Source organism: Erysipelatoclostridium sp. MSK.23.31 (assembly GCF_019125875.1).
GTDB classification, from domain to species: domain Bacteria; phylum Bacillota_I; class Bacilli_A; order Erysipelotrichales; family Coprobacillaceae; genus Thomasclavelia; species Thomasclavelia ramosa.
Genome location: NZ_JAHOCB010000020.1, coordinates 1 through 57,671, shown reverse-complemented (window position 1 = coordinate 57,671; position 57,671 = coordinate 1). Strand labels below are relative to the sequence as shown.

43 protein-coding genes and 1 pseudogene (1 of these 44 running past the window's edge) are annotated in these 57,671 nt (G+C 29.6%); 14 read left to right on the top strand and 30 right to left on the bottom strand.

What is annotated here, in order from left to right; genetic code table 11:
* Positions 1 to 1,421 carry the 5' portion of a heavy metal translocating P-type ATPase gene (locus tag KSU54_RS10215; protein WP_117792442.1) on the bottom strand. The gene continues 1,051 nt to the left of window position 1, outside the view, so only the first 1,421 of its 2,472 coding nucleotides appear in the window; its start codon is at positions 1,419 to 1,421; the stop codon falls past the left edge of the window.
* Positions 1,422 to 1,434: 13 nt separating this feature from the next.
* Positions 1,435 to 1,767 (bottom strand): ArsR/SmtB family transcription factor, encoded by a 333-nt coding sequence (locus KSU54_RS10210; RefSeq protein ID WP_003537719.1) that lies wholly within the window; start codon positions 1,765 to 1,767, stop codon positions 1,435 to 1,437.
* A gap of 114 nt (positions 1,768 to 1,881) precedes the next feature.
* On the opposite strand from KSU54_RS10210, the gene KSU54_RS10205 reads away from it, so the two are divergent.
* Positions 1,882 to 2,412 carry a cysteine hydrolase family protein gene (locus KSU54_RS10205; RefSeq protein WP_003537718.1) on the top strand — a complete coding sequence of 177 codons (531 nt, stop codon included), beginning with the start codon at positions 1,882 to 1,884 and terminating at the stop codon, positions 2,410 to 2,412.
* A 22-nt stretch (positions 2,413 to 2,434) separates the two neighbouring features.
* Here KSU54_RS10205 and KSU54_RS10200 read toward each other — a convergent pair whose 3' ends face one another.
* The gene (locus KSU54_RS10200) at positions 2,435 to 2,845 is read right to left on the bottom strand and encodes a PTS sugar transporter subunit IIB (protein WP_008791711.1); all 411 of its coding nucleotides are present in this window, start codon (positions 2,843 to 2,845) and stop codon (positions 2,435 to 2,437) included.
* Between the two features lie 242 nt (positions 2,846 to 3,087).
* Between KSU54_RS10200 and KSU54_RS10195 the strand changes: the two genes are divergently transcribed.
* Complete coding sequence (locus KSU54_RS10195) at positions 3,088 to 4,152, top strand: branched-chain amino acid aminotransferase (RefSeq protein ID WP_003537716.1); 1,065 nt, start codon at positions 3,088 to 3,090, stop codon at positions 4,150 to 4,152.
* Positions 4,153 to 4,210: 58 nt separating this feature from the next.
* Here the strand turns inward: KSU54_RS10195 and KSU54_RS10190 are convergent, their stop codons facing one another.
* A complete protein-coding gene (locus KSU54_RS10190; RefSeq protein ID WP_117561753.1) occupies positions 4,211 to 5,551 on the bottom strand; it encodes a citrate synthase in 1,341 nt (446 codons plus the stop codon).
* A gap of 212 nt (positions 5,552 to 5,763) precedes the next feature.
* Between KSU54_RS10190 and KSU54_RS10185 the strand changes: the two genes are divergently transcribed.
* Both KSU54_RS10185 and KSU54_RS10180 read left to right on the top strand, forming a co-directional pair.
* A complete protein-coding gene (locus tag KSU54_RS10185) occupies positions 5,764 to 8,127 on the top strand; it encodes a cation-translocating P-type ATPase (protein ID WP_117792441.1) in 2,364 nt (787 codons plus the stop codon).
* 75 nt (positions 8,128 to 8,202) lie between these two features.
* Positions 8,203 to 9,516, top strand: coding sequence for an amidohydrolase (locus tag KSU54_RS10180; protein WP_003537713.1), 1,314 nt, complete (start codon positions 8,203 to 8,205; stop codon positions 9,514 to 9,516).
* A 62-nt stretch (positions 9,517 to 9,578) separates the two neighbouring features.
* Here the strand turns inward: KSU54_RS10180 and KSU54_RS10175 are convergent, their stop codons facing one another.
* Entirely contained in the window at positions 9,579 to 10,097 is a 519-nt protein-coding gene (locus tag KSU54_RS10175) for a hypothetical protein (RefSeq protein ID WP_008791709.1), read from the bottom strand.
* A gap of 81 nt (positions 10,098 to 10,178) precedes the next feature.
* On the opposite strand from KSU54_RS10175, the gene KSU54_RS10170 reads away from it, so the two are divergent.
* Positions 10,179 to 10,652, top strand: coding sequence for a GAF domain-containing protein (locus KSU54_RS10170; protein WP_003537711.1), 474 nt, complete (start codon positions 10,179 to 10,181; stop codon positions 10,650 to 10,652).
* 10 nt (positions 10,653 to 10,662) lie between these two features.
* On the opposite strand, the gene KSU54_RS10165 is transcribed toward KSU54_RS10170, so the two are convergent.
* Positions 10,663 to 11,067 (bottom strand): hypothetical protein, encoded by a 405-nt coding sequence (locus KSU54_RS10165; protein ID WP_008791707.1) that lies wholly within the window; start codon positions 11,065 to 11,067, stop codon positions 10,663 to 10,665.
* Positions 11,068 to 11,120: 53 nt separating this feature from the next.
* Positions 11,121 to 12,344, bottom strand: coding sequence for an Mbeg1-like protein (locus KSU54_RS10160; protein ID WP_117792439.1), 1,224 nt, complete (start codon positions 12,342 to 12,344; stop codon positions 11,121 to 11,123).
* Between the two features lie 230 nt (positions 12,345 to 12,574).
* Between KSU54_RS10160 and KSU54_RS10155 the strand changes: the two genes are divergently transcribed.
* Positions 12,575 to 13,753 carry a polysaccharide deacetylase family protein gene (locus KSU54_RS10155; protein ID WP_226814540.1) on the top strand — a complete coding sequence of 393 codons (1,179 nt, stop codon included), beginning with the start codon at positions 12,575 to 12,577 and terminating at the stop codon, positions 13,751 to 13,753.
* 381 nt (positions 13,754 to 14,134) lie between these two features.
* Positions 14,135 to 16,465 (top strand): HAD-IC family P-type ATPase, encoded by a 2,331-nt coding sequence (locus tag KSU54_RS10150; protein ID WP_009301061.1) that lies wholly within the window; start codon positions 14,135 to 14,137, stop codon positions 16,463 to 16,465.
* 106 nt (positions 16,466 to 16,571) lie between these two features.
* Here KSU54_RS10150 and KSU54_RS10145 read toward each other — a convergent pair whose 3' ends face one another.
* The 13 genes and pseudogenes from KSU54_RS10145 to KSU54_RS10090 all read right to left on the bottom strand — a co-directional run bounded on the left by KSU54_RS10145 (position 16,572) and on the right by KSU54_RS10090 (position 33,790).
* Positions 16,572 to 19,544, bottom strand: a complete 2,973-nt coding sequence (locus KSU54_RS10145; RefSeq protein ID WP_008791704.1) for an EAL domain-containing protein — start codon at positions 19,542 to 19,544, stop codon at positions 16,572 to 16,574.
* A gap of 21 nt (positions 19,545 to 19,565) precedes the next feature.
* Positions 19,566 to 20,996: an extracellular solute-binding protein gene (locus KSU54_RS10140; RefSeq protein ID WP_008791703.1), complete on the bottom strand. Its 1,431-nt coding sequence runs from the start codon at positions 20,994 to 20,996 to the stop codon at positions 19,566 to 19,568.
* Positions 20,997 to 21,099: 103 nt separating this feature from the next.
* Complete coding sequence (locus tag KSU54_RS10135) at positions 21,100 to 22,956, bottom strand: ABC transporter ATP-binding protein (protein WP_008791702.1); 1,857 nt, start codon at positions 22,954 to 22,956, stop codon at positions 21,100 to 21,102.
* A gap of 1 nt (position 22,957) precedes the next feature.
* Positions 22,958 to 23,791, bottom strand: coding sequence for an ABC transporter ATP-binding protein (locus KSU54_RS19450; RefSeq protein WP_226814542.1), 834 nt, complete (start codon positions 23,789 to 23,791; stop codon positions 22,958 to 22,960).
* Positions 23,792 to 23,875: 84 nt separating this feature from the next.
* Positions 23,876 to 24,567, bottom strand: a pseudogene (locus tag KSU54_RS19445) (ABC transporter permease); the annotation flags it as partial.
* 109 nt (positions 24,568 to 24,676) lie between these two features.
* On the bottom strand, positions 24,677 to 25,102 hold the full coding sequence (locus KSU54_RS10125; RefSeq protein WP_008791701.1) for a MarR family winged helix-turn-helix transcriptional regulator: 426 nt from the start codon (positions 25,100 to 25,102) through the stop codon (positions 24,677 to 24,679).
* Between the two features lie 91 nt (positions 25,103 to 25,193).
* Positions 25,194 to 25,577 carry a hypothetical protein gene (locus tag KSU54_RS10120; protein WP_003537699.1) on the bottom strand — a complete coding sequence of 128 codons (384 nt, stop codon included), beginning with the start codon at positions 25,575 to 25,577 and terminating at the stop codon, positions 25,194 to 25,196.
* A 10-nt stretch (positions 25,578 to 25,587) separates the two neighbouring features.
* Positions 25,588 to 28,149: a translation factor GTPase family protein gene (locus KSU54_RS10115; RefSeq protein ID WP_117792437.1), complete on the bottom strand. Its 2,562-nt coding sequence runs from the start codon at positions 28,147 to 28,149 to the stop codon at positions 25,588 to 25,590.
* Between the two features lie 143 nt (positions 28,150 to 28,292).
* Positions 28,293 to 29,156 carry a damage-control phosphatase ARMT1 family protein gene (locus KSU54_RS10110; protein WP_003537694.1) on the bottom strand — a complete coding sequence of 288 codons (864 nt, stop codon included), beginning with the start codon at positions 29,154 to 29,156 and terminating at the stop codon, positions 28,293 to 28,295.
* A 68-nt stretch (positions 29,157 to 29,224) separates the two neighbouring features.
* Entirely contained in the window at positions 29,225 to 29,998 is a 774-nt protein-coding gene (locus KSU54_RS10105; protein ID WP_009301055.1) for a MurR/RpiR family transcriptional regulator, read from the bottom strand.
* Positions 29,999 to 30,689: 691 nt separating this feature from the next.
* On the bottom strand, positions 30,690 to 31,097 hold the full coding sequence (locus tag KSU54_RS10100; RefSeq protein WP_008791697.1) for an SseB family protein: 408 nt from the start codon (positions 31,095 to 31,097) through the stop codon (positions 30,690 to 30,692).
* 204 nt (positions 31,098 to 31,301) lie between these two features.
* Positions 31,302 to 32,336, bottom strand: a complete 1,035-nt coding sequence (locus KSU54_RS10095; RefSeq protein ID WP_009010106.1) for a helix-turn-helix domain-containing protein — start codon at positions 32,334 to 32,336, stop codon at positions 31,302 to 31,304.
* A 98-nt stretch (positions 32,337 to 32,434) separates the two neighbouring features.
* Positions 32,435 to 33,790: an MATE family efflux transporter gene (locus tag KSU54_RS10090; protein ID WP_117792435.1), complete on the bottom strand. Its 1,356-nt coding sequence runs from the start codon at positions 33,788 to 33,790 to the stop codon at positions 32,435 to 32,437.
* Between the two features lie 299 nt (positions 33,791 to 34,089).
* Here KSU54_RS10090 and KSU54_RS19440 point away from each other — a divergent pair, with 299 nt between their 5' ends.
* The 3 genes from KSU54_RS19440 to KSU54_RS10075 all read left to right on the top strand — a co-directional run bounded on the left by KSU54_RS19440 (position 34,090) and on the right by KSU54_RS10075 (position 35,528).
* Positions 34,090 to 34,239 (top strand): ATP-binding cassette domain-containing protein, encoded by a 150-nt coding sequence (locus KSU54_RS19440; protein ID WP_081446373.1) that lies wholly within the window; start codon positions 34,090 to 34,092, stop codon positions 34,237 to 34,239.
* 106 nt (positions 34,240 to 34,345) lie between these two features.
* Positions 34,346 to 34,588, top strand: a complete 243-nt coding sequence (locus KSU54_RS10080; RefSeq protein WP_003537689.1) for an ATP-binding cassette domain-containing protein — start codon at positions 34,346 to 34,348, stop codon at positions 34,586 to 34,588.
* Positions 34,589 to 35,333: 745 nt separating this feature from the next.
* Complete coding sequence (locus tag KSU54_RS10075) at positions 35,334 to 35,528, top strand: hypothetical protein (RefSeq protein WP_003537685.1); 195 nt, start codon at positions 35,334 to 35,336, stop codon at positions 35,526 to 35,528.
* A gap of 137 nt (positions 35,529 to 35,665) precedes the next feature.
* Here KSU54_RS10075 and KSU54_RS10070 read toward each other — a convergent pair whose 3' ends face one another.
* Positions 35,666 to 36,646 (bottom strand): diaminopimelate dehydrogenase, encoded by a 981-nt coding sequence (locus KSU54_RS10070; RefSeq protein ID WP_003537683.1) that lies wholly within the window; start codon positions 36,644 to 36,646, stop codon positions 35,666 to 35,668.
* 163 nt (positions 36,647 to 36,809) lie between these two features.
* Between KSU54_RS10070 and KSU54_RS18860 the strand changes: the two genes are divergently transcribed.
* Positions 36,810 to 36,968 (top strand): TetR/AcrR family transcriptional regulator, encoded by a 159-nt coding sequence (locus KSU54_RS18860; RefSeq protein ID WP_193600569.1) that lies wholly within the window; start codon positions 36,810 to 36,812, stop codon positions 36,966 to 36,968.
* A gap of 1,219 nt (positions 36,969 to 38,187) precedes the next feature.
* Here the strand turns inward: KSU54_RS18860 and KSU54_RS10060 are convergent.
* From KSU54_RS10060 to KSU54_RS10040, 5 genes are all read right to left on the bottom strand, one after another.
* On the bottom strand, positions 38,188 to 38,409 hold the full coding sequence (locus KSU54_RS10060) for a hypothetical protein (protein WP_003537680.1): 222 nt from the start codon (positions 38,407 to 38,409) through the stop codon (positions 38,188 to 38,190).
* Between the two features lie 45 nt (positions 38,410 to 38,454).
* Positions 38,455 to 39,495, bottom strand: coding sequence for a 16S rRNA (cytosine(1402)-N(4))-methyltransferase RsmH (rsmH, locus tag KSU54_RS10055; RefSeq protein ID WP_040434308.1), 1,041 nt, complete (start codon positions 39,493 to 39,495; stop codon positions 38,455 to 38,457).
* A 395-nt stretch (positions 39,496 to 39,890) separates the two neighbouring features.
* The gene (locus tag KSU54_RS10050) at positions 39,891 to 40,208 is read right to left on the bottom strand and encodes a nucleotide pyrophosphohydrolase (RefSeq protein ID WP_009010081.1); all 318 of its coding nucleotides are present in this window, start codon (positions 40,206 to 40,208) and stop codon (positions 39,891 to 39,893) included.
* Positions 40,192 to 42,075 (bottom strand): DUF2075 domain-containing protein, encoded by a 1,884-nt coding sequence (locus KSU54_RS10045; RefSeq protein ID WP_029480090.1) that lies wholly within the window; start codon positions 42,073 to 42,075, stop codon positions 40,192 to 40,194. Before KSU54_RS10045 ends, KSU54_RS10050 begins: the two co-directional genes overlap by 17 nt.
* 288 nt (positions 42,076 to 42,363) lie before the next feature.
* Entirely contained in the window at positions 42,364 to 43,959 is a 1,596-nt protein-coding gene (locus KSU54_RS10040; RefSeq protein ID WP_158561784.1) for a restriction endonuclease, read from the bottom strand.
* 1,485 nt (positions 43,960 to 45,444) lie between these two features.
* Between KSU54_RS10040 and KSU54_RS10035 the strand changes: the two genes are divergently transcribed.
* Positions 45,445 to 46,704, top strand: a complete 1,260-nt coding sequence (locus KSU54_RS10035) for a methionine gamma-lyase family protein (protein WP_009010078.1) — start codon at positions 45,445 to 45,447, stop codon at positions 46,702 to 46,704.
* On the opposite strand, the gene KSU54_RS10030 is transcribed toward KSU54_RS10035, so the two are convergent.
* From KSU54_RS10030 to pnuC, 3 genes are all read right to left on the bottom strand, one after another.
* Positions 46,701 to 47,447 carry an SDR family NAD(P)-dependent oxidoreductase gene (locus KSU54_RS10030; protein WP_117561757.1) on the bottom strand — a complete coding sequence of 249 codons (747 nt, stop codon included), beginning with the start codon at positions 47,445 to 47,447 and terminating at the stop codon, positions 46,701 to 46,703. The two genes, KSU54_RS10035 and KSU54_RS10030, sit on opposite strands and share 4 nt — an antisense overlap.
* A gap of 19 nt (positions 47,448 to 47,466) precedes the next feature.
* Positions 47,467 to 48,024, bottom strand: coding sequence for an elongation factor P (gene efp / locus KSU54_RS10025; protein WP_008791678.1), 558 nt, complete (start codon positions 48,022 to 48,024; stop codon positions 47,467 to 47,469).
* Between the two features lie 74 nt (positions 48,025 to 48,098).
* Entirely contained in the window at positions 48,099 to 49,325 is a 1,227-nt protein-coding gene (gene pnuC, locus KSU54_RS10020; RefSeq protein WP_117792431.1) for a nicotinamide riboside transporter PnuC, read from the bottom strand.
* Between the two features lie 1,554 nt (positions 49,326 to 50,879).
* Here pnuC and KSU54_RS10015 point away from each other — a divergent pair.
* A complete protein-coding gene (locus KSU54_RS10015) occupies positions 50,880 to 52,124 on the top strand; it encodes an ATP-binding protein (RefSeq protein ID WP_117792429.1) in 1,245 nt (414 codons plus the stop codon).
* Between the two features lie 77 nt (positions 52,125 to 52,201).
* Positions 52,202 to 53,293, top strand: a complete 1,092-nt coding sequence (locus KSU54_RS10010) for a hypothetical protein (RefSeq protein WP_029480103.1) — start codon at positions 52,202 to 52,204, stop codon at positions 53,291 to 53,293.
* 614 nt (positions 53,294 to 53,907) lie between these two features.
* Here the strand turns inward: KSU54_RS10010 and KSU54_RS10005 are convergent.
* Complete coding sequence (locus KSU54_RS10005; RefSeq protein WP_020994264.1) at positions 53,908 to 57,036, bottom strand: AAA domain-containing protein; 3,129 nt, start codon at positions 57,034 to 57,036, stop codon at positions 53,908 to 53,910.
* Between the last annotated feature and the right edge of the window lie 635 nt (positions 57,037 to 57,671).

Below are 57,671 nucleotides of genomic sequence, written 5' to 3'. Positions count from 1 at the left end.
ACTGCATCTTTAAAAATCAGCATTGGAACAATTGCAAGTGCAACAGCCAAAAATACAACAGTTGGCGTATAGATTCTTGCAAAGCGTGTAATAAATTGTTCAATTGGAGCTTTTTTACTAGCTGCATTTTCAACTAAATCTAAAATTCTTGAAACAGTTGAATCTTCATAAACCTGAGATACTTTAAGATTAATAATTCCTGTTAAATTAACTACGCCTGCTAATACTTCGTCACCTTTGTTAACATTACGCGGCAGTGTTTCACCAGTTAAACTAGATGTATCTAGAGTACTAGCACCTTCAAGTACAACTCCATCAAGAGGTACCTTTTCACCAACTTTAACAATAATCTCGTCACCAATCTTAATTTCTTCTGGAGCAACTTTTTTTATTTCCTCACCCACTAATAAATTAGCATAATCACTTTTTAAATCCATTAATGAACTAATTGAAGTTCTTGTTTTATTAACTGCATATGCTTGAAAAATTTCTCCAACAGAATAGAATAACATAACTGCAATAGCTTCTTTATAGTCACTGATACAAAATGCTCCAATCGTTGCAATACACATTAAGAAATTTTCATCAAAAACCTCACCACGCCTGATATTCTTTAATGCTTTTAATATAACTTTATACCCTACTAATAAATATGCAATTCCATAAACAATTGCTGCATAATCAAACTCGCCCGCTATAATACCAGCAATATAAACTAAGGTTCCACCAATTAACCCAAGATGTTCCTTAGGAACAAATAATTTTGGTTTTTCAACTACTTTAATTTCATCTTTTAATGTCAAAGTCACATCGTCTTCAACTTGATCAACTACTTTTTGTAGTTTTTTCAATAATTCATTTTGAGCAATCGATGTCTTAGGTTTTACTTTCAGTGTTTCAGTAGAAAAAATAATCATTGCTTCATCGATTTCATTCATTTTATTAATTGCTTGTTCAACTTTCATAGCGCAATTTGCACAATCCAATCCACTGATTTTAATATTAATCGCACCTTTTAAATCACCATGTTGAACTGATTCAATATTATGCTCATGGTCATGTCCACAGCTGCATTCCTTGTGATCATGGTGATGTTCATGCTCGTGTCCGCAGCCACATTTCTCGTGATCATGATGATGTTTGTGATCATGTTCACCGTTACATTCTTCGTGATTATTAGAAACATTATAATCTTGACCATTTTTTGATAAATTGATTACTTCTACATCCGGTTCAACGCTTTTAACAGCTTCGACAATTTTTGATTCATCAAACAAATCAGTATCTGTTTCAACAAACATTTTTGTCGTTGCGAACACAACACTGCACTCTCTAACATTTTCAAGTTTACTAACTCGCTCTTGAACCTTTTGAGCACAATTAGCACAATCTAAACCTTTCAAACTATACTTAAGTTTCATAAATACCCTCTCCTTACTCAATTACATGTTTATACCCAGCGTCAAATATCTGCTTAACGTGTTCATCATCAAGTGAATAATACATCAATTTCCCATCTCTCCTAAATTTAACTAGGTTTGCTTGCTTTAAAATTCTTAATTGGTGTGAAATAGCAGACTGTGTCATATCTAAACACGCCGCTAAATCATATACACACATTTCTGATTCAAACAAAGCACAAATAATTCTGATTCTAGTTGAATCACCAAAAACTTTAAACAACTCAGCAACATCATAAAGAATTTCCTCTTCCGGCAATGCTGCAGCAACTTTATTAACAATAGCTTCGTTTACTACTTTATCCATTTCTTATCTCCTTTCGTATGAATATTTATTCATATGACAATATGATTATATATCCATATATTTACATTGTCAATCAATAATGATAAAATATTTTAAAAAGTATGGAGGATTCACATGAAAAAATTACTAGTAGTGATTGATTATCAAAATGATTTTGTAAATGGTAGTTTAGGATTCCAGGAAGCAGTGGCCTTGGAAGACTATCTTGCAGATCTTATCAAGGAATACCATAATAACAACGATGATGTTATTTTTACTTATGACACTCATCAAAAAAATTATTTAACTACCCAAGAAGGAAAAAATCTTCCTGTTGCGCATTGTCTTGAAAACACTGAAGGATGGCAATTATATGGAAAAATCCATGATTTAGCAAAAAATGATAAAAAAATAATAAAAGAAACTTTTGGCTCATTAGCATTAGGTAATTATTTAAAAAATAAACAATACAATGAAATTACTTTAGTCGGTGTCGTTTCAAATATCTGTGTAATATCTAATGCAATAATTATTAAAGCAGCCTTACCCGAAGCATCTATCATTATTGATTGTTTAGGAATTGCAAGCAACGACCCCCTTCTTGAACAGAAATCAATTGATATTATGGAAAATTTACATATGAAAATTATTAATAAAAAAAGATAGCTGTATTGAAGATTTAAAACAGCTATCTTTTTTTATTAACATTTCGATATGCAACACCACGAGTAATCCGTAATAATTTCTCTTCACCAGGAAAATGAACTGGATTATTAGGGAACGTCCGATAAATTTCAATTATATCTTTTGCATCTGCAACTATTTCTTCTAATTGCATAAAACCGTACATTTTAGGCGGTAACAGATAAATTGGAACTGATATGGTCGTCTCCTGTAAAAGACGTTCAACATAAATTTTTAAGTGAGGGCAGCACATAATTATGTCAAAATCAGCTTCTTTTTCTTTAACAAGAGAAAACGGATAAAATTCAAGATAAACCTCTTCTTGTAATCCTTTCTCAACTACTTCTTTTTTCATTCTCTCAGTTACATAACTAGAAGAGAATCCTCCGCCACAACATATTAATATTTTCAACATAACTATTCCTTCCTTTATAATTTACTATTCATAACTATTAATGGCCTTAGAATTTTAACTTCTGCAAATATTTATACTACTATATATCTTATCATATAATCTTCGTTTCCAACAAACTAATTGCTTTTTTTAGGATAAGAACATAATTAGTTACATTATCATAGTTTATTAGATAAATTCTATCTTGTATCACTAGCTAAATGAGAGTATACTTATAAATAAATTAAGGGGGTTGTTTAATAATGGAAATCAAAATTGAAAGAGCGAAAACTCTAAAAGAAAAACCAAATCAAGATAATTTAGGTTTTGGAAATTATTTTACTGATCATATGTTTATGATGGACTATACAGAAGGAACAGGATGGCATGATGCACGCATCGTTCCATACGCACCAATTCCAATGGATCCTGCTACAATGGTACTTCACTATGCCCAAGAGACTTTCGAAGGTTTAAAAGCATATCGTGATCCTAACGGTAACATAACTTTATTCAGACCAGAAATGAATGCTCGAAGAATGATTAATTCAAATAGACGTATTTGCATGGCTGAATTACCTGAAGAAATGTTTGTAGAAGCGGTTGAAGCAATTGTTAAATATGAACAGGATTGGATTCCAACTGCAAAAGATACTTCTTTATATATTCGTCCATTCATGTTTGCAAGTGAAGCTGGTGTTGGGGTACATCCTGCTAAAACTTATACTTTTATTATCATTTTATCACCAGTTGGTAATTACTATCCTGAAGGTGTAAATCCTGTAAAAATTTGGGTTGAAGATGAATATGTAAGAGCCGTTAAAGGTGGCACTGGATTCACTAAATGTGGTGGTAATTACGCTGCCAGTATTGCAGCTCAAGTAAAAGCAGAATCTCATGGTTATACTCAAGTTCTTTGGCTTGATGGTGTACATCGCAAATATGTCGAAGAAGTAGGAACAATGAATGTAATGTTTGTAATTGATGGTAAAGTTGTTACAGCACCTTTAGAAGGTTCAGTATTACCAGGAGTTACTCGTGATTCTATCATCCATATTCTTAAAGATTGGGGATATGAAGTCGAAGAACGTGAATTAAGTATCGATGAATTAATGGCAGCTGGTCGCAATGGTAAATTGACAGAGGCATTTGGAACTGGAACAGCAGCTGTAATTTCCCCTGTCGGTCAACTTTATTATAAAGGTGAAGAAGTTATTATCAATGATTTTAAAACTGGTGACTTGACACAAAAATTATATGATACTTTAACCGGGATCCAGTGGGGTCGTTTAGAAGATAAATATGGTTGGGTTCGTCACATCAAATAAAACTGGAGACACTCCAGTTTTTTCTTATAAATATAAAAATAAGAACATCGATATGTTCTTATTTTCGTTTATTCATAGGTATATATTCATATGTTTCTCCAACATATTTAGCAGCGGGACGAATAATCCGTCCTGAATATAATTTATTTTCAATATTATGAGCTAACCATCCAACTGCTCGACCAACTACGAACATCAATGTATATAGTTCTGTTGGAATACACAACATATCATATATTAGTCCGCTATAAAAGTCGACATTCGCACAAACAGTAATTCCTTTACGATTTTTTATTGCCTGAATAGCAGCCTGTTCAAAACGATAATAGAAATCAAATTCTGCTTCTCGCCCCTTTTCAAGAGCTAGTTCGCTACATTGTTGTCTTAAAATAACACAACGCGGATCACTAACCGTGTATACAGCATGACCAATCCCATAAATCAATCCACTATTATCATTGTATTGTTTATCTAAAATTCTTTCGACGATCTCATTAATTTGTTTATCACTTGCATCTAGACCAATTTCATTAATTATCAGTTTCATTTGATTCATTACAGCAAGATTTGCCCCACCATGCTTAGGACCTTTTAAAGAACCAATTGCCCCAGCAAAACTCGAATAAATATCTGTTCCGGTCGAACTTATTACAACATTAGTAAACGTTGAATTATTACCACCACCATGATCAGCATGCAGAACTAAGCACATATCGAGTACTTCAGCTTCTTTAGGTGTGAAGTGTTTATGGTCACGCAATAAATATAAGATATTCTCTGCAATTGATAGATCTGGCCTAATTTGGTGAATATATAAACTTTCTTTGTCAAAATAATGCACTTTACTACGATATGCATAACAAACAATTGAAGGAATTTTAGCAATTAGATTCAATCCTTTGTACATTGTTGATGAAGGACTAATATTATCTGGATCCTCATCATACGAATATAACATCAAAACTTCCTGTTGTAATTTATTCATTAAATTTTTAGATGGAAACCCAAGAATTTTAGATTCCAAATAATGCGGTGGTAATTCATAACGCTCAGATAGCTCCTTTTTAAAATTTTCTAATTCCTCTTTGTTTGGCAAATAGCCAAACAAGATCAGAAAACAAGTCTCTTCAAATAAAAAGCGTTGATGCGGTTCGCGTTTATTGATAATGTCTGATACTGCGATTCCACGATAATAAAGCTCCCCATCACAGTCAACTTTCTTACCATCAATTTTTTTATACCCTACAACATCAGCAATCTTGGTTAAGCCTACTAATACCCCAGTACCATCCTCGTTCCGTAATCCTTTTTTTACATCAAATTTTGAATATAATTCATTATCTATCTTGTTATTACTTTCTTTTGCTTTTTCAATAAAACCATCAATAAATTGACTCATATAAGCACCCCCATAAATTTAAGTAGTTTTATTATAACACTTCTTCTTTTGATTGTATACAATCTTTGTGACAAATTGTATACAATAACAAGTTGTCCAATTAACTTTAGAATCATTTAATATATTCTTAAGTAAAATTAATGAGATGATTAATTTTAACTTATTGTTTAATCATTATAATTAAGTTAAAATATTCTAAAGAGGAGAATTATATGAAAATAAATAATCAAGATTATCATGGTTTATCAACCGCTGAAGTTAATCAGCGTATAAGTAATGGTAAAATCAACACGGTCGATAATAAAATCACTAAATCTTATAAACAGATTTTTTTAAATAATACAATTACTTTTTTTAATATTTTAAATGCTGCTTTACTCGGCTTAGTACTTTTTGTTGGTTCATATAAAAATACACTATTTATTTTAGTAATTATTATTAATACGATCGCTGGAATATATCAAGAGATTAAAGCGAAAAGAACGTTAGATCGCCTATCTATTCTTACTACCTCACACGTTGAAGTTATTCGTGATGATGAATTAAAAGAAATTGATATTGATCAGATCGTTCTGGATGATTATATTGTCTTAACTACAGGAGCCCAGATTCCAACTGATAGTATTTTAATTGATGGGCATATGGAGACTAATGAATCACTGCTCACTGGTGAATCAGATCCTGTTTTAAAACAAAATGGCGATACTTTGTATTCCGGTAGCTTTATTACCTCTGGTAAAGGAATTTGTAAAGTTATTCACGTTGGGGATGATAACTATATGAATCAGATTACACAGGAAGCAAAACGTTTAAAGAAACATAATTCTGAATTAAATCGTTGTTTAAATAAAATTTTAAAATATGTAAGCATCGTTATTTTACCGATTGGCGGTCTATTATTTTTAAAGCAATTTTTTTATGGAAATCAAACATTTAACAACTCAATCGTTAGTACCGTTGCTGCTATACTAGGAATGATTCCAGAAGGTTTAGTGCTGCTTACAAGTGTTGCTTTGACCTTAAGTGTTTTACGATTAGCAAAACAGAATACTTTAGTTCAGGAATTATTTTGCATTGAAACTTTGGCACGTGTTGATGTCTTATGCTTAGATAAAACCGGGACTATTACTGAAGGAACAATGAAAGTTGAATTTGATGTTAAAATGAGCAATGTTGATATTAGTGAAATCGTTGGAAACTTAATGCATTCTCTAACAGATGTTAATGTCACTGCTCAAGCATTAAAAGAGCATTATCAAACAAAAACTAATTTTAATCCATATTTTGTTATCCCTTTTAGTTCTGATCGAAAATATAGTGGTACCTCCTATTTTAATCGTGGTACATATTATATTGGAGCTTATCAGTTTTTATTTCCAAAGGGAAATGAAGAATTGGAAGAAAAATGTGTTGACTATGCTAGTGAAGGCTATCGTATTTTAGTTTTGGCACATACTGATGAAGTAATGAGTAATGAAGCTTTGCCTGTCGATTTAGAGCCTTTAGGTATTATTGTGTTAAGTGATGTAATTAGGAAAGACGCTAAAGAAACATTAGCTTATTTTAACGAGCAAGGTGTTGATTTAAAGGTTATTTCTGGTGATGATCCGATTACAGTTTCATCTATCGCGAAACGAGCTGGATTGAATAATGCCCACCATTATGTTGATGCAACTACCCTTTCAACTTCTGAAGAAATAGCAGAAGCTTTAAATAAATATTCGGTCTTTGGGAGAGTCACTCCGCAACAAAAAAAGGCTATGGTCGTTGCCTTAAAACAACAGGGTCACACTGTTGCAATGACTGGAGATGGAGTCAATGATGTTCTAGCTTTTAAAGAGGCAGATTGCTCTATTGCAATGGCATCAGGAAGTGATGCAGCTAAAAATGCAGCAAATCTAGTTTTGCTTGATAACAATTTTGATGCAATGCCTCATATCGTTGATGAAGGACGGCGTGTTATTAATAATATTACGATGTCAGCATCTATGTTTTTGATTAAAACTATATTTTCTGCTCTCATAGCTATTTCAACTATCTTTTTTGGTCAAGCCTACCCTTTTGAGCCAATACAATTATCACTTATCAGCGCATGTGGTGTAGGAATACCAACTTTCTTCTTGACATATGAAGCTAACTTTGCACGAGTTGAAGGAAATTTTTTAGAAACCGTTTTAGAAAAGTCTTTCCCTTCTGCTTTTACAATTGCCATAGGAGCTACTTTAATTACAAATATTGGTCTTGCTTTGAATTATGATCCTAACATGCTTTCAACTGTCTGTGTTTTATTTACAGGATGGAATTATACAATAGCTCTTTTAAAGATATATAGACCACTAACTAAATATCGCAAGTTTATTATTTATTCAACTCAATTTTGTTACTATATTTCAATGATGATCGGGCAGTCAATTTTAGAATTAACAGGCGTTTCATTTAACTGGCTAATGATACTATTAGGATTAATTGCGTTTTCATCAATTATTGTTGACTTGTCTGCTGAACTATTTAAATATATAAAAATATTTAAAGAATTTCTTGAAAAACGTCGAAAAAAGAGATTGTCAAAAGGTTAAGGATTTTCCTTAGCCTTTATTGTTGCCAAAATAACATAAATATTGATAGAATAGAATAAAGGAAGAAGGTATATTATGTATAATAAAATAAAATTATTGGCACAACAATACCACCAAGAAACAATTCAAACTCGACGTGATTTTCATAAATATGCTGAGCGCGGCTGGTTAGAAATGCGAACTGCTTCACTAGTAGCCCGTAGACTTGATAGTTTAGGGTACCAAGTCTCAGTTGGCAAGGAAGTTATGCGTGAAGAGTTCCGGATGGGATTACCAAGTAAACGCCTATTAACTTTAAATTACAATCGTGCCCTCCTTCAAGGAGCCGACCCCTATTACATAGAAAAAGTAAAGAATGGTTTTACCGGGGTCGTTGGAGTAATGCACAACGGAATTGGACCTGTTGTAGCAATTCGTTTTGATATAGATGCTCTTAGCATTACTGAAGATGATTCAGCAGATCATAATCCTGGTAAAAATGGCTTTATTTCTTGTAATCCTGGTGCTATGCATGCTTGTGGTCATGACGGTCATACTGCCATGGGATTAACTGTGGCCAAAATACTAGCACAAATAAAGGAACAACTACATGGAACAATCAAATTAATTTTTCAGCCTGCTGAAGAAGGTGTACGTGGCGCTAAAAGTATTGCTTTAAGCGGAATTCTTGATGACGTTGATTATATTTTTGCGGGTCATATTTGGCAGCAGGTCGAAGGGGAAGATTATGATATTTATTTGGGAATGAACGAAACATTTGCAACAACAAAACTTGACGTAACCTATCATGGTGTTTCTTCTCATGCTGCAGGAATGCCACAATTCGGCAAAAACGCCTTATTATCTGCTGCTTCATGTATCCTAAATCTTCATTCAATTCCACGTAATAGTGATGGTTGTACCCGTATCAATGTTGGTACAATTAGAGCAGGAACAGGAAGAAATGTAGTCCCAGAAACAGCTAAATTAGAAATCGAAGTACGTGGTGCCACTACAGAATTGAATAATTATATGGAAGTTTATGCTCGGGATGTTATTAGAGGAGCAGCATTAATGCACGATACCATTGTAGAGATAAACGAGATGGGCAAAGCTTATTCGCTTGACTGTGATAAAAAAATGATGGATTTAATTCGCCATATTTGTATCGATCATTTAGGTGATATTAAAGTTGCCAAAGAGGATTTAAGCCCGCTAGACGGTAGTGATGATTTTTCCTATATGATTGCCACTGTCCAAGCACATGGCGGAATAGGCACTTATATGAAATTGACAACTGATCTAGTCGCTTCACCTCATAACTGTACATATGACTTTAATGAAGATGTTTTGTTAACAGGAACAACTGTCTATAGTAGCATTGCCTACTATTTATTAAATCAAGATTAATATTTGTGATAGAATCAAGATTCTATCACTTTTTAAATTAAAAAAGAGCACAATTTGTGCCCTTATTTAAAGAAATCCATAAATTTATCAACTGCAGTATCCACACCACTATCAAGATCGGTTTTAAATTGATCAAATCGAACTTTAGCATCAGCTATAATATCATCAACTTCTCCATCTTTAGCATTATAAACTTTTGCAGCGTATTCTTTTGTGCTGATCCCTAAATCTCTAATTGAATTATCATCGTCAACTTCTCCCTTATCTGCAGCCATTTCTAAATAACTACCATGTTCGTAAAGCTTTTTCGCAACCTCTTTGTCTTTAACATCATCGATATTATCGCGAATATAATTTACTGCTTCATTTACATCATCACGATTAACTTTATAGTCACTACTAAATTTATTTTTAACTCTACTATCAATTCCCTCTAATCCATTATCCTCATCTGATTCATTAGTGGTAGTATTGTTATTACTATCTTTGTTAGTATCATCATTGTTTGAACATCCAACAATCGAAAAACTCATTGCAAATAATAACAATAAACAGCATATTGATTTTAAAATACGTTTCATATCTATTCTCCTTTAACTTATCTATCTATATTTTTCACCAAAATTATTTTTTTAAACAAAATATCATAAAAATCATGTATAATGAATTTGGTGATTTTTATGAAAGAACAACAATTAGATGCATTACTAGAAAATATTAATTATGAAATAAGTTTATTATCCAATGCAAGTGCCTTTATCAAACAAGTCTTTTCTGATATATCTTGGGTTGGTTTTTACCTTTGCCAAGATAATCAGCTGATCTTAGGTCCATTCCAAGGAAAAACAGCTTGTACACTCATCCCCTTTAACAAAGGTGTATGCGGTGCCTGTGCAACAAATCTTAAAACTTACTGTGTTCCTGATGTTCATCAGTTTCCTAGTCATATTGCTTGTGATAGCGCAACAAACAGTGAACTTGTTATCCCGTTGATTATAGATAATAGCTTGTATGGCGTTCTAGATTTAGATTCTCGTTGTTTTGCACGGTTTCAACCTGATGACCAGGAAGAGCTAGAAAAATTAGCACTCATAATTATTAAACATTTAAAACGAATAAAGGAAGAAACAAAATAGTTTCTTCCTTTTAACTTTTTTTATCAAATTTTTGTTTACATTTAGGACAGGTAATTGTAATTTGTCCCCGACCACGTGGCACTCTAACAGTTTGCTTGCAGTTAGGACATAGAAAATATTTATGCATTTTATCGTTTTTATTACTTTTAATAATATTAATTCTTTTTTTGACAGGCTGGATTAAAGATAAAAATTTATCATTTTCAGCTCGCCTTTTATAAATATTACGAGAATAGGTCCTAAAAATATTAATAATTAAAATTATCCAAATAATTGTTGCAAGATATGGATTGCGAATTACAAAAAGATTTAAAATTAATAAAATTAATGCAAATATTAATAAAAAATTGTTTAGTTGATCCGATCCATAACGACCTGACATAAAGCGATACAGCGCATTTTGAAACTTATTCATGTTAACCCTCTTTTCAAATTATACATTAAGTATAATTTGAAATTATTAAATCTTTATGAATTATTTTCATTAGTATCTTTTTTCTTATGTTCTTTACGACTACAATCGTATGTCTCTACAATTAACGTTTTAAAAAATTGAATTAATGCATTTCTTGTATCACTGTTCATATTTTTGATTTCTTTAATAGCCGTAATTAGATGTGATAATGATTTTTCTGAAAAATCATTAATTTTTTCAATTTTAGCTGCTTCTAAAATTGAAAATACTGCAGTAACTGCATCCTTTCGTGTTTTACTGTCGACTTTACTTAGCCATGATTTAAAAGCTGCATCCATAGTTTGGCTGTCCTTACTCATTTCAGTAGCACAAACAAATTGTGTTCCTTCTACTGACCAGCTAAAGCCACTATGTTGCATTAAACCTTTAGCGCTACTTTTAACTACTATTTTTTCTTCAAGATTCTCAAGCATTATCCCGAATACGGAACTTTCTGGAATGAATTTTTTTATCCTAGTAGAAATATTGCGGTAATTATCTGTATTTAGCATTTTTTGATTAAAACCAGGGCCGTCATTATTATAAATCTCAATAATTCGTTTAGATATTTTAGAATTCACACAACTAGATGCATAAACTGCTAAATTTCCTCCTTTTGAATGACCACCAACACGAATTTTAACGCCAGATATCTTTTGGGTGATATATATCCTAAAAATTTGATACCACTTCATTTTATAATCACAATGGCATAAAAGATAAAAAAGTGATTTAGAAAAATCGATTTCAGCAATTTTAGCCAAATACTCAACTGCTCTTTGCTGAGAAGCAACTGGAAATTGATAAGTCATTTGAAAATCCTCACGCCAGCCTAAAATTGTATCATCAGTGCCACGAAAAGCAACATAAATACTACTATCTTCTAATTGAAAAGTAATTGCTGCAAATTGTTTTATACTTTGATAGTCCAGTTCATTAATATAATTAGATAGCAGAATATTTTGATAACGCGGACATTTAGCTAATTCTTGTAATAATGTAATTGATTCCTTAGTGAAAGATATCTCATCTAGTAATTCTCCAATATTATTTACTTGACTAAAATTATTAGCAACATCTTTTAAACAATAACTTTGTTCATTGGGAAATGTGGGAACTATTTTATCAAAATCAACATAAACTAATTCACTTAAAATCAAGCCATCAATATCATTAAATGGATCTATTCTCATTGACAGATCACCTCGCCATTTTAAATAATCATATATATTGGACATTTTTGTTCCCCCTTTCCTTTTTTGGCATTATACCATATTTAAAAAAAATTATACAACTTCATGACATTTATTGACAATAAATTTTTGAAACCTATAATGTTTATGGAAAGGTCGAGAAAAATGAAGTTATTCAATAAATTTTCAAAAAAACAAAAAATTACCTTTATTTCAGTATTATTTCATATATAATTATTAGTACAGTTTATTTAATCTGGCAAAAAAATAACCAATTGTTAACTTTTGTCAAAGACCCAATACTAGAAATCAACCATGAGTTTGATTATCAAAAAATAATTAAAAATATTAAAAATGTCCAAACATCCGATATTAAGGTCGACACATCTAAATTAAAAAATGATAAAATTGGCAGCTATCCTGTTACCTATATTTATCAGGGCAAAAAGTTCACAGTAAATATTAACGTAGTTGATAAAACTAAGCCTAAATTTGAAATTAATAATATTGAAATAGATGCAGGAATGGATGTTGATCCAACAATGTTAGTTGATAACATTGTTGATGAAACAAAAACAACTATTTCTTTTAAAGATGCATATAATTTTTCAAAAAAAGGAAAAGTCAAAGTGACAGTAATTGTTAGCGATGAAAGTAATAATAAATCAACAAAGCACGCTACTGTTACAGTTTTATCTAAAGATACAACAAAACCAACTATTTCTGGTCTTAATGATCTAACTGTCACTTTAAATGGTAAGGTTGATTATTTAGCTGGCGTTAAAGGAAATGATAATCGTGATCCACATCCACAATTGACTATTGATAACAAAAAAGTAAGATTGGATAAATTAGGTGATTATATTGTAACCTATACTTGCAAAGATAGGTCTGGCAATAAAATAGTTGCTAAAAGAAAAGTTTCAGTTGTTGAAAAGAAAGAAATTGGAGTTTATGCTCAAACTGAAGAAAAAGTTATTTATTTGACATTTGATGATGGTCCTTCAAAAAATACCAAACGTATTTTAGATATTCTTGACAAATATCATGCAAAAGCAACTTTCTTTGTGACTGGTACAAACCAAAACTATAATTACTTGATCAAAGAAGCATATCAGCGAGGTCATACAATCGGTTTACATACTTACAGCCATGATTATAAAACCGTTTATACTTCAGTAACCGCATATTTTAATGATTTAGAAAGAGTTGGAAACATGGTTAAAAATGAAATTGGCTTTATTCCAAAGTATATTCGTTTCCCTGGTGGAGCTTCAAATACAATTTCACGTAAATATTGTCCTGGAATAATGAGTATTCTAGCAAACGAAGTAATTGACCGTGGTTATCAATTTTATGATTGGAATTATAGTACAGGTGATGCCGGTGGAAACAATATTCCAGTAATCAAATCATTGCTACTGCTACAGCTGGAAATGCCAATAATCAAGTGATTCTTGCTCATGATACAGATGCCAAAAATACCACGGTAGATGCCCTTCCGGCAATAATCGAGTATTATCAGGCACTAGGTTATTCTTTTAAAAGTATAGATGACAATTCTTATGTTCCTCATCATCATATTAATAATTAAAAGTAGTTTTCGAAATTGGCTCTAGAATTTGATTTTTCAAAAGATGGAACCTATTTCAATAAAACTATTTTTATTTTTAAGATTTATTAAGAGATTCTTAGGATTTATTATGATAGAATTTTTAAAATAGCGTGTTATGATTATAATTGTTATGTATTGGTTAATTCTTGCTAATTCATTGCAAAGCAATTGTAGTTATATTACAATTAGATAAATTTTGTTTTTTATGAGGATGTTATTTATGGGAAAAATTAAAGGTTTAAATAAACAAGAAGTTGCAAAGCGTATTAGTGAAGGGAAAGTGAACCTTTCCCCTAAACCAGTAGTTAAAAGTAATTTTCAAATTATTATGGGGCATGTTTTTAACCTCTTTAATGCCTATAATTTTATTATTGCTGCTGCTCTAATTGCTGTTCAAGCATATTCAAGTTTATTTTTTGTTGTTATTGTCATTTCAAATACTGTTATTAGAGCGCGACAAGAAATAAAATCTAAAAATATGGTTGCTAAATTAAACTTGATCGTTTCGCCAAAAACTAAAGTTATTCGTGAGGGAAAAACGATTTCAATCGATAACGAAGAAATCGTTCTAGATGATGTAGTTTATTTTGAAACCGGTAATCAAATCAGTGCTGATTCAATTATTATTGAAAATAATGTTGAAGTTGATGAATCACTTTTAACTGGTGAAGCTGATCCAATTTCTAAAGGGCCTGGTGACCATTTATTATCTGGTAGTTTTATTTTGAGCGGTGCTTGCTATGGTAAGGTTGAACATGTTGGAAAAGATAACTATGCAAATAAAATTACTGATCAGGCAAGAACTCGTAAGCCTGTTAGCTCTGTCTTATTAAACACTTTTAATAAAGTTACTCGTTATACTAGTTATTTAGTTTTACCATTAAGTATTTTAATGCTCTATCAGGCTTATATCATTCGTGATCAAGGAATTACAAGCACAATCGTCAACACTGCTACAGCTCTGCTAGGGATGCTTCCTAAAGGACTAGTTCTATTAACAAGTGTATCTTTAGCTGCTAGTGTTGTTAAATTAGGGAAAATGAACACTTTAGTTCAAGAAATGTTTAGTATTGAAACCTTATCACGAATTGATGTTCTATGTTTAGATAAAACCGGTACCTTGACTGAAGGAAAAATGGAAATCGAACAAGTCATTAAATTAAAAAATCCATTAAATCTTGATCTGGATGAGATTATGTGTTCCTTTGTTAAAGGATCTCTTGATAATAATATTACTTTTAAAACACTTAGTAACTATTTTACTGGCCCTGCAAAGTATGAAACATTAGACCGTATAGCTTTTTCTTCAGCCCGGAAATGGAGCGCCATTGAACTAGATTCAATAGGAACAATTATTGTTGGAGCACCAGAAATAATTCGTCCTGATTATCAATTATCACCAAGAATTATTGAGATGCAAAAAAGCGGCGCACGTGTTTTATTAATTGGCCATCACCCAACATTAAATATCTTACAGGAAACTTTAGGACAAACAACACCGATTGGGCTAATTGTTATTAAAGATCCTATTCGGAAAGATGCTCATGAAGCCCTTAAATTTTTCAGTGATAATGATGTTGCTGTAAAAGTTATATCTGGTGATAATCCAGCGACAGTTAGTGCAATCGCTAGTCAAGCAGGTGTTGCTAATGCAGAAAAATACATTGATGCTTCAACAATCGTTACTGATCAACAATTAGAAGATGCAATTTTAAACTATAATGTCATTGGTCGTGCTAGTCCTTTTCAAAAGCACCAGATGATCTTATGTTTACAAAAACATAATCAAAAGGTTGCGATGACAGGTGATGGAGTAAATGATGTTTTAGCATTAAAAGATGCTGATGTTTCAATTGCGATGGGTTCTGGTTCCGATATTGCCCGCCAAGTATCGCAATTTATTATTATTGATGGTAAATTACAAACATTAGTAGAAGTTGTTCGAGAAGGTCGCCTAGTTATTAATAATGTTACACGTTCTGCGTCAATGTATTACTTGAAAACAATTTACACGATTTTACTTTCAATATTATCTATTTTAATGAATATACCTTATCCTTTTATTCCTTTCCAAATGACTTTATTGGATATGTTTATTGAAGGTTTCCCTTCATTTATGATTTTATTTGAACGAAATATCGAAAAACCAAAAGAATCAATTGGTCATCATGCTATGCGTTTTTCCTTACCTAACGCATTAGCAATAGTTTTAAGCGTTGCTGGTATAAGATTACTCGCACCAACCTTACAATTGTCGTTAGCAGAAACTTTTTCAGTCCTATATTTTACAACTGCTTTTGTGTCTATTCACATGATTTATCGTATTTATAAACCATTAAACTGGTATCGAGGTGGAGTTTTAATAATTGATATTATTGGCTTTATCCTCTCTACACCGATTTTTTGGCCACTTTTAGAAATGCATGTATTAACACCTAAGTTAATTCAAATTATCCTAATTACGATTGTTATTAGCATTCCTGTTTTAATCATCCTGACAAGGAGTGTTAGTTATTATCTTAAGAACCTAAATAGTAAAAAAGCTTTATAGCATTAATAAGCCTGTTCAAGTTTTTCTTGGACAGGCTCCCATTTAAAACAAATCTATTTATCTAAACAAAAAGATATATTTAGATACATTACTGTACCTTCTATATCTATTTTTCATTTAAAAGTTGAATTAACTTAATCACATCTTCTTGAATCCGAGGTGGTAAATATTGCGGCTTGGCTAATAAAAAACCTTGAAGATAATCAACTTTAAGCTTAATCACCTGCTTTAATTCATCAATCGTTTCAATTCCTTCAGCAATTAATTTCATATCCCGTTCATGAGCATAATTAACAATGTTTTCAACAATTTTACACTTATCAGGATCACTATCAATATTACGAATTATATCCATATCGATTTTAATAAATTTAGGTGAAATCAGCAATAAGATTCGATCACTATTATATCCACTTCCATAATCATCTAATGCTAATTCTGCTTGCCATTTTTTCATTAATTCTGCTTTTTGCTGATGATAATTTTCGTCAATGTACTCAACTTCAGTAACTTCTAAAACAACATTTTTTAAATACTTTGAATACTCCTTTTCTAGCTCATCAATTTTTTTAGTACTTAAAATTTGATTTGAAATAGAATTAATAAATATTTTACAATCTTTATTAATTCGCTCATTTCGTAAATGGTTGGCAAAGGTTTCAAGTGATGAGGACCATGTTAATTCTTCAATTTCTGCTAAACGTCCCTCCTCTTTAGCTATTTTTAAAATATCAAGGGGATTTTTTAATGATGGCATAAATGATCTCATTAATGATTCATATGCATAAATAGTTCCATCTTTGCTACTTATAATTGGTTGAAAATAAAACTGAATTGCTCGATCTTCAATAATAGTGTTTAATTCTTCTTTACTTTCGCTTAAAAAAGAATCCGCAATATAATCATTGAGATTAAACTCTGTTAAATTACCTTTACTTGTACGTTTGATCTTATACATTGCATAATCAGCATAATGTTGGAGTTTTTCAAAAGATTCACTATCCCGTGGATACCAGGCAATACCGCCTGATGCATTGACATGAAAATTACTATTATCAGCCAAAGGAATAAAAGCCTTGCTAATTGCTTCCTTTAATTTATTAATTAACTGCTTAATTACATTTTCATCATCATAACCATAAAAGAAAACAAAAAATTCATCACCAGAAATCCGTGAAATAATAGTATTTTCTGGGGTGCTGTTTACAAATGTTTCAGCAGCTTTAGAAATGTAATTATCACCAATTTCATGCCCATAATTATCATTAATGTACTTCAGATTATCTAAATCTAACATCAATAGTGCTGCTATTTTTATTTTGTTTATTTCATTTTCAAATAAACTATTCATGATCCTAATAAATGCTCTCCGATTCAAAAGTCCAGTTAGAGCATCATGATCACGTTCATATTCAATCACATTCTTTTCAACAATTGTATTAGTTACATTCTCAATTACCCCAGTATATGCATTATCATTTACCAATAGCCGTAGATTCACAAAAACATAATTATCATCATCAGGAATTTTGAAGAGATATTCTTTTTTGCTATAATCATGTGAAACAATATATTGTTTATAGCCTTCAAATGTTTCTTTAAATTTTGTCATTGTTAATTCTGAAGTATTAACATCATATTTTAGTAAAACCTCAAAAAAGTTTTCTGATATAAACAATTCTTCAGTGTTTATATTATATTCGAACCCTGCTAGCTTAATACTTGCCATTTGTAATAAATTAGTGAATTTCAAGGCAGTATCACGAACATTTTGATTTAGTTGTTCCATCATATTTGCAAGATGATCAATTTCAGCAATATTTGTACGTCTGAAAGAAATCTTATTTTTAATATTAGCTTTTACGACTTCATCTGATAATTTTTTTATTGGTTTTGAAATGATATAACTAAAAATGAAACTTCCACCAATTCCAACTGTCAAGGTTAAAAAGATTGCGAACATCAAAATCGAAGTGATTTTATTTGTAAATGCAAATAAATCTGAAGTATCAACTATTCCTACTAAAGCCCAGCGTTGATTACTGTATGGTGTATTAGAATTATAAATATTCAAATATTTTAATGAACTATATAAAGTGTTAGAACCTTGATTGATATAATAATCATTCTCAGATTGCATTAATTCAGTTGTAGGACTTTTCGTCGTATAAATATTTCCATTCGTTAAAATATTACTTAAAATCAATGAATCATCTTGATTGATTGCCAACAAATAGCTTCCATTACCTTCATCAAGTAACTCTGTACTGGGCAATAATTTGTTCAAATAATCTAATGTAATATCAATTCCAACGACACCATAAACAGCTCCTTGATCGTTGATTAGCGGTAATGAGTAGGTGAAAGCCTCATTTTCAGAATCTCTCAGGCGAAAACTCCCACCCCAATAGCCCATATCAGTACTCGAAAATTCTTGTGAATTACTAATTGCCTGCTGGTATGGAGTATAGAAAAAATCATAATATTTTATGTTTGCTTTTTTAAATTCAAAACGTGGCCGCCATGATGAATCAGTAGCAATATTTAAAGATTTAACCACTTCAGTTGGAGCTCGTTCAATTAATAAATCCCCATTTTCTGCTGAAGCTTTTGATAATGGATCAAGATCTCTTAAATATATTCCAGGTTTATCTTCAAGTCCCTTATCCAAGTCATGATTATTAAAAATGATATATGCCCCTGTAACATGCTGAGAGCGCATTGTTGAAATCAATTGATCTACAACTGCCAAAATAAGTGGTGTTGCTGTTTCAGAGCTGTCATCAAGATGCTCATAATCAACCTTTCCTTCACTAACAAGCTGCTTAGCTGTCGTATTTATGTGGTCTGTCAATTGAGATAAATTGGACCAATTGTTTAACATTTCATTTTGAAGATAACTGCTTCGATTAATAACTCGCTGATCAACAATATCTTTAGCGTTCTGGTTTAATTTAGCAAACATTCCACCAGTTGAAAGGCTACCAACAAGGATTGTTGTCTCGATTAACACTAAAATACACATTACTACAAGTAAATATGAAAAAATTGATTTGTTTTTCATGATTTTACGAAACATCACAATCCTCCTTCTATAGAACTATTTAATTAATGATTCTAATTGGCTTTTAGTATTAGTATACCACTGATTAAAATAAGTATCATTATTAAATTGGCTAATTGCTTGTTCTAAATTCATTCCATTTGAAAGATTAGTAATAACTGTTTCACGATCTTGTTTAGCTAAATTACTCATTGTTGTTTCTAAAACATTTCTTGCATCAGTTCCCTTTTCAAAAGGAACTGATGTATACATATTATTATCTGAAATCATTTTAAGACTAGTATTTAACGTTTTCTTTACTGACTCATTGACTTCTACTTCATCAGTAATCTTATCAAGATCATTTGCACTTTTGGTAACTGGCAAATAACCACTAGCATTTGAAAAAGCAATATTTTGTTTATCACTAGTAAACCATTTCAAAAATTCAACAGCTGCCTGTTGTTCTTTTTCTTCACTTTTGAGAACAACCATTCCTGCTCCTTGTTGAACGACATAATCTTTACCATCTTTAAATTTAGGGCAAGCAAATGTCTCCAATTCAATTGAATGGCTTTCTTCGTCATTTAAAATAACTTCTTTAGGAAAATATGTGACACTCGAAGATGAAGAAACACAAGCAAGAATATTTCCGATTTTTATATCATCACTTCTAAATTTACCTGATGAACTAAAATAACCACTTATGTAAGGAACATAATAATTATCCCATAATTTTTTAGCAATATCTGCTTCAAAATTTAATACGATTTTATTATCCTTTTTACTAAAAATATCTGTTGCTAGCTGGCGATAGCCAACGAGCATATAATTTGCAAAAGCATCACGACCAAAAAATGCTTTTCCATCATTTGGAGCAGCTGTCAAACTATCAGTCCAGTTATAATATTGCTCTGCAACCTTAGTAACACCCTCAATTGTATTTAAATCATTTGTTGAAGCACCCGTAGCATTTGCAAACTTCTCCCAATCTGTTTTATTCAACATAAATAACTCTACTGATTTAGCCACTGGAAAAATTTTTAATGTATCTTTACTTGAAAAGTGTCCTTCTTCAAGATAACCATCGACATACTTAGATAGCTCGTCTTTACTAAAATATTTATTTAAATCTACTGCATAACCTAACTTATCCACTTGATAAGCTGTGTCACCATACGCTGCAAAAATATTCGGAATATCTGCAGCCCCAGCTTTTCCATTAATTGAATCTAAGACATTTCTTTCTAAATCAGAAATTGTTCCTTGACCAGAGCCCTCAACAATTATCCCTTTTTCTTTACCGACTGTTTTGTTAAATTCATCGACTAGACGATTAAATTCCTCTTGTTGCGCACCATTATAATAATGCCATACTTGAATCGTCGTTGGATCATCCTTGTCTAATAAGTTTTTATCCTCATTACTACATCCAGTTACAGCAAAAAACATTAATAAAGATATCAAAACTAATCTTACTTTTTTCATATGCTTATCTCCATTCCCTTATCCCCTAAAGGATAACACAAATTGGTCATTTATACAATCTTCACACTTTATCAATACAAAAAAGGATACCTATTGATATCCTCTATGACAACTCCATTTTTCCAGTATACAATTGATAATATCTTCCTTTTTGATTAATTAATTCATCATGATTCCCACGTTCTATGATTTCCCCATGATCGAGTACCATGATTGCTTTTGAATTACGAACTGTAGAAAGACGATGTGCAATTACAAAAACGGTACGATCTTTCATTAAACTATCCATCCCTTTTTCAATCAATTTTTCAGTATGAGTATCAATAGAACTTGTAGCCTCATCCAAAATCAAAACTGGGGGATTAGCAATTGCTGCACGAGCGATAGCTAATAGCTGACGTTGTCCTTGTGATAAGTTAGAACCATCACCGGTTAACATTGTTTGATAGCCTTGCGGAAGTCGCCGAATAAATGAATCTGCATTTGCTAGTTTAGCTGCTGCCACCACTTCTTCATCACTAGCATCTAATTTACCGTAACGTATATTATCTTCAATCGTTCCTGTAAATAAATGAGTGTCTTGCAAAACCATTGATAACGATTGTCGCAATGCTGCTTTTTTTATTAATTTAATATCAATTCCATCGTATGTTATACTGCCAGAATCTAATTCATAAAAACGATTAATCAAATTAGTAATAGTTGTTTTCCCAGCTCCTGTAGAGCCCACAAATGCAATTTTTTGACCTGGTTTTGCATATAAGTTTAAATTTTTTAAAATAGGATGGTTGGGGACATAACTAAAACAAACATCATGGAAGCGAACATCACCTTTTAACAAAACCAGTTCTACATCACCATTAGAACGGGGATGACGCCAAGCCCAAAGTCCAGTATTTTCATGACACTCAACTAGCTTACCATATTCATTGCGAACATTTGTTAAAGTGACACTTCCTTCATCTATTTCAACTTTTTCATCCATAATTTCAAAAATACGTTCTGCACCTGACATTGCTGCCAAAATAAAATTCATTTGTTGGGAAAATTGATTTACTGGCATCGCAGTTTGTCGAACAAAAACCAAATATGATGATAAACTTCCTAAATCCATAATCCCATAAATTGCCATAAACCCGCCTATTACAGCAGATAATGCATAATTCAAATATGAAATACTGACAACTGTTGGTATCATAGTTCCTGAATAAGTAACTGCTTTCGTAGCTGCTTGTCGTAAAGCTTGATTTCTTTTTTCAAACTCGGCAAAGTTCACCTGTTCATGATTGAAAACTTTAACTACTTTACTTCCTTCGACCATTTCTTCAATAAAACCATTTAAACTTCCCATATATTTTTGTTGTTGATTAAAATACTGCTTACTCTTTTTACTACTATAACGAATAAAAATAAACATCATTACCATTGAAGCAATTACAATGATTGATAGATAAGGATTTAAAATAATAATCATCGTAATTGTTCCTACAATCATTATAAAACTTTGAATCAACATTGCAAAACTATTATTTAAAGCTTCTAAAATTGTATCAATATCACTAGTAAATCGACTCATCAACTCACCATGAGTACGCTGATCAAAAAAACTAAGCGGTAAGTTTTGTATCTTATCAAATAAATCTTCACGAATTTCTTTAACGATTTCTTGAGCAGTTTTTACCATTAATTGATTATATAGATGACAAGCCCCGACACCAGTTAAATACATAATTGCCATCGTTATTATTGCTTGTAATAGTCCAGCATTATTACCTGGTAGAATGTAATCGTTAATAACCGGTTTTAATAAATAAGTACCTAAAATATTTGCACCTGCACTAATTAATACTAAAATAGCAATGATTATGAGTGTTCCTATATGTCGAGTTAAATAACTAGCCATTGCTTTTAAAGTTTTCTTTAAATTTTTAGGGCGTGGAGTTCCGTTTATTCTAGCCATATTATTTATCTCCTTCTTGAATTTTACATAAATCTTGATAGATATGATTACGATTTGCTAATTCTTCAGGTGTTCCTATATCATCAATTTTACCATCAGTTAAAATAACAATTTTATCTGCATGGGCAAGTGATGATAATCGCTGTGAAATAATAATTTTAGTTGTCTTAGGCAAATAGTATGCTAATCCATCTGTTAGTTTTCGTTCAGTTGCTGTATCTAATGCACTGGTAGAATCGTCAAGAATTAAAATTTTTGGTTTCTTTAATAATGCACGTGCAATACATAACCTTTGTTTTTGCCCACCAGAAACATTAACTCCACCTTGCCCTAAATCTGTATTGATTCCCTTAGGCAATGCATCGATAAATTCACTGGCACAAGCAATGTCTAAAACTTCATTAAGTTCGTGATCACTAGCATCTGCTTTACCCCATAAAATATTTTCCTTAATCGTTCCAGAAAATAGAGTGTTTTTTTGTAATACCATAGCAATTTCATCTCGAAGATGTTCGATTCCATATGATTTTATATCATGACCATCGATTAATAAATCCCCTGCTGTAATATCATATAATCTAGGAATCAATTGTACTAATGAAGTTTTGGCACTACCTGTTCCCCCGATAATACCAACAGTTTCACCAGGCTCAATTTCCAAATTTATATTATTTAATACATATTCTTTTGCTTTTAAGTCATATTTAAAAGCAACATTTTTAAATATGATTTTTCCCCTCGTAATCTTTATGTCACTTTTTTCATCTTTAATATCTATTTCTTCATCAAAAACTTCTTGAATCCGATATGCCGAAGCTAGAGAACGAGTTAACATCAAGAAAACATTTGAAATCATCATTAAGGAATTTAAGATTTGCATAATATAGCTTAAAAATCCTGTTAATTCACCTACTTGCATATTTCCAACCTGAATCATCCCACCCCCAAACCATAGAATTGCAATAATCGTCGAATACATCACAAATTGAAAACACGGCATATTCATAACTGCATAATGGAATGATTTACGTGAAACTTGTTGATAATTCAAATTAACTTCATTAAATTTAGCTTGTTCGTAATCTTTTCTAACATATGACTTTACAACTCTGATCGCAATTAGATTTTCCTGAACTATCGAATTGACAGAGTCTAAAGCTCTTTGCATTTTCCCATATAAAGGACGAACTTTTGACATAATTATAATTAAGCATGTTGCTAGAACAGGAATAGCTATTAAAAAACAACAGCTAATTTAGCATTAATTAGTATTGCCATAGTTAGTGCAGTTAACATCATAAAAGGTGCTCTAACTAACGGACGAATCCCATTACAAATAGCGTTTTGTAAAATAGTAACATCACTTGTAAGTCGAGTAACTAACGATGAAGTACTAAAATGATCTGTATTTTTAAACGAAAATTCTTGAATCTTTTGATATTGTGCTTTTCGCAATTCATAGCCAAACCCCTGTCCTGCTTTGGCAGCAGTCTTTGCATACAATAAGCCTAAACCAAGCGACAAAAGCGCACATATAATCATTAATCCCCCTTTGATCAGAATATAATTTCTATCTTTATTTGCTACACCGATATCAATAATATCAGCCATTATCAAAGGAATAATCAACTCAAAAAGAGTTTCTAAAATAACAAACACTGCACTTAAATAAAGATATTTTTTATAGTTTTTAAAATAGCCAAAAAATTGTTTGAACATCTTATTCCTCCTTTAACAAGGCGTCATAAAGGCGCTCTAAGTAATTAATAAATTGTTTTCTTTCTTCCTTGCTAAAATCTCTCAAGGTAATATCTTCACGCTCATCTAGATATGCTTGCCATTTAAGAAAAGTGATTTTTCCTAATTCGGTAAGTTGAATATATACATTTCTCTTATTTTCCTCACTATAATTCCGTTTAATAAAACCATTACTTTCTAATTTGTTTAGCATAATTGAAACTGTAGCAGGCTCAATATCACAACCTTTAGTAATATCTTTTTGTAAACATTCTCTTTTCTGTTCATACAAATATCGTAAAACCTTTGGCTGTCCTGGTGCTAAATTCAGTTCTTTTAAAAAAGGAATATTCTTTTTCCTTTGTGTATGCGCTGTTTTAAATAATAAATAATATAATGAATTAGCCATCTTTCCTCCTATTATTAGTATCCTAACTATTAGTATACTAATCTTATTAATAAAGTCTGTCAAGGTATTTACTAAAATTAAAAACCGGCTTCTATTTAGAGCCGGTCATTTTATATATTTTACTTAGTGTATTATATGCTGTTTTAATCGTACCATCGTATTCCTCAGCAAAAACAATAGTCATTTCCTCTTTTAAAATAATAGCTAAACAATATTTTAATTTACGATTCAATCGTCTATCTAATAACGCCATTCGTCCAAATAATAAAACATTTACAGGATCCAGCTGTTTTTTTAATTCCTCGATTTCACCATATTTCACTTCAATAATATCGTTATAAGAAAACTTTCTACTTTTGAAGATACCATCAACTGAAAAGCTATTTTCTTTAAGATTTAAGGTATAAATAGCACGCTTTTGATATTCAGCAATACCACCAATATAATTAAGATTATATTTAAATGTTTTTTTCATTTTCAAACTCCTAATCCTGATTAAAATTCTTAAGTCCTTCTAATAAATAATTATGACTCTTAGGTTGTTTACGTCGGAATTCTTCTAATTTTTCTTGATCAAGTTGTGCTACTTCTAATCGAAGTTCGCGAGAAGATATTCTTTTCCCACCTTGCCCTAATACGATTAATTGTTCTAACGCATCAGATGTGGCCACTGTAATATTGTATTTACTTGCCAACTCATGAGTTGCCCGCTCAATATACATATCAGCTGTTTGTGCTTCTTTAGTATATGCGATATAAATATTATGATATTTAGTAGTTGAACCAATATTATCTTTAACCTTATATGCATCAAATACTAAAATCAAAATACATTTTTTGTAACCTTGATAGTTGCACATAATATCAATTAATCGCATTCTAGCTGCGTCTAAATTATCTTTTGCTAACTCTTTCAATTCTGGCCAGGCATGAATAACATTATAGCCATCAACTAATAAACATTCTGGAATGTATTTATAACTTGACTCATTAAATATTTTTTTAGTTACTTGATGTTCGCCAGATCTTTGTTTAACTGGTCCATAAGTGCGTGTGAAAATATTTTCTAACTCGTCATCAATATTATCAAATTTAGATTTATCCTGAATATTATTAGCGGTCTTCTTTATTTTTTTAAAAACAAATGGTATGTGCATATGTTGGGCAACTTGATCCCACCTTACATTATAACCAGCACCATGACTGCAAAATACTGATCCTGTTGGATTTTCTACATCTGCCTCACTATCATAGTTGAATGATTTAATTACTTCAGCCTGATTTTGACATGGGCGATAATCACTTAACTGACAAATTAGGCGCCCTTTTCCTTTAGTATATCTAACAACTTCACTTTGATAATTTTGCATTTTACTGACTGGTGCACTTCCGGTAATAACAGCAATGTCAGTTTGATTTTCCGGTAATTTAAAGTTCCCTGCCATTGCCTCAATATCATAAATCGCTCGACTCAGATATTCAATCGGTAATTCAAGTGAAAAATCAAAATACGGCTCTAGTAAAACCGATTTTGCTGTTTTCAAGCCTTGACGTATCGCCCGATATGTTGCCTCTCTAAAATCACCGCCTTCAGTATGCTTTAAATGTGCTTTTCCAGCCACTAAAGTTATTTTCATATCTGTGATTGGCGAGCCCGTAAGTACTCCCAAATGCTCTTTTTCTTGTAAATGCGACAAAATTAATCGTTGATAGTTATTCGCTAGAAGATATTCTTGACAATTTGTATCGAATTTTAATCCCGACCCTGGTTTCCCGGGTTCTAAAAGTAAATGTACTTCAGCATAATGACGTAATGGTTCAAAATGTCCTACCCCTTCAACAGCTTCTTCAATCGTCTCTTTATAAATAATTCTTCCATAATCAAAATCAACTTCAACTTTAAACCGCTCTTGGATTATATTTTTAAGCACCTCAATTTGAATTTCACCCATTAATTGAACATGAATTTCTTTGGTTCTAACGTTATAATTGATATGTAGCTGAGGATCTTCTTGTGCTAATAAATTTAACTTTTTTAACACTTGATGTTGATCACAATCAGGAGGCAATTTAATTTGATAATCCATGTATGGTGACAACAATGGCTGAGTCGTATTATCTTCTATACCTAATCCCTGACCAGCAACTATACTTTTAAGCCCTTTAATCGCACAAATATCCCCAGCCATCACTTCATCAGTTAAATGATACTTATTCCCAGAATAAATACGAATTTGATCAACTTTTTCATCATTTAAAAGTTGCGTTTTCACTTTTAAACTACCGCCAGTAATTTTTAAATGTGTCAATTTGTTTCCTTGTTCGTCATGACTTATTTTAAAAACTCGCGCTCCAAAAGATTCAGAATAATCCTTATTCTTTATATAATTAGTAAATTCATTAAAAAAATTATCAATCCGTTCCATTTTTAACGCAGAGCCAAAAAAACACGGAAATAATTGGCATCTAGCAATTTCATTAATTAACATCTCTTTGTTTAAGGTATTATATTCTAGATAATAATTCAATAAATCTTCGCTATTTAAAGCAACACTTTCATAAAATTCATCATTCAAATTACTAAAATCAAAACAATGTTCATCTAGTCGTTCTTTTAAATTCTGCATTAATTCAGATTGCTCATAACGACTAACATCCATTTTATTAATAAAAATAAAGGTTGGTATTTTATAGTATCTCAATAAATTCCAAATAGTTTCACTATGACCTTGGACACCGTCTATCCCACTGATTACCAAAATAGCATAATCGAGCACTTGTAGCGTACGTTCCATTTCTGTCGAAAAATCAATGTGACCTGGCGTATCAATTAAAGTAATTTGGCTATCATGCCAATTTATTATTGCCTGCTTAGAAAAAATTGTAATCCCTCGATTTCTCTCTTGAAAATCATAATCTAAAAAAGTATCCCGATGATCAACTCGACCTAATTTTCGTGTTGTTCCTGTTAAATATAATATACTCTCAGTTAATGTTGTTTTTCCTGCATCAACATGTGCAAGAATTCCTAATACTATCTTTTTCATTTATATCATCCTACTTATTTTCTAATAATATAATTATAAAGAATATTGCTATAATTACAATTGATATTACCAATTTATCTAATTCAGCTTAAAAATATGCTTAATTCAACTCAAATTATTTTGAATTGTTGTAAAAGCATGAATCAATGACTCATGCTTTTATAATAGTTTAAACAAATTAATGATTTTTGTGCGACCCCAATATAATTAGCAATAACTTCACATTTAACCATCAATAAAAAATAAATATTTTTCTCTTGTTCACTCAAACTTTCAAAGTTTGCCTGCCCTTTAGCAATAACTATATCGGCACTTCGGTATATCCTTTTAAATTCATTACTCGTACGTTCTAATACCGTACCCAAAGAATTATCACCATTACTGATAATTGTAGCGTATTCATCCATTCCAACAAAATATGCATCAGCTTCAATTGAATCATTTACTACTGGTTTTCCTCTTACACCAAAATATATATCAATCTCCGGATTGAGTTTTTTAATTCTTCTAATTAATAATTTATCAAGACAAATTTCACCACAATTATCACCTAAATATAAAAGTACCTTTGCACTTTTTATATCAGTTATCATTTCTTCAAGCTGATTAATTGCTAATTTTAATTGATCAATATTTTCAAACCACTTATCAATGTCTTTAATTTGGGTATTATAGATAGGACTAAAATCAATAATATTTCCAATAATTGCATATTTAACAGCCGTTTCAAAAGAGTTGATCTTATTTTCAAATTCAGTACTACGTGATAAGAAAAGTTCGTTATAATATTTCCGAAGTTCAAAATATGGATCCTCATCATTAACTTGCTGCTTGATCATTTCAAATGTAGCACCAATTATCTCTGGATTAGTTTTAGTAAAATTTAGTTTTCCCAAATACTGAAATACTCCTCGATAAAACATATCACGATTTTTTATATTTGTAATATTGGCCACTTTAATAACTTGACTGATCAAGCATGGTAAACAATTTTCATTTATTTTCATTCGACTCACCCTCCTTTAGCATAGCATTCTTATATTTAAATAAATATTATTTCCAAAAAATGGAAATTCTATTTTATCAAATTTTTTTGATATTTCATAAAAATCAAATCAACAAGACATTGCAAAGTATAGTTATATAAATCATGTTTTATTGGAACCAAAATAACTTCATTGACATATTCGAGCTCCTGCACTAAATTATTTTTAGTAATTACGTAAACCTTTGCTTTACTACTTTTTAAATAATCATAAGTATGATAAAAACGTGAATAGCCATTTTTCATGACATAGCTACCAGAAAAGCTAAAAATTACAATTAAAGTATTACTATCTGCACTTTTAATAAAATCTAGTTGGTCTTGAAAGTTAGTGTAAGAAATGCAAATTTTTCCCCAGCCAATTAAATTATACTGTAATTCTTTTGCTCCATTATCACTATTTAAAATTCCAAAAATTGCTATTTTTGGATATTTGTAAAAATCATAGACAAGTTTATCCACTCGACTTTCATCAAAATTCTGATAAAAATATGTAATCTCCTCAGTAACCATTTTCTGATATACTCTATAATCAATTATTTCTCTTTGTAAACCTGTATGTCGCTTTTGCTCCCCGTGATATACCAAGGCTTCTTTAAAATCAGAAAAAGATTCAATCCCTAACGATCGTACAAATCGGCTTACTTGCGATATTGAAACATTTGTATTTTTCGCTAACTCACTAATTGATAGACTATTAATATTTTCGTGATTTGCTATTAAATATTTAGCAATATCACAATCAACTACACTATTGTGAGAATTATTTATTACATTTATTAACATTGTTGTCACCAAATTCATCCAATTTCTCCTATTCATAATTCAATACCAGGCTTTACTATTGTTTTTTATAAAAGTAATTTCATTTTGATAATAATTAATCTCATTATTTTTTGAAAAGCTTTATTTCCAGCCAATACCTCATGATTAGTCAAATTACAAAGTTCTTCGATTCAACATATCCCCCAAATAAAGAGATTATCTGGTATAATCATTCCGTAAGCTTTAAAAAATATTTTTATTCTTTCTTTTCTAAACAAAGTATCATTTGTCTTATAATTTCTTATTGTTCCATCCGAATTAGTCTGATAACTAGCATCATTGTGACAATATAATCTGTCCAAACAATTGCATGACAATTAAAAAAGTTGTCACCAGATACATATTCATGCAAAAAAGATAATATCTCACGATTATTTTCATCATCGCCTAAAAATCTTGGAACTCTATTACACTTTTTAAATTCTAAATATTGTGAAAAATCATGGATATAAGGTTTCCAATAGCTGTTACGATAGATTCTATCCCCTTTCTTTTCAATAGTTTGATTTACGTTTCCATTTAACCTTTCTATTTCTTTATTCCATGTAATATAAATACCTATTTATCATTAAAATTATCTTATCATACAATTTAAAAGGCAACAATTAAATGATCCATATCATTTCTATTTACAAGCTGCGATATGGATCAATAAACATAAATTTAGTTTTTATCCGCCATTTTTTAAATACTTAATTAATATGTTATCAATAACTAATGAATTATCCCTATTAGGATTAATAATTATTGCATTTTTCTCTTTAAATCTTTTCATTAACATAAAACAATCATAAATACTCAAAGTAACAAAATAGCGATATTTTGAATTGAATAAAACAGGACTAGAATATACAGGTAAATAATTTTGAGTAGTTTCTCCAGATAAATTATCTAAAATCATTATTAGATCATCATTGGGGATCTTTAGTAATTTTTGTTTTGAAATCTTAATTGTCGAAGGCATATAAATTGGTTTTGATTTTAAATAATCAAGAATATCTTTTAAACGATTGAGTTCAATATCATGATTGTATGCTTTTATTAGCTGGTTTAAATTATCATTAGTTTCTATAGTCATATACTCACCGACTTTCAAATTGATTTTCAAGGATATTATTGTAACATATCTAAGCTTATAAAGAAACGCGTTATTCACCTTTTCTTATACATTATGTTTAATACTAAATGATACGCGACTACCTTGCAATCACAGAGTAATTCACAAATTGTGAATTACTTGTGCATATTCTTAAATATTATAAAAAATGATGATATTTAACCATCATTTATATTTTTCTAAGATTTTATTCATTTCAAGATCATCGGTAATAAATTTACAATCAGGATCACTTTTAATTGATGTCACAAGCATATTTTTCATTTCTTGAACAAAGGTCTGATCAATTTTTTTTGCTGTAATATGGCGATATAAAGGAGAAGTATTGATATTCCATCCTTTATTAATTGCATTGAACATTTCTTTTAATATTTTTAAACACTCTAACCGTTTTTTACGATTTATACATAATTGAAAATGTGCAGTATAACTAGAATATTTCCATAATCCAAAAACTTCATGCATTTCTTTATATATATCGGCGATTATTTCAGCATCATCATACCGCTCTTGTTTAATTGCAATCTCCATTAAAGTTAAAAGCATAGTTGGAATCTCATTAACTGTCACTAAAAGTTTTTCTTCTTGTAATTTAGCGGCTGCTTCTAATTTTGCTTGAGCTATGTAGAGATTGACTAACTTTTGTTTTTTATCTATTAAATGTTGTTCTGGTAATTCATTAATTAGCTTCTCAGCCTGCTCAAGTTTCCCTTGATTAATATACTTGTTGATCAAAACTGCTTGAGCTTGATTTTTAATCATTGGATTGTCACTAGTTAAACACTGTTCCAATAAACTGTCAATTTTTTGCTGATATTTTATAGCTTCATCCATCTCGTTTAATGAAAGCAATCCTTCTAAAACAACTGCTACATTAACAATTAGATTATCACAAGTTGGATATTCATTTATTTTATCTATTGCAATTCTATATGCCTGCTGAAAATCTTTGATTGCAGCTAAATCGTTTAAAAACAACACAACTTCATAATCTGACAAATCATCTTTAAATGACAATAGAGTATTTAAGTCTGTTTTTAGGATTCTTGCTAGAGCTGGTAAAATAGTAATATCTGGATAACTAATCCCCCGCTCCCATTTATTGACTGCTGGCGTAGTAAGATTTAAAAACTTGGCTAATTGCTCTTGTGTATACCCTAAAGCTAATCGCTTTTCTTTAATTATTTCATTAATTTTCATTAATTTTCACCTCATTATAGTAATATAATAACATATGCATTCTAAGATACAATTGACCGTTAGTTACTATTGCTGGGAAAAAATAAACGAATTGTTAATTAAACTGTTACTTTCTCGCTACTTTGAATTACTTTTAATTCTTTACGTTTATAAATCCATCCACCAATAAAGACAATATTCGCAAAAAGCCACGCTAATGGATTTGCAAAACAAATTGCATTAAAACCAAATGATGAAACAAAAAAGAAAGCAACAATACAGCGAGCTATCATTTCTGCAACACCGCCAAACATTGCTAAAAAACTATAACCTAATCCCTGTAGTAAATTACGCAATATAAATAAAATACATAAGATATAATATCCCATCGAATTAATTAACAAATATTGTTTAATTTCTGCCATAATAACAACTTCTTTAGCATCGATAAATAACAATGATAGATAATCAGAAGTAAAGTAAACAAATATAAATACAATAGCACAATAAGCAGCGCCAATAATACAACTTACTCGTAATCCGGAGAAAATCCGTCCTATTTTATTTGCACCTAAATTCTGACCGCCATACGTTGCCATTGTTAACCCTAAAGTTTCTAATGGCTGAGTCAACATAACAGAAATTTTAATCGCAGCAGTAACTGCAGCTACAACATCTGAACCTAAAGTATTAACAGCAGATTGAATCACAACACTGCCAATTGCAGTAATCGAAAACTGCATTGCCATTGGTAAGCCCATTTGTAATAATCGAATACTGTGTTTTTTACTGAATTTTTTATCATCATGTTCGAAAGTTAAAACGTCGGTTTTCTTTTTCATATAAATATAGCAGGCTGCTCCAGATAGAAATTGGGCAATTACTGTTGCATAGGCAGCTCCTACTGCTCCCATATCAAATTGAGTAATAAAAATCAAATCTAGAACAATATTAATTATTGATGATAAAATCAAAAAATATAACGGTGTCCTTGAATCTCCGATTGCTCTTAAAATACTTGATAAAATATTATATAGCATTGTGGCAAATAATCCAATAAAGATAACCACGATATAATCATATGCCTGCTGATAAATATCACTTGGTGTTTGCATCAACTCTAAAACTGATGGTAAAGCAATAACAGTAGCAATTGTCATAATTGCTGTAATCAACATACATAAATAAAATGAATTAACTATGTATTTTTTCATGTCTTGTATTTTTTTACCACCAAAACTTTGGGCAATTGGAATTCCAAAACCACTACATATACCAATTCCAAAACCAATAATCATAAAGTTTAGTGATCCGGTCGACCCCACAGCTGCTAAAGCTGTTTTCCCAACATATTTCCCAACAATAATTGTATCAACCATACTATAAAACTGTTGAAAAATATTACCTATTACTAAAGGTATCCCAAAAGCAATAATCAGCTTAAGAGGACTACCTGTCGTCATATCCTTTTTCATCATTTTCCCTCCTTAAACATGTTTATTTATTATACATTATTTTCTAACAATGTTAAGAAAATTTATAAATATGAAAAACTATTTATATCAAGTAATCACTTTATTAAAAAATATAGTTTAATACATTTATTGACTGAAATTGACAGTATCTTTAATTTATTATATATTCATTTGCAGAAGGTAATATTTATGTTAATATTTACTGCTTTATTAGATAGGAAAAAAAGAAAATGAGTTTATTAACAATTAAAGATTTATCTCATGATTTTAGAGATAAAATATGATATAAAAATGAACATATAGTCATCTTAGGAGCCAATGGTGCTGGTAATAGCATATTAATGAAATTGCTTACCGGTGCTTATTTACCAGAGTATGGTCAAATTATTTGGCATTCTAATATTAAAGTCGCCCACCTTAATCAATATGCTACTCTTAATCAAGAATAAATAATCAAAGAATATCTTAGTCCTGTCTACAATGAAGAATATTTTTTAGAACAAAAAATGCTAACACTGTATCAAAAAAAGAAGTTTTAATAATAATGAAGAACTTTTGACTTTAGCTGGTAGATATCAAGAAAAATTGATTAACAGTGGTTATTATACTATCGATACTTCAATAAATATGGTAACTGCAGGTCTTGGGATTAATCTAATTGGACTTGATAAAAAAATTAATAAAATCAGTGGTGGACAATGTGCTAAAGTGATTCTAGCTAAATTGTTATTAGAAAAACTAGATGTTTTATTATTGGATGAACTTACTAATTTTTTAGACACTAAACATATTAATTAGCGAGTTGACTTTTTAAATAATTTTATGGGCACCTATATTGTTATCTCGCACGATTTTGATTTTCTAGATAAAATTACTGATTGTATTTTAAATATTGATTATTATACAATAAAAAATATCGTGGAAAATATTCATCTTTTTAAAACAAAAAAACGTCTTCGCACTGATTATCTAAGACGTTATCAAAAACAACAAAAACATATAAAAAACGGAACAATTTATCCGCAAAAATATAGCTGGGAATAATTCAGAAATAACTCAAGGAAGACGTAAACAATTAGCTCACTTTGAACGTCTAACATCACCTATTACAATTATAATACTAGATTTTAAATTTAAAAATCTACCACTTTTAACGAAACAAATTCTTAAAGCAGCTAATTTAACGATTGGATATCATAAGCCTTTACTTTCAAAGATCAGCTTTTCACTGTCCGCTCAAGAAAAATTGCCATTACTGGATTTAACAGTGTTGGAAAATCAACACTTAAAAAACGTTACTAGGTGAAATTATTCTGATATCAGGAACCTTTATTTTTAATGATCAAATAAAAATTGCTTATTATAATCAAGATTTAATTTGGACTAATGATTATCAAACACCGTTAAAAATAGTTCACGATAGTCATCCTAAATTAGGCATTAAGACAATTCGAACCAATCTTGCACATTTCAATATTACGACCGATCTTATTGATAAACCAATTATCCAATTAAATGGTGGTGAGCAGACAAAAGTAAAATTATGTATGTTGCTATTATTACTAGCCATTTATTGATTTTAGATGAACCAACTAATCATCTAGATCAAGAAATAAAAAAAGCATTGGCAAAAGCAATTAAAAATTATTCTAGTAGTGCTATTTTAGTTTGCCATGAGCCTGATTTTTATCAAGAATTAGTTGATCACATAATTAAAATAGAAAACTGTAATTTCTAATAAAAACCTACATAGTAGTTAATGATCTGATGCCTCTTTAATATTCAGCGTTTCATTTATTTACACAGTCTACTTTAGAAGTACCATACCATAACATCTACTAGTAGGTTTTAGATTTATTAAATTTGAAAATTTTACTATAATAATTTTTTTCTTAATTCATCACCAGATTCAGGATGTAAGTAAGCAGGCGCTATATCAAAAACAGTTTTACATCCATGTTGACCCTCTTGATACATCCGATGCGCTGCTCGAGCATATGCAACTAATACACTTGACGTGAATTCCGGATTTGAATCTAAGGTTAATTTATACTCAATTACATGTTTGTTTTCTTGTTCGAATCCAGTTGTACCACTTCTTAATACAACCCCTCCATGAGGAATTCCTTGGTGATCACGTAATAATTCAGCTTCACTTATAAAATGAACAGTAGTATCATAGTCTGCAAAATAATTAGGCATTGTCTTAATTTCTTCTTCTATTCTTTGTAAATCAGCCCCTTCTTCAGCAACAACAAAGCATTCACGAGTATGTTTTTGACGTGTTACTAAAGTTGGATTCTCCCCATTACGAACACTTTGAAGAGCAGCTTCTACTGGAATAGTATACTGTCTTGCATCCTTAACTTCGTCAATTCTTCTGATTGCATCAGAATGTCCCTGACTAACCCCTTTTCCCCAAAAAGTATAATCATGACCCTGCGGTAAAATAGCTTGTCCATAAAGACGGTTTAATGAAAATAACCCTGGATCCCAGCCAACAGAAATAATACTTATATGTTTATTCTTTTTACTTGCCTCATCAACATTAGCAAAATGTTCAGGGATTTTAGCATGTGTATCAAAACTATCAACTACATTAAAATATTCTGCTAATTCTACTGTTTGTTTTGGTAAATCATTGGCACTACCACCACATAAAACAAGAACATCAATTTGATCTTTCATATCATAAACTTTATCCATACTATAAACAGGTACATCACTATGTGTTTTTACTGATTTAGGATTTCTTCTTGTAAAAACCCCAGTTAGTTCCATATCTTGACTATGTAATACTGCACATTCTACCCCACGTCCTAAATTTCCGTATCCTACAATTCCTATTTTTATCATGTTTCCACTCCTTATATTTTTTAATATTTTATCATTCTTTTATCAAAAAAACACGAATATGAAATTTTTCTTACATCAATATATTTTTTTCTCATATTTAAACTTCTACTATTAAATATATTTATTTTGGCAACTAATAACTATTAGCTAAAAAGGGGAGGAAATGATTTCAACAAAAGAAAAAATATTATTAGAAGCACTAACTTTATTTTCAAAAAATAGCTACGATGCAATAACTGTTAACCAAATTGCTCAAATCGTTGGAATCAAGGCTCCATCACTGTATAAACATTATCAAAGTAAACAATATATTTTTATATGATAACATTAAAAATATGAATGGTATCAAAAATTTGTCGAAAGTCTAGAAATGAATGGAATTGCTCTAGAACAAGAGATGTATCGATTCATTAATATTGATGAGAATATGTTTCCTTATTTTCTCCACGACGAATTTCAAAGTAAGTTTGAAAAATAATGACAGTTGAACAGTTTAAAAATAAAGATTTTGCCAACTAATATATCAAAGAATATTTTGACGATTCATTACCCTATCAACAATTCATTTTTCTGTTTTAACCAAGCATAATATTTCAAAAGACGAAAATTCATATATTATTACTTTACACTTTTATACTCCTATTTACATTCTTATCTCTTTATGTAACAGTATCCCAGAACGTGAAGATGAGGTAGTTAATATTTTGGGACTTCGCATTAAACAGTTTAATCGTTTATATGCTAATAATGGTAAAATTTAATGAATCGCATTAGCATTTTTACAAGTTGCTTTTTATTTGCAATTTATTATCATATTGAAAATCGAAATCTTCCTTTTGTTCTACCAGCATGATTATTTTTCCGATCACGATATGTTTTCTATGTTTAATTTAACTTTATGCAAAGGATACCAGTTTTTAAAAAAATATATTTCTAACCATCAGCTTAATCCAATACTTTTTAAAAGGACTGTTCAAATATATAATCACAGAACCGTCTTTACTTTGAGTTTCTAGATTTCTTTATCAAATTTCTCTGTCTTCTTTGCAAATTTTAGCTGGTATCCTTTTAACTCTTTATTTATCAAACCACAACGTTACATGGAATGACGTATCTATAATTAAGATTCTATTTTCAGTACAGCCTTTTAGTTTTTATCCCTACTCCATTTACAATTTAGCTTTTTGTTTAGTGTCTATATTGGAATAAGAATATAGACATTATCATCATCCTGAGCATTTTTATAAAATCAGTAATAAACACTCAACTTGTGAAAACTACAACTTAGATACTTGTCATAAGCATGAAACAAAATTATTTCATAAAGCACTCAAAGATAAATATCAAAATAAATAAAAAGATAACTACAAAATCTAATATATTTAAAGTTATCCTCTTATTTATATGATTTTAAAATTAATTTAATCGTACTCTGTTTTACTTAAAATTATTAAAGAGCTTATTTTATATTAATAATTTCCATAAGTATTTTGGAAATATCATCATAATCATTGATCCAAATGACATTTATCCCCAAACTATTAAAATAATGCTACCTTATAATTATAATAGTTTTTTATGTACTTATCGTTATTAGCTGCAATATCATCACAATTCTCTTCAATGATATCTATATTCTCTTCTAACTTTGAAGTCGGAATATATACTTGATTATTTCTTATTACCAAAACAACCGCTTTATCATCAATGTTTTCTCCATTATATATATCACTGATTTTCCAAATTTCTCCCCTATTATTCATATATTAGTTTAGTTATCTTTCAATATATAGTAATTCCAAGTATACTTAAGCTTTGATTGCCCATCTCATTTTTGTTGATTTAGCACGACTATTCATATGACACTCTTCTTTACTTGGTCTAATCACATTTCTAGCTACATCACTATAAATTCCAAGATTTTTCATTTCTTTAAATGCCTTTTTAACAATTCGATCTTCACCAGAATGAAATGTTAATATCGCAACTCTGCCTCCAGGTTTAAGAATCGTTGGGAGTTTATCCATAAATTCTATGAGAACATCAAATTCACGATTAACTTCAATCCGTAAAGCTTGGAATACCCGTGCAGCTGATTTCTTCACTATGTCTTTTCGTTCTGTCACTGGAATAGAAGACAGGCTTTTTTCAATTATTTTATACAGTTGTGTTGTCGTTGTAATTAATTGGCCTGATTTTAAGTATGAATCAATATTTCTAGCTATTTCTTTTGCGTATGGCTCATCAGAGTTTTCAATAAAAAGCTGCTCTAACTGATCTCTATTTAACTCTTGTAGCTTAATAGATGCTGGAACTCCTTTTTGAGGATTTAATCTTAAATCTAAGGGACCCTCTTTTTTATAGGAAAAGCCCCGTTCTGGATTATCTATTTGCATAGATGATACCCCTAGATCAGCTAAAACAAAATCAAACAAACCAACCTCTTTTGATATGATATCAATGTCTTTAAAGTTACAATTTTTTATTGTTAAAACATCTTCGCCATATCCTTTACCTAATAAGCGTTCTTTAGTTTTTATACTTTCAATTGGATCAATATCTAAAGCATACATATGACCAGTATAATTTAAACATTCCAGCATTTTTAAAGTATGTCCGCCATAGCCTAAAGTACAATCTAATCCTATTTGCCCTTCTTGAATATCTAAAAATTCTAAAATTTCATCAACCATGATTGATAGGTGCATACCTACTGGCGTGCTACCTTTTTTAATTACTTTTTCAATTGTTTCTGGATATAATTCTGGATTTAATTCTTTATACTTCTCATTGTATTTTTTAGGATGCGTTCCCTTATATCTAATCCTTCTTTTATGTTTAGGTTCCATAATTAGATTCCTCTCTTTTTTAGCTACTAATTTTTTATTTACTAACAACTATCTTATCATCATTAGATAGTAAATGTCTAGGATATATGCAAATCATCTATGCTTACTGAGATAATCAAAAATATTTATTAAGTAATTTAGAAAATTTTATATAAAAAGGATAAAATGTTTTAAAACTAACCTTTTATCCTTTCTTCAAAATTATCCTCTTTATATAATTTTTTCATTTCTACTGCAGTATTATTACCCAAATAAAATGCAATGGGTAGAACTCTCAATTTTTTTAATTTTAAGTAACGATTTTAATACTCTTTAAATTCCTCATATCAAAATTTATTGATATCTTTTAATATAAAACAGCATATTTATACAACACTTTATTATATATACAAAGCTTATAATTGATTATATTTTTTACTATTTCCTTTAGCTTTTTCAACAGGATATTTCTTTTCAGTCTTTTTCAATTTCTTTAATACTATATCTTCCAAATCAACATCTAACTTATCAGCCATCAAAATACAATAATTTACCACATCAGCCAATTCATCACATACATCTTGCTTATTAAAGCTATTATCCCATTGAAAACACTCTAATAATTCACCTGATTCAATTGCAATACTTTTCGCTAAATTCTCTGGAGAATGAAATTGATCCCAATCCCTATCCTGATTAAACTTAATTATCTCTTCTCTAACTTTTTCTAACATTCTCTTTACCTCTTTTAAGTTTTAATTTTAGATATTCATTTAATTCTTTGTTTGTACAATATATATAGCATCCTTTTTGTCCCCTAGTAAGAAGTGTTCTATATGTATTCTTTATAATTTCATCTGCTAATTTTAGAGCACTTTCTTTATCATTTTTATATTGACCTTTTAAACCACGAATTGATCTATCCGTAGGTGCCCGTTTAAAAAAATCTGTAATAATCTTGCCATTTTCATAACGTAAATCATCTCCAATAATGACTCCTACATAATCAAATTCCAATCCTTGACTTGTGTGGATACACCCTACTTCGTTTATAGATTCCTCATCAATTGCCCAAGTTTTAGTTGATGCAAAATTCCATGACATCGAAAAGTCTCCAATTTCAATATCGTGAACATCTGATCTATTTCTACCATTTTTTTGCCATTTCCAACAATAGCCCGCTAACATTCTTGATTTATTAGCAATTTTATTCTTTTCGAAAATAGCTTTTTTTAATGCTAAAGGATCATCAAAGATTCTAACATCATAATCAATATCCAGTTCATCATTTGCAGTGTCTTCTATCTCTAAAACATTATCTACCCACGATAAATAAGCATCACTGCCATTACATCTAAATTGCGAAGTCAGCTTATCCTCATAAACAATAGCATTATAATATTTACACCATTTTTTTATTTCTTTACTTGAACCAATATCACTGGTTGTTACAATTTGATGATCATCAACAAAGAAAATTGAAAACTTGGCAGCATTAATAATCTCCTTAATTTGATTTTCTCCATTATTTTGATACATTCCAGATTTTGCATTTAAGCGATGTGACTCATCAACTATTATACAATCAAAATCATTTTCATTCGCATTTATAAAAACACCTGAACCTTTAAATAAATTATTAATATAAACCTTTTTATATCCACCATCAGTTAGTTTCTTTTGATATACTTCACGAGGTGCAGAATTTTTAGTTACATAAATAGTATTTTTATCTCGATTGATCAATTCAACTAACATATTAACTGCGATAACTGTTTTACCAGTTCCAGGACCACCATGAATAATATAAACTTGTTTTCTAGCAGAATTTTCTTTAGCAATAGCAAGAGCTTTTTCATAAGTAACTTTTTGTTCATCTAACAAGGTAAACTCTGGTTTACCCTTTAACATATTAGTTAAACTATCCTGTAGTGATTTACTCGGCTTAATTTTACCACTATCAATATGATACATTACATCAGGATTGCCCTTTTTTACATATCTAGCAATAAACATTGCTAATTTTTTAGTATCACCACGGGTAAAAACAGGGGCTTTATCTAAATAATATTCATAACATAAGTCTACTAAATCATCATATTCTTTCTTTCGATAGTTATGTAAATAAGCACATGGCTGCAAATTAATTTTATATTTTCTTACATCTTCATTATAATCTTCAATTAAACTAACATATGACCATGCCTGATATGATGGATGAGCTACTGGTGTTAAATGACCATTTAATTTCGTTTCTACTAATCCATCCATATTTTCAATCTTATTTAAACTTTGCCATTGTTTTAATTCAATAATTATAGCACTTTCTCTACCTTGTTCATCTTCACCACTGACAATAAAATCAATTCTTTTATTAGAATTAGGTACTTTGTACTCTATTGCAACAATACTATTTGATGGTATAGCTTTATTTTCCAATACTTTATACATGTATTGCATTGAATTCATCCATGTTTGGTATTCGCTATAGCCTGTTCTTCTATTCAATCTTTCAAATACTAATTTTTCTATTTTTTCATCTATTTTATCATTATATACATCTAATAGAAATTGTTCTTTTGTTTCTTGATATACTATCATAACTTCACCCCAAATTAAAAACTATTTATTTAAGTATAACATAATATCAATAAATTAATGAAAACAAAATTATATGTTAATTTTCATTGATATTAATAAACTCCAAAAATAATATGCAGCTTCAAATAATACATTAATTAGAATCATCCATTATTTATGAAACTGTATGAATTAACACATATATCTTTTATATTATTATCTTATTTAAATATTGATTTCACTAAAATTAACCACTATTTTTATAGTTTAGTAAAAATAGACAACAAATGGAAATTATTTATACTATAATTATAATATCGTAGTTGATTCTACATTTTCTTGTAAAAGATTCCACTTATCTAAAATAAGTATTTTGCACTCTTTAGCACTTGTCATTTGAAGAAGATCGTCAACAGTAACGCAAACAATAAAACAACCTTCAATTGCCAATCGATAGATTTCTCTTTGTGCATCGCTAGTTATCCCGTTTGAGGCAAATAAAATTGCTGTTCTATTTCCTTTCAAATTAGAAATATGTGCGATATTTCTAATTTGGTGTACGCCTACACGCGAACTCCAATTTTTGCATTCAACCAAGATATATGCTCCCAATTGCCAAAGTTGATCATCTAATGATATATTTACAAGACTGATATCTATTTCTTGATTACATGTCCGAATTCTTCTACCAGTGATTTTTAAACCTTCTATATTGTTTAACACATATGCTATAGCATTTTCCCAAAGAATTCCTTTTATATAAGAATCATTTTCTTTCATAGCTTCATTTATTTGCTTTTTAAAATTATTAGCTGAAAATCTATTTTTATATGTATTTGGGGGAATCAATTCCCACAGATATGGCAAATATACATACCTTGAGTTCATTGTTTGGAGCAAATCTTTAGAAAGTACTGGCTCATCTTCTCCTTTAAGGAAACTACGGAAATTTATAATATGAATCAATAATATTTTGTAATATTCACTTTTAGAAATTAAAGAAGGAGCCTCCATTGTAATACATATATTTTTTCGAAGAAAATCTAAAAACTTATCATATATTTTGGAGATACTTACTTCATTCCACTCATTATCTGAAATAGCACATAGATAAAGAAACACTTTATGCCATTCTTCGCAAACATCATTTGGTTGAAACCATTGACCATATGCATAAATTGGGTTCATTAATATACTTTGTATATTTGATGAACAGAATCCACCTAAATCATCTGGATGTAATGTTTCTTTTAAATAAGAAAATTTCTCATTCATTGAAATCTGATGACCCCCTTCAAAAATGAATCGCCATGATTCATTCTCTTTGTTAGGAAGTGAGGCTATAACTTTTCTCCCAATAAAATCACGCACAAAGAAAGATCTTATCATCAATTGTCTACCACACAACATTGGTTTCTCGCGTTCTAGCCATATATAAATAATTTCATTCGTAATAGAATCTCCTACATAATCCGGTAAGCGGCTAGAACAAATTCCTTTGATAGTAAAATCGTTAAAATCGTAATTAACTTGTTTAGGAAAATGATCTAATTGTTCACAAAAAAACTCTTGAACACAGCGAAAAAAAACATTACCTGTTTTATCTAGCATTTTCGAAGATTTTTTAATATTTTTCCCAGCTATAATATTATTAAAATTATTCTTTAATCTTTTCTCTATCATAGAATATATTTGATTTGCTTTTTCTTTAACTCCAACAACAGCAAAAATATGTACTATTTCATCAACTTCATTAGCTATTGTTGAAGCCTCTATTACACGTTGATAAAAGCCATTTTCTAAACAGCTATAAGTATCAATGGATTGAATATGCAGCCTTTCATTTTCTAAATATCCATTAAGATATATGTATACTAATCCTGCTGAAACGATTACTTCTTTCATAATTTCATCACCATCCTTAAAAAATTTTAAATCTTCATCATAATAATAGCACATTAATTTTGTATCCTATTTCATAAAAAACAGATGTATCTGATTTACATATGGCAGCTCTTAGGACTATAAGTCCATCAAATTTTCTATACTCAATATTCTCTTTTTACAAAAAATACTTCTAATAACCTTTATTTAATACAACTTATCATTGTAGTTATAGAATATATCATTTTTTATTATATACCACATATGTTCTCATTGCTTAAAAAATAAATATTTTTACCAACTTGTCTTATTAGTTTAGACAGTCACTCTTTTGTAATCATATTTCTTTTATCTATATATTTATATTTCAATATTATTCTAAATGACTATTAAAAATTAAGCACTCAAAATATTCTAAAAAATATAAAACTATTTCTATAGATATTAGTATCACATAATTTAACTATCTAATAGGCAATGGTGGGATAATCATACCTAAAAACCAAATATTATAGAAATAATTAGCATCATAATAATAGCTCCTACCTTTTGAGCATTACTCTTGAAAGTATTCATAAACGGAACAAATAGCATTACTAAAAATGGTAGAAACGGACCAGATATGGATTTTATATTATTATCTATGACTTCTCAACTATCACTGTGATGATTTTTCATCTTATCCAAAATATCATCATACTCTCTCTTAGTTATATCTTTAGATTTTAATAAATTAAAATCTAAACTAGATATTTTTTTAAGTAAATCTACTCTTTTATTCATATCAATATAATATAAATAATTACTTTCTATATAATGAAAACTTATACTCATAATGTACAAAACAATAATAATCAAATATAAAATGAAGGCTTTCGAAAATTGACTTTTATTGCATCAAAAAATAATTTTCAAAATATATCTCATTGAACTTTTTAACCTCAACTTCTTCTATAAATTTTACAAAGGGTTTGCTTTGCTAAGCTAAGCACAATTATTATGCAAATTATTGATAATAACTTGATATCACAAGCTAGTACCATTCAATATCGTTTTAATAATTTGTAATCAATATTTTAAAGCGCATATCTATCATATTCTTATTCGAACTCGTCAAATTCATACAAATTTACTAATCTTTTTAAATTAAGATATAAGCGCTACTTCTCTTAATTTATAAATTTTCAATAATAATCCATATTTCAAAATCTAATAAAGTCAATTTAAAGCATTGACCCCGTAAGTATTTAAAGCTATTTAATTTTTATCCCGCAATTTTTTAGAGAGCTCAATTAAGAGCGTCCATGGTGTTTAATTTGATTAAATTTTCAACTCATCATCTAATTTATAAATATTAATGGGTAGAAAAAATTCATCAGTCATCATTTGTTGCTCATTAATATGAGCACTCAATGATAGATAGATTATAGTTAATAGATATTATACCAATGCAATTAATCAAAAAATGTGTATAATAAACAATGTATTATTTATAGGAGGTTTTTTATGATACTTGAACAAATAAATCCGGATCTACTTACTTTAGCTAAAGAATCTGATACAGTTTTACATGATATCTACGAAAAGATCGACTCTATTTGTCTAACAAATTCTAATCGAATCTTATCTGCTTTTATTGAAAACAAAGTCTCTTACTCAGATTTTAGTGATATCAACGGTTATGGAAACTATGATGAGGGAAGAAATAAGATTGAAAAGATTTTTGCAACGGTTCTTGGTTGTGAGGATGCATTAGTACGGCCTCAAATTATGAGCGGAACAAATGCCTTATACATAACTCTTTCAGCCTTATTGAAACATGGTGATACAATGATTTCATTGTCTGGTGCTCCTTACGATTCGCTTCAGGAAATGATTGGGATAAGCGGAGATTCAAGTCAGTCGCTAAAAGCTGCCGGAGTGAAGTATGAACAAATTGAATTAATTAATGACGATTTTGATGATCAAATGATTATTGAACGCTTAAAAGAAAAGAATATTAAATTAGTTGAAATTCAAAGATCTAGGGGTTATTCGCATCGTAAGTCATTATCGATAGCAAAGATTGAACGGATCATTAAAAAGATTCGTGAAGTAAATGATGAAGTAATTATTATGGTAGATAATTGTTATGGCGAGTTGGTAGAAACCAAAGAACCCGGGCATGTTGGTGCTGATATTGTTGTCGGATCTTTAATGAAGAATCTTGGTGGCGGGATTGCTCCAACTGGAGGATATGTAGCCGGTAATCAAAATTTAGTTTATATGGTAGCGGAAAGATTAACAGCTCCAGGAATTGGAAAAGATTTAGGGGCTAATTTCAATTTAAACAATGCTTTTTTTAAAGGAATTTTTATGGCACCCAATGCTGTAAAAAACGCATTAAAAACTGCTATATTTACAGCTTATATGTTGGAAAAACTAGAATATTCAAACGTATCTCCTCGCTATGATGAACCACGGACTGACATTATTCAAACATTAGAACTTAAATCTAAGGAGAATTTAGTAAGCTTTACTCAAGGCATTCAACAAACTAGTCCGATTGATTCATTTGTCCATGTTTTACCAGCTCCAATGCCAGGGTATCCTTTTGATGAAGTTATGGCTGCCGGCAGCTTTACTCAAGGCAGTACGATTGAATTAAGTGCTGATGCCCCAGTTATTGAACCATATACCTTATATCTGCAAGGCGGTTTAACTTTTGAGTATGGAAAATTATCTATTTTATTAGCATTATCAAATATGAAAAGGAAGTTGAATTAGCAACTTCCTTTTTGTCCACCATCAATTCGAATTACGGTATTATTAATAAAATCAGCTTCTTTGCTTACTAAAAACTTTACTAAATAAGCTACTTCTTGAGGATCACCATAGCGATTGACCATGATTTTTTCAACTTCTTCTTTTAAAAATTGCTCATCATAACCATTCAGTTCATTTTCCGTACCAATGAAACCTGGAGCAATGCAGTTTACATTAACAAAAGGTGCAAATTCAAAGGCAAGATTATGTGTCATAGAAATCAATGCAGCTTTAGATGCATCATAATCAATACACATCGGATAATAGGTATTAATGCCATTGGTCGAAGCAATATTAATGATTTTCCCATATTCTTGATCGATCATATGGCGATAAACACGTTTACTGCAATTAAATGCTCCTACTACATTTACATCTAATGTTTTTCTAAATTCTTCAGCATTTTTTAAATGAAATAAATTTGATAAATCTACGGCTGCATTATTGATCAAAATATCAACACCACCAAGTTTTGACTCAATCAAAGATACCATTTCATCTACTTTATCTTCCTTAGAAACATCTCCTGCAATAGCCAAACAACGTACTCCATAATCATCAATAATCATATTTTTTAATGCCTCAGCTTCTTTTTTAGATGTTAAATAATTAATTACAATATCATATCCTTGTTTTGCCAATTCTAAAGCAATTGCTTTGCCAATTCCTTTAGCTCCCCCAGTAATCAATACAATTTTATTCATAATTTTAAAAAAGAGCTTATTAAGCTCTTCCAGCATACTTTCCATCAGTTGTAAACACAACGATTTTTTCTCCAGTATCAATGAACTGAGGAACCCGTAATGTTAACCCTGTATCAGTAACGGCATCTTTTGTCTGGTTAGATGGTGCACCCTTGATGGCTGGATCCGTTTCAACCACCGTTAATTCTACTTTTTCAGGAACAGATACTGATAACAATAACCCGTCAAAGAACATTAATGAAACAGTTGAACCTTCAATAATATAATATTTATTGTCCCCTACTTGATCCTCTGCCAATTCATATGTTTCATATGTTTCTAGATCCATAAAATAAAAAGTAGCATCTGCTTCATATGAATATTGCGCATCTTTTCTTGAAATATTTGCTGCTTCAAACTTAGTCGAAGCATTAAAGTTTCTTTCTTGAATCGCTCCAGTTTTTAAGTTTCTCATCTTTGTTTTTAAGATGGCTGCTCCTTTACCTGGTTTTACATGTTGAAAATCCATAACTTGACAAGGATCACCATCAACAATCAAAGTTAATCCTGTTTTAAAATCACCTGCTAATATAGCCATATTTTCACTCCTAATCTTGCTCATATTAATATATACTTTATTCTATCAATTTTAACATCATTCCTCAAGACACATTATGATATTTGTGATTGTTTCTCTGTTGTATGTTCCTTAATATATCTGCTCCACTTGATATAACCATATGTTGTATTAGTAAAATAGCCTAGTTTTAGAACTAATAAAACATATTGTCCCGAAATAATATTTATAACGGCTTCAAGAAATGCACAAATATACCATGCAATCCACTGCTCTTGCAACCTAAAGAAAATAAATAAACCATTTGCAATCCCTACTGCTGAGGCACAAGCATCAATATAGATAATGAATGTTTCTAATAATTCATTGTTGTAGAAATCCGTGGCAATATTTAAACCACTAATAAGATATCCAATTACAAACGTCCAAACAATGATTCCGATGATAACTAAAACTTCCTGGTATCCTCTTAGTTTTCTTACTACTGTTAATTCATTTTCTTCATCATCTTTATGTTTTGACCAATTTATGTAACTAATAATATCAATTGGCAGCCAGAAAAATAATGTTGTTGCCATTGTAGCAAATCGATACATTAATACTACACATATAGCAATTTCAACAATTTCAACTAATATCGACACAAGAAAATTATATCGTGATTGTTTAGAAATCAATAATTCACAAAGAATATTTAAGAATGTATCCAATAAATAAAGTAACATAATGATAATTCCATTTACCCCATTAGCACTTTCTTCTGGGAAAACTACGGAAAAAATCGTTGCTAGAACCATGATCGAAATAAACCATGATTTTTCATAGGTTGTAAATTGTTTTGCAAATAACATCATAATTAAAATGGATAACATCAAGATTAAAGAAGCAATCCCAAAGTTAAATAATGAGGCTAATTCATTAGCTCTTACTTGTTTGTAGGCATACTGTACTTCTTGATCGTTTATATTTTGGTGATCAAAATATAATTTTGTCCCATTTTTTGTTTCGTATTCATATGCTGTAATTGTCTTATCATCTAATTTAACATAGTCTTCATATGAATAAGATACAATTAGCTGCTTGTCACCATTTATATAGGTAACATCACAAATCGTGTTATCTTCACTGTAGTCTTCTAAGTCAGTATCTCTTGTCATCTGGATACTTTGTTTAAACTGTATATCTTCAATATTAGCATTAATATCAAACAAGCCATATCCAATTGATATAATTGAAGCAATACATAATCCTATTGAAAATATTACTTCTATCATTCTCAACCTTTTTTTAGGTTCTATGTTTACTTTAAAAAATTTAATCATATCAAACCTTCTTCCCCTATATATTTACATTTTTAATGCTTTTACATTATAATATATTTTTATAAATATGAAATACTTTTTTATAAATAGTAAGCACAAAATAATATAGTGTATTAAAAAAGTCAATATTCTTTGTAACCAAAGAACTTGACTTTTATAATTTACATCTATTTATTCTTGAAAATTTTCTTTTATAAAAAATTCTTTTCTTCTTAAACTATTATCTAATTCACCAATTTCAAATTTACTTCTGACTTTTGAAAAATATCTTCGCAACCATCCTGTCAAGTAAATATCTTCATTTTTTCAATTTTCAAAATAGCTTTTGGAATCATCTATGTTATTCAAATAAAAATCTGACAAATAACGTTTTACAGTACATATTTTTATTTCTTTTGAATATTGTAATTTTCTACCTATAGTAAGTAAAAACCTCCTATAGTCAGTGTTTAATTATTTACAATGTTTACTGGGGCATCATATCATCTAAAGGCTTTTTACATTCTATTTACTATTCAAACTCCATGAATTCATATCTTTTTACTAATCTACTTAGATTAATATTTATCACTTATTTTATCTATTACACAATTTTCATAATATTTTTGTTGTTTTCAATAAAACAAGGTCATTTTAAGGTCAATAATAATGAATATTATCTCATAAATTTTAATTTGTAAATCTCATTATACAATTTATGACACCTACTTATAATCTTGATTTTTTGTTTAAACAATAATGAGTATAAAAAGACACATTTATTATTATATACTAATATGTTTTTTGCGGGTTCATTGATAAGCATATTTGTATGTTGGGTGGCTGGAAAATACAAGGATAAAAAAGTGGTAAACGTTAAAGATGCTTTTTCTAAGCGTCATCCATGGTTAAACATGGTTATTGGGCTAACATTAGTAATAATTATAGGAACTATTTGTTTTGTTTGTTGAGATGATTTACAAAATCCAACTAACGGTATAGATATAAATAAAACATTACAAAATAAATAATTTATAACAGGCAATCATATAGACTACCTGCCATATAAAATAAATGATACGCTTTCGTACTACTCAAACTCTTCATTAGATTAATTATACTAAACACATTTGTTTGATTCGTATAATATACATATCTTTTTTCAACTTTACTTTATACTAACTCTACTGATTATACAAGTTAGCGATATCAAATTAGTATCAGAATATTATGTGATTTTTATGTGTAAAAACAAAACTACAAAATAGGATTAATACAACAAGTGCATCGTTACTCCATGAATAAGATCTAAAAATTTTAGAAATTCAATCTTCTTGCATAGCAATTTCTGGTTTCTATATAAGTAATAATTATATAAATCAATAGATATATTATCCCACATATTTATATAATCAACAGCGAATATTAAATTATATGATTTCCTTACATGTAACAAGATTAAAAAAAGCAAAGAATATAAAATAATATATTAATTCTTCTGCTTCAATGTCAAAACTGCTATAATAAATTTATACAAATTGCAATAATACATATAAAATAGGCTAGGAGAAAGAGATGGAATTACAATATATAGTGGAATCATTTATCAAAAAACATTCAGAAGGCAGTTATTGGGATTTTAAACAAAATTGGCATAATAATAATTCAGATTTACTTAAAGATATTATTTGCATGGCGAACAACACAACTGTTGATATGCAGGATGGATATATAATTTTTGGTATTGAAGATAAGACATTCAAGATTACTGGTGTTATAGATGATATTAATCGTAAAAACCAAGAAAATATCATTGGTTTTCTTAACTCTCAAATCTGGTCTGGTGAAGAAATTCCTGATATAGAAGTAAAAAACATACAAATCTACGGAAAAGAAATTGATGTTTTAATTATTCATAATAGTAATGTTACACCCTATTATTTACTGAAAGACTATGTAAAAAACACTCCCGGAAAGGATAAAACCATAGTCCATGCAGAAGTTATTTATAGTAGAGTTGAGGATAGAAATACAAGTTCAGCAGAATGTGCAACAAAACAAGCAACTGAGTTTTTGTGGAAAAAACGATTCGGATTGGTAGGCACAGATAGTGATAAAGTAACTAAACGTTTAAAAAACAAAAATCATTGGTATTCAACTGATGAATATGAGACTTTTCATAACAGCGAATATGGAGATATTGTAATTAAACAAGATCATAATTATAACTTGGAAGTAAATATAGGAAAAGATAAATCAGAAACACAAATATGGGTGATGGATTTTCCATATTTATTTGCTAATGTGTTTAATTGGAATATTGGCGAGGGAGAAATAGGCAGAAGAGCGAAGTGGGATATTTTTTTAAATGGTAGAGTTTTAGATATTTCTCTTTATGGTGTTCAATCCACAAGACAATCTTATTATCAAATAGAGCCTAATACATATTGGGATAATGAATTTGGTATATCTCTTAATGACATTGGTGATTCTATTAAATATTATGCCTATATACAAGACAGTATTGAATATCTTGCTTTTAATCTTTTTTTTGATAAACAATGTTATCAAGATAAGGACCTAAGTTACGATAAAGCTCTAGCGGTTATTCCCGTATTTAAATCTAAACAAGAGCACGTTGACTTTATAGGCTATACTAAAACACATATTAATGAGTTTAAAGAAGATGTAGTAAATCAAAATATAGATGAAATGTTCCCAGACTATGCAAAAAATGTTAATACAGTTATTGTCTATAAACTTGGAAAACAATGGTTCAGTGGCTTGAGAATTGGAGATACAGGTAATATAAATTATTAGATGTAACCACTTACAAACTAAAAAGTAATGAGTTTATAATTTATTTGAAATGGTATTTATTTAATGGAGGTACTAAAATGAATGATATAGAAGATGAAATGAGAAGTTTGTTTGAGTTTTCTTCGATAGATGAAAAAAAGGTAACAGTTGAAAATCGCAAAAAGATTAGTAAATTTATGAAAGAAAGCAGGAGTGCTGCTAAAAGAAATAAATGTTTTCATTGCAAAAAAGAAGTAAGTAGCTTTTGCAACTCCCATTCCGTTCCTGCATTTACATTAAGAAATATTGCTAAAAATGGAAATTTAGTTAATCTAAATAATTTCATAGAAATACCTTTTCAAGATAAGCAAAGTGGTTTACAAAAAACAGGCACTTTTCAAATTATTTGTAAAAATTGTGATAATACTATTTTTGCAGACTATGAAAATCCTGAAAATTATGATACTTCTCAAAGTCCGAGTCAAAAGATGCTATCTCAAATCGCACTAAAAAGTTATCTTTTAGCAATTAATAAAAAATTTGTTGAAATGGAAATGTTTAAAAAAACTGGTCTAAATGTTGATTATATAATGCAATTAATGGAAGCTGAATATTTAGATTATGAGGAATATTATGATGGGTATAAAAAAGCAAAGAGAAATTTGGAAAAAGATTGGAGTGATTATTTTTTAATATATTATAAAAAACTTGACTATACTGTGCCAATCGCTTTTCAAGACAAAATTGCTTTAATTAATAGTTTTGATAATGAAATCATTAATAATATTTACAATTTTGAACCTAATTATCATACTAAGGACTTGCATATATGCGTTTTTCCATTAGAATCATCTACTGCAATCATAATGTTTGTTCACAATAAAGATGCAAGTAGATATAGAAAATTTTATAAGGAATTCAGAAAAATGAATGAAGAAGAAAAGCTAGAAATCATAAACTTCCTAATTATCGCATACTCTGAAAATTTCTTCTTAAGTCCTTATTTACCTCATGATATTTTAGATAATAAAGAATTAAATGATGTTGCAAAATTATCGTCAAATGCAGTTATTGGGACAAATGATACGGATAATGTCAAGCCCATGAAATTGTTGGCTGAAAAGTATAGTTATGCAAAAGCTAAAGCAATTCCAAATTTTCTTTTACTCGATATTTCCAAATTAAAGTAAGTAGCTTAAACTACTACTTTTTTAACAAAAATCAAACTATAAAATCAAGTCTTTTTAATGTGAATGTTTGAAAATGTAAAACTTTTAAAATAAAAATCAACTTTGAGTAAAAAGCTTTTGAAAACGTGATTTTTTTCACATAATATGAACTATTATTGCAATGCAATGAGTAAGTTATCCTTTTTATTAAGTTAACTACTTTGAACTATAAAAAAGTGCTCTATTTCTAGAACACCAATAAGCCATTTACTACTATTCTTTATTTGAATTCCATGAATTGATATTATTTTACTAATCTACTTAAATTAGTATTTATTACTTATTTCATGTATTACACCATTTTCTCTGTATTCATATTGTTTTTAATAAAATAAGGTTATTTTAAGGTCAATAGTAATAAATATTATCTCCACAAATTGGAATTTATCAAAGTAATATTATTAGATATATTTAAAACATATTTTTCCCTCTCATAATTTAGATAAATCAATTAAATTATAGTAATGATACATTTCTATCCTTTGTTCTTTTGCCTTTAATCTCCTAAGCCTACAATTACCATATAATGCATTCTAGTTAAATCTTATTGGCTAAACTCTAGAAGCCCTATTGTACTATTTATTAAACTTATTAATGACCTCATTTGTATCATTAATAACATCACTTTTTAATCCTAAATATAATTTCTTATTACCAATAATATAGAATTCCTCTTTTGCACGTGTTGCAGCAACATTCATAATATTTGGATTTTCAGTCCCCATTGCCCAATTAGCTGCACCTTTACTTGTTTCATCTGCTCCTAATACTAAAAAGACGATAGGTGCCTCTTTTCCTTGGAAAGTATGTACAGTACCCACATTTGTAGGTTTTCCTTTTTCATCATAACGTGTAAATCCTATCTTTCTAAGTTCCTGTGATAAATGATATGCAACATTTTTAAATGGTGTAATAACATAAATTATGTCTTTTTTTTCTTTATCAATAATATCTGCATTTTGAAAAATCATTTTTTGAATCTTCTCTCTTAAAAATTTTCCTTGTTCTTCAACATATTTATCAACTGCACTACCACAAATATCAAACCATTCAGATTTTCCATTTTTCTTTTCTGCTTGGACCATATTTCCGCCATAAGAAATTTTGTTTGCAATATCAAACATAGGATATTTACATCGTCTATGTACCCATAATGGTATTCCTATCCATTCTTCTCTAGTATTATCTTTATAAAATCCATACTTACTAATTTCATCTACTAATGTTTGAACAGAAGCATTACTTGATAAAAAAAACTTAGATACCCCATAATACTCTCCCAACATATCAAGCAAACTAGAATCCAAAGTGAGTACTGGTTCTATTTGAGAAGGATCTCCTACCACCATAACATTTCTACTTCTAAAAATTGCACCCACACCTGCTTGTGGAAGGGCTTGCCCGGCTTCATCAATAAACAAGTGACCTATTGTTTTTTCGCCCATATGAAAACACATTCTTGAAAAACTAGCAAATGTAGAACTAATAACTGGAATAACCATATTGATCCAATTCCAAGCCTCTGAAATCACCATTTTATGACATAAATAATCTCTTTGCTTATTCCATATTATATATGCTGCTTTTATATTTTTAACATTATCATATAAAAATTGTTTTCTTACCTTCAAAGCAGATATAAATAACTCTGACTGAAGGTTTCGATATTCAGTGTCAAACCAAGGATTGCTTAATTGCAAAGTTTCATAATCAATCGTAAAATCGAGTTTATTAATATTCTTCTCATCAATACTCTTTTTGAGTTCTTCTGCTTGTTTTTCCATATATGTTATATCGTCTTTTGCTTTTTGAGTCAATTTATCAAACAATTCTATCTTGCATTTAAGTTCTGTTTCTTTCTTACTTTTTGTATCTAGTAAAGACTTGATTTTATTTTCATGTTCCATTATTTGTGCTTTATACGAATGTTCACCCAAAATTATTTTTTGAAGTTGATTAGAGTATAACTTACATTTCTCTTTATATTCTCTTTTACGCTTTAGCGAAGAAAAAATACCCGGTTTTTGCAATTTTAAGGCATCAATACACTGATTAATACACTCCCGCTCTTCATATTGCTTAAACTGCAGATTGGAAAGTTCTTGCAATGAATCTTTTAAAGTTTCTATTTTATCTTGAATATCTATCGTGATTTTTAATGTACTAGCTTTTTCTTTTTCAATTTCCTTCTTTCTATTAGCTGATTCTCTAACATATAAGTCGTGTTGTGTACCAATTTCAACCAGTAACTTATTTAGTTTGTTTATTGTTTCTGATATCTTTTGTCGTTCTTCTCTATACAGACATACATCCTTATATTGATTCATAAACTTTTGATAAATCTCTTCATCCGGTTCATACTCTTTTTCCAAATAAGATACAACATGTTTTAATACTTTTACAATGTAATCCATGTTCTCTTTTCTTCCACCTTCAAGTGAAAATAGTCCCCAGAATTTATTATTTTCTTTATTTTCTTCACTTACTAATTCCTCATGCTTAGTACCGTTTTCATCTTCAACCCATTTTGATGAAACATTTGAATTTGCAATAATTTTAAAATAGTCAACTTCGATAAGTGCTCTTGAAAACTCTTTGTCTATTCCTGTTAAAAGTGGTAATTCATTAACAATATTTTGTACTGCTCCATTATTTGAGCTTGCAACCACAATTCCTTTTTCAGCTATTTTCTTTGGCATAATACCGATAGATGCATTATTCCAATACTTAGTCTCTTCTGAACCTTTTACATACTTCGTAGATAATCTAGCTATATCATATGATTGCTCTACAACAAATTCAGCAAAGATGTCCTTCAATAAAGTAGTTTTACCAGTTCCAGGAGGTCCATTTACACTTCGAATCCGTTCATTATCATATCCAATAGCTAAATTGACAGCCACCTGTTGCATAAATGTTAGGGAATATTCTGGGTTACTTGGGAATCTAGCAGTCGGATAATTTTCAGGCTGTAGTATTTTACTAAATACTTCAGAATCAAATTCACTTGATTTGACTCTACTGTCTAAATTGACACGTTCTTTTCTTCTTTTCAAAATATAGTCATCAAGAATACTAGACTCTATGGTCTTTGCCTTTTCTAAATCTCCCACAAAGAATGAATGAAGGTTAGTAGCATCAGTTTCTAAATTTTCTATTGCTTTCATCCTACAATTAATGATATCGATACCATTATTTTTAATAATAAATTTTATTGCATTGTTGAAATGATCCACATAATCCACTTCATCAGGACATTCAAATATCTCATCAAATATCTTTCTATATTCTTGTTCAAACGATGAAAATTCTGATTCTCGTGGTATTTTTCTATATTTTCTGATATAAAAACTTTCTGTTAAAAAAGTCATTTCTGAATGAATTTTGAGTTCCTTATCAAAATATAAGGCAAACGAAAATTTATTTCCAACCTTTATATCCTCTTCTGTTTCCAATAAATTATATTCTTTCCTTAAAAAATCGATGATTTCTTTAAATGAAAATATATCAAAAAATACAACTATACCGCCTTGCTGATATTTCTTCATTTTTTTCTTCTGTATTTCTCTTATAAACAAATCATAATAGTTTTCATCTCCAAGATTACTCAAGGTTATAATCGATTTATCATTTAGGTTTATATCTCCTTCAGATAAATGCTCTACCATAATCCAGGATTCCAATACATCACTCTTTTTACTCATCTTGGCTATTAATCTCCTTTAATAGTTTTTCACATTATAAATTATACCACACTATAAATTGTTTTCCCATTTGTATTTCTAACACAACTGTAGTACAAAAAGGTACTAGTTTTAATCGTGGATATTTTTAGAACATTCATCATTTTTATGGAGATAATAATTTATCCATCTAACAACTAACATTAAAACTTATATTACTTAAACAAATTATCTGATTTCCCTATTTTGAAAGGCTGAGTAAATATATATGATTTTATATTGATATCAGCATTCCCTAATCAATTTATTTTACCCTTAAATTCGTATATTTTTCTTCCATTTCCTTTTGTAACTGTTGAAAATATTCTCTATTTCTTTTACATATAATAAAGTTGTAATTGCTAATCTAACAAATTGATGATGAAACAGACGAGTCGAGTATCCAATAAAACTACAAACTAGTAATAATTAGTATCCTATCAGCTTATATAGTATTTAAATTGTTCTTCTCTTACTTTTCTTATTAATAAGTTAACTTTAATAAATTTCTATTTTAACATTTATTAATCAAATTAAAAAGGCATCCAATTAAGGATACCTAGGCTCTATACTAAAACTGGAGGGGAAATATATCCTGCTCCAGTTTTCTTATATTT

Bases quoted from the DNA above. Each gene is read 5' to 3' on its own strand.
- KSU54_RS10010 (WP_029480103.1), top strand. From the start codon at position 52,202: ATGAATGATATAGAAGATGAAATGAGAAGTTTGTTTGAGTTTTCTTCG.
- KSU54_RS10135 (WP_008791702.1), bottom strand. From the start codon at position 22,956: ATGGCTAGAATAAACGGAACTCCACGCCCTAAAAATTTAAAGAAAACT.
- KSU54_RS10110 (WP_003537694.1), bottom strand. From the start codon at position 29,156: ATGAAAATAAATGAAAATTGTTTACCATGCTTGATCAGTCAAGTTATT.
- KSU54_RS19450 (WP_226814542.1), bottom strand. From the start codon at position 23,791: ATGTTAACTCGTTCTCTAGCTTCGGCATATCGGATTCAAGAAGTTTTT.
- KSU54_RS10205 (WP_003537718.1), top strand. From the start codon at position 1,882: ATGAAAAAATTACTAGTAGTGATTGATTATCAAAATGATTTTGTAAAT.
- KSU54_RS10140 (WP_008791703.1), bottom strand. From the start codon at position 20,996: ATGAAAAAAGTAAGATTAGTTTTGATATCTTTATTAATGTTTTTTGCT.
- KSU54_RS10185 (WP_117792441.1), top strand. From the start codon at position 5,764: ATGAAAATAAATAATCAAGATTATCATGGTTTATCAACCGCTGAAGTT.
- KSU54_RS10150 (WP_009301061.1), top strand. From the start codon at position 14,135: ATGGGAAAAATTAAAGGTTTAAATAAACAAGAAGTTGCAAAGCGTATT.
- KSU54_RS10030 (WP_117561757.1), bottom strand. From the start codon at position 47,447: ATGAATAAAATTGTATTGATTACTGGGGGAGCTAAAGGAATTGGCAAA.
- KSU54_RS10050 (WP_009010081.1), bottom strand. From the start codon at position 40,208: ATGTTAGAAAAAGTTAGAGAAGAGATAATTAAGTTTAATCAGGATAGG.
- KSU54_RS10180 (WP_003537713.1), top strand. From the start codon at position 8,203: ATGTATAATAAAATAAAATTATTGGCACAACAATACCACCAAGAAACA.
- pnuC (WP_117792431.1), bottom strand. From the start codon at position 49,325: ATGATTAAATTTTTTAAAGTAAACATAGAACCTAAAAAAAGGTTGAGA.
- KSU54_RS10115 (WP_117792437.1), bottom strand. From the start codon at position 28,149: ATGAAAAAGATAGTATTAGGAATTCTTGCACATGTTGATGCAGGAAAA.
- KSU54_RS10200 (WP_008791711.1), bottom strand. From the start codon at position 2,845: ATGTTGAAAATATTAATATGTTGTGGCGGAGGATTCTCTTCTAGTTAT.
- KSU54_RS10105 (WP_009301055.1), bottom strand. From the start codon at position 29,998: ATGAATTTGGTGACAACAATGTTAATAAATGTAATAAATAATTCTCAC.
- KSU54_RS10015 (WP_117792429.1), top strand. From the start codon at position 50,880: ATGGAATTACAATATATAGTGGAATCATTTATCAAAAAACATTCAGAA.
- KSU54_RS10210 (WP_003537719.1), bottom strand. From the start codon at position 1,767: ATGGATAAAGTAGTAAACGAAGCTATTGTTAATAAAGTTGCTGCAGCA.
- KSU54_RS10125 (WP_008791701.1), bottom strand. From the start codon at position 25,102: ATGGCTAATTCATTATATTATTTATTATTTAAAACAGCGCATACACAA.
- KSU54_RS10035 (WP_009010078.1), top strand. From the start codon at position 45,445: ATGATACTTGAACAAATAAATCCGGATCTACTTACTTTAGCTAAAGAA.
- KSU54_RS10060 (WP_003537680.1), bottom strand. From the start codon at position 38,409: ATGAATAATAGGGGAGAAATTTGGAAAATCAGTGATATATATAATGGA.
- KSU54_RS10145 (WP_008791704.1), bottom strand. From the start codon at position 19,544: ATGTTTCGTAAAATCATGAAAAACAAATCAATTTTTTCATATTTACTT.
- efp (WP_008791678.1), bottom strand. From the start codon at position 48,024: ATGGCTATATTAGCAGGTGATTTTAAAACAGGATTAACTTTGATTGTT.
- KSU54_RS10160 (WP_117792439.1), bottom strand. From the start codon at position 12,344: ATGTCCAATATATATGATTATTTAAAATGGCGAGGTGATCTGTCAATG.
- rsmH (WP_040434308.1), bottom strand. From the start codon at position 39,495: ATGGAACCTAAACATAAAAGAAGGATTAGATATAAGGGAACGCATCCT.
- KSU54_RS10040 (WP_158561784.1), bottom strand. From the start codon at position 43,959: ATGAAAGAAGTAATCGTTTCAGCAGGATTAGTATACATATATCTTAAT.
- KSU54_RS10090 (WP_117792435.1), bottom strand. From the start codon at position 33,790: ATGAAAAAGGATATGACGACAGGTAGTCCTCTTAAGCTGATTATTGCT.
- KSU54_RS10005 (WP_020994264.1), bottom strand. From the start codon at position 57,036: ATGAGTAAAAAGAGTGATGTATTGGAATCCTGGATTATGGTAGAGCAT.
- KSU54_RS10095 (WP_009010106.1), bottom strand. From the start codon at position 32,336: ATGAAAATTAATGAAATAATTAAAGAAAAGCGATTAGCTTTAGGGTAT.
- KSU54_RS10175 (WP_008791709.1), bottom strand. From the start codon at position 10,097: ATGAAACGTATTTTAAAATCAATATGCTGTTTATTGTTATTATTTGCA.
- KSU54_RS10120 (WP_003537699.1), bottom strand. From the start codon at position 25,577: ATGAAAAAAACATTTAAATATAATCTTAATTATATTGGTGGTATTGCT.
- KSU54_RS10100 (WP_008791697.1), bottom strand. From the start codon at position 31,097: ATGACTATAGAAACTAATGATAATTTAAACCAGCTAATAAAAGCATAC.
- KSU54_RS18860 (WP_193600569.1), top strand. From the start codon at position 36,810: ATGATTTCAACAAAAGAAAAAATATTATTAGAAGCACTAACTTTATTT.
- KSU54_RS10070 (WP_003537683.1), bottom strand. From the start codon at position 36,646: ATGATAAAAATAGGAATTGTAGGATACGGAAATTTAGGACGTGGGGTA.
- KSU54_RS10190 (WP_117561753.1), bottom strand. From the start codon at position 5,551: ATGAGTCAATTTATTGATGGTTTTATTGAAAAAGCAAAAGAAAGTAAT.
- KSU54_RS10045 (WP_029480090.1), bottom strand. From the start codon at position 42,075: ATGATAGTATATCAAGAAACAAAAGAACAATTTCTATTAGATGTATAT.
- KSU54_RS10195 (WP_003537716.1), top strand. From the start codon at position 3,088: ATGGAAATCAAAATTGAAAGAGCGAAAACTCTAAAAGAAAAACCAAAT.
- KSU54_RS10170 (WP_003537711.1), top strand. From the start codon at position 10,179: ATGAATTTGGTGATTTTTATGAAAGAACAACAATTAGATGCATTACTA.
- KSU54_RS10165 (WP_008791707.1), bottom strand. From the start codon at position 11,067: ATGAATAAGTTTCAAAATGCGCTGTATCGCTTTATGTCAGGTCGTTAT.
- KSU54_RS10075 (WP_003537685.1), top strand. From the start codon at position 35,334: ATGTATGTTGCTATTATTACTAGCCATTTATTGATTTTAGATGAACCA.